The 54454-nt window shown below is 72.5% G+C and carries 54 protein-coding genes (1 of these 54 only partly in view); 26 read left to right on the top strand and 28 right to left on the bottom strand.

The features are described from left to right. The 5 genes in view from ACFQ8T_RS01650 to ACFQ8T_RS01630 are tightly spaced (at most 8 nt apart) and all read left to right on the top strand, a layout consistent with a single transcriptional unit that may run on beyond the window. Nucleotides 1-792: the 3' portion of an ABC transporter substrate-binding protein gene (locus tag ACFQ8T_RS01650; protein ID WP_430544828.1), read on the top strand. Its footprint begins 510 nt before the window's first position; only the last 792 of its 1302 coding nucleotides appear in the window; its start codon lies beyond the left edge, outside the window; it ends in the stop codon at nucleotides 790-792. Beyond that, nucleotides 789-1763: a carbohydrate ABC transporter permease gene (locus ACFQ8T_RS01645; RefSeq protein ID WP_430544827.1), complete on the top strand. Its 975-nt coding sequence runs from the start codon at nucleotides 789-791 to the stop codon at nucleotides 1761-1763. Before ACFQ8T_RS01650 ends, ACFQ8T_RS01645 begins: the two co-directional genes overlap by 4 nt. Then, nucleotides 1756-2643 carry a carbohydrate ABC transporter permease gene (locus ACFQ8T_RS01640; protein WP_430544826.1) on the top strand — a complete coding sequence of 296 codons (888 nt, stop codon included), beginning with the start codon at nucleotides 1756-1758 and terminating at the stop codon, nucleotides 2641-2643. The genes ACFQ8T_RS01645 and ACFQ8T_RS01640 overlap by 8 nt, the downstream gene beginning before the upstream one ends. An 8-nt stretch (nucleotides 2644-2651) precedes the next feature. Continuing rightward, nucleotides 2652-3725 (top strand): Gfo/Idh/MocA family protein, encoded by a 1074-nt coding sequence (locus ACFQ8T_RS01635; RefSeq protein WP_430544825.1) that lies wholly within the window; start codon nucleotides 2652-2654, stop codon nucleotides 3723-3725. After that, entirely contained in the window at nucleotides 3722-4762 is a 1041-nt protein-coding gene (locus ACFQ8T_RS01630) for a Gfo/Idh/MocA family protein (protein ID WP_430544824.1), read from the top strand. The genes ACFQ8T_RS01635 and ACFQ8T_RS01630 overlap by 4 nt, the downstream gene beginning before the upstream one ends. A 55-nt stretch (nucleotides 4763-4817) precedes the next feature. Here ACFQ8T_RS01630 and ACFQ8T_RS01625 read toward each other — a convergent pair whose 3' ends face one another. Both ACFQ8T_RS01625 and ACFQ8T_RS01620 read right to left on the bottom strand, forming a co-directional pair. Continuing rightward, the gene (locus ACFQ8T_RS01625; RefSeq protein WP_430544823.1) at nucleotides 4818-5909 is read right to left on the bottom strand and encodes an inositol-3-phosphate synthase; all 1092 of its coding nucleotides are present in this window, start codon (nucleotides 5907-5909) and stop codon (nucleotides 4818-4820) included. Further along, nucleotides 5906-6580 (bottom strand): helix-turn-helix transcriptional regulator, encoded by a 675-nt coding sequence (locus ACFQ8T_RS01620; RefSeq protein ID WP_430544822.1) that lies wholly within the window; start codon nucleotides 6578-6580, stop codon nucleotides 5906-5908. The genes ACFQ8T_RS01625 and ACFQ8T_RS01620 overlap by 4 nt, the downstream gene beginning before the upstream one ends. Nucleotides 6581-6890: 310 nt before the next feature. Here ACFQ8T_RS01620 and ACFQ8T_RS01615 point away from each other — a divergent pair, with 310 nt between their 5' ends. The 5 genes from ACFQ8T_RS01615 to rplI all read left to right on the top strand — a co-directional run bounded on the left by ACFQ8T_RS01615 (nucleotide 6891) and on the right by rplI (nucleotide 11343). Next, a complete protein-coding gene (locus ACFQ8T_RS01615) occupies nucleotides 6891-9437 on the top strand; it encodes a transglycosylase domain-containing protein (protein WP_430544821.1) in 2547 nt (848 codons plus the stop codon). Between the two features lie 157 nt (nucleotides 9438-9594). Further along, complete coding sequence (gene rpsF / locus ACFQ8T_RS01610; RefSeq protein ID WP_429762829.1) at nucleotides 9595-9885, top strand: 30S ribosomal protein S6; 291 nt, start codon at nucleotides 9595-9597, stop codon at nucleotides 9883-9885. A gap of 114 nt (nucleotides 9886-9999) precedes the next feature. After that, nucleotides 10000-10551, top strand: coding sequence for a single-stranded DNA-binding protein (locus tag ACFQ8T_RS01605; protein WP_430544820.1), 552 nt, complete (start codon nucleotides 10000-10002; stop codon nucleotides 10549-10551). Nucleotides 10552-10637: 86 nt separating this feature from the next. Continuing rightward, a complete protein-coding gene (gene rpsR, locus ACFQ8T_RS01600; protein WP_100422261.1) occupies nucleotides 10638-10874 on the top strand; it encodes a 30S ribosomal protein S18 in 237 nt (78 codons plus the stop codon). 19 nt (nucleotides 10875-10893) lie between these two features. Next, nucleotides 10894-11343: a 50S ribosomal protein L9 gene (rplI, locus tag ACFQ8T_RS01595; protein ID WP_429762831.1), complete on the top strand. Its 450-nt coding sequence runs from the start codon at nucleotides 10894-10896 to the stop codon at nucleotides 11341-11343. A 77-nt stretch (nucleotides 11344-11420) separates the two neighbouring features. Here rplI and ACFQ8T_RS01590 read toward each other — a convergent pair whose 3' ends face one another. Beyond that, nucleotides 11421-15515: a carboxypeptidase regulatory-like domain-containing protein gene (locus ACFQ8T_RS01590; RefSeq protein WP_430544819.1), complete on the bottom strand. Its 4095-nt coding sequence runs from the start codon at nucleotides 15513-15515 to the stop codon at nucleotides 11421-11423. Nucleotides 15516-15808: 293 nt separating this feature from the next. Between ACFQ8T_RS01590 and ACFQ8T_RS01585 the strand changes: the two genes are divergently transcribed. Next, nucleotides 15809-16387 carry a winged helix-turn-helix domain-containing protein gene (locus ACFQ8T_RS01585; RefSeq protein WP_430544818.1) on the top strand — a complete coding sequence of 193 codons (579 nt, stop codon included), beginning with the start codon at nucleotides 15809-15811 and terminating at the stop codon, nucleotides 16385-16387. A gap of 42 nt (nucleotides 16388-16429) precedes the next feature. Here the strand turns inward: ACFQ8T_RS01585 and ACFQ8T_RS01580 are convergent, their stop codons facing one another. Next, on the bottom strand, nucleotides 16430-17734 hold the full coding sequence (locus ACFQ8T_RS01580; protein ID WP_430545084.1) for an MATE family efflux transporter: 1305 nt from the start codon (nucleotides 17732-17734) through the stop codon (nucleotides 16430-16432). Nucleotides 17735-18178: 444 nt separating this feature from the next. Between ACFQ8T_RS01580 and dnaB the strand changes: the two genes are divergently transcribed. Both dnaB and ACFQ8T_RS01570 read left to right on the top strand, forming a co-directional pair. Further along, complete coding sequence (gene dnaB / locus ACFQ8T_RS01575; protein WP_430544817.1) at nucleotides 18179-20782, top strand: replicative DNA helicase; 2604 nt, start codon at nucleotides 18179-18181, stop codon at nucleotides 20780-20782. Between the two features lie 489 nt (nucleotides 20783-21271). Continuing rightward, the gene (locus tag ACFQ8T_RS01570) at nucleotides 21272-21553 is read left to right on the top strand and encodes a hypothetical protein (RefSeq protein WP_430544816.1); all 282 of its coding nucleotides are present in this window, start codon (nucleotides 21272-21274) and stop codon (nucleotides 21551-21553) included. Between the two features lie 52 nt (nucleotides 21554-21605). Here the strand turns inward: ACFQ8T_RS01570 and ACFQ8T_RS01565 are convergent, their stop codons facing one another. From ACFQ8T_RS01565 to ACFQ8T_RS01550, 4 genes are all read right to left on the bottom strand, one after another. Next, entirely contained in the window at nucleotides 21606-22220 is a 615-nt protein-coding gene (locus ACFQ8T_RS01565; RefSeq protein ID WP_430544815.1) for an HNH endonuclease, read from the bottom strand. Continuing rightward, the gene (locus ACFQ8T_RS01560; protein ID WP_430544814.1) at nucleotides 22220-22867 is read right to left on the bottom strand and encodes a DUF6308 family protein; all 648 of its coding nucleotides are present in this window, start codon (nucleotides 22865-22867) and stop codon (nucleotides 22220-22222) included. The genes ACFQ8T_RS01565 and ACFQ8T_RS01560 overlap by 1 nt, the downstream gene beginning before the upstream one ends. Before the next feature lie 133 nt (nucleotides 22868-23000). After that, nucleotides 23001-23378: a hypothetical protein gene (locus ACFQ8T_RS01555; protein ID WP_430544813.1), complete on the bottom strand. Its 378-nt coding sequence runs from the start codon at nucleotides 23376-23378 to the stop codon at nucleotides 23001-23003. After that, nucleotides 23375-24541: an ATP/GTP-binding protein gene (locus tag ACFQ8T_RS01550; protein WP_430544812.1), complete on the bottom strand. Its 1167-nt coding sequence runs from the start codon at nucleotides 24539-24541 to the stop codon at nucleotides 23375-23377. The genes ACFQ8T_RS01555 and ACFQ8T_RS01550 overlap by 4 nt, the downstream gene beginning before the upstream one ends. 113 nt (nucleotides 24542-24654) lie before the next feature. Here ACFQ8T_RS01550 and ACFQ8T_RS01545 point away from each other — a divergent pair, with 113 nt between their 5' ends. Together ACFQ8T_RS01545 and ACFQ8T_RS01540 are read left to right on the top strand one after the other, a co-directional pair. Further along, nucleotides 24655-25563 carry a hypothetical protein gene (locus ACFQ8T_RS01545; RefSeq protein WP_430544811.1) on the top strand — a complete coding sequence of 303 codons (909 nt, stop codon included), beginning with the start codon at nucleotides 24655-24657 and terminating at the stop codon, nucleotides 25561-25563. Beyond that, nucleotides 25449-26150 carry an AAA family ATPase gene (locus tag ACFQ8T_RS01540; RefSeq protein ID WP_430545083.1) on the top strand — a complete coding sequence of 234 codons (702 nt, stop codon included), beginning with the start codon at nucleotides 25449-25451 and terminating at the stop codon, nucleotides 26148-26150. The genes ACFQ8T_RS01545 and ACFQ8T_RS01540 overlap by 115 nt, the downstream gene beginning before the upstream one ends. Before the next feature lie 37 nt (nucleotides 26151-26187). Here ACFQ8T_RS01540 and ACFQ8T_RS01535 read toward each other — a convergent pair whose 3' ends face one another. Then, nucleotides 26188-26682, bottom strand: coding sequence for a MarR family winged helix-turn-helix transcriptional regulator (locus ACFQ8T_RS01535; RefSeq protein ID WP_430544810.1), 495 nt, complete (start codon nucleotides 26680-26682; stop codon nucleotides 26188-26190). A 120-nt stretch (nucleotides 26683-26802) separates the two neighbouring features. Here ACFQ8T_RS01535 and ACFQ8T_RS01530 point away from each other — a divergent pair, with 120 nt between their 5' ends. Next, a complete protein-coding gene (locus ACFQ8T_RS01530; RefSeq protein ID WP_430544809.1) occupies nucleotides 26803-27594 on the top strand; it encodes an SDR family NAD(P)-dependent oxidoreductase in 792 nt (263 codons plus the stop codon). A gap of 79 nt (nucleotides 27595-27673) precedes the next feature. On the opposite strand, the gene ACFQ8T_RS01525 is transcribed toward ACFQ8T_RS01530, so the two are convergent. Both ACFQ8T_RS01525 and ACFQ8T_RS01520 read right to left on the bottom strand, forming a co-directional pair. Next, nucleotides 27674-28762, bottom strand: coding sequence for a Gfo/Idh/MocA family protein (locus ACFQ8T_RS01525; RefSeq protein WP_430544808.1), 1089 nt, complete (start codon nucleotides 28760-28762; stop codon nucleotides 27674-27676). Next, nucleotides 28747-29454, bottom strand: a complete 708-nt coding sequence (locus ACFQ8T_RS01520) for a ThuA domain-containing protein (protein ID WP_430544807.1) — start codon at nucleotides 29452-29454, stop codon at nucleotides 28747-28749. Before ACFQ8T_RS01520 ends, ACFQ8T_RS01525 begins: the two co-directional genes overlap by 16 nt. Before the next feature lie 151 nt (nucleotides 29455-29605). Between ACFQ8T_RS01520 and ACFQ8T_RS01515 the strand changes: the two genes are divergently transcribed. Further along, nucleotides 29606-30652: a LacI family DNA-binding transcriptional regulator gene (locus ACFQ8T_RS01515; RefSeq protein WP_430544806.1), complete on the top strand. Its 1047-nt coding sequence runs from the start codon at nucleotides 29606-29608 to the stop codon at nucleotides 30650-30652. Nucleotides 30653-30673: 21 nt separating this feature from the next. On the opposite strand, the gene ACFQ8T_RS01510 is transcribed toward ACFQ8T_RS01515, so the two are convergent. From ACFQ8T_RS01510 to ACFQ8T_RS01475, 8 genes are all read right to left on the bottom strand, one after another. Then, nucleotides 30674-31528, bottom strand: a complete 855-nt coding sequence (locus tag ACFQ8T_RS01510; protein WP_430544805.1) for a sugar phosphate isomerase/epimerase family protein — start codon at nucleotides 31526-31528, stop codon at nucleotides 30674-30676. Continuing rightward, nucleotides 31525-32430, bottom strand: a complete 906-nt coding sequence (locus ACFQ8T_RS01505; protein ID WP_430544804.1) for a hypothetical protein — start codon at nucleotides 32428-32430, stop codon at nucleotides 31525-31527. The genes ACFQ8T_RS01510 and ACFQ8T_RS01505 overlap by 4 nt, the downstream gene beginning before the upstream one ends. Then, complete coding sequence (locus ACFQ8T_RS01500) at nucleotides 32427-33719, bottom strand: ROK family protein (protein ID WP_430544803.1); 1293 nt, start codon at nucleotides 33717-33719, stop codon at nucleotides 32427-32429. Before ACFQ8T_RS01500 ends, ACFQ8T_RS01505 begins: the two co-directional genes overlap by 4 nt. Further along, complete coding sequence (locus tag ACFQ8T_RS01495) at nucleotides 33716-34984, bottom strand: enolase C-terminal domain-like protein (RefSeq protein WP_430544802.1); 1269 nt, start codon at nucleotides 34982-34984, stop codon at nucleotides 33716-33718. Before ACFQ8T_RS01495 ends, ACFQ8T_RS01500 begins: the two co-directional genes overlap by 4 nt. An 8-nt stretch (nucleotides 34985-34992) precedes the next feature. Beyond that, nucleotides 34993-35901, bottom strand: a complete 909-nt coding sequence (locus tag ACFQ8T_RS01490) for an NAD-dependent epimerase/dehydratase family protein (RefSeq protein WP_430544801.1) — start codon at nucleotides 35899-35901, stop codon at nucleotides 34993-34995. Next, complete coding sequence (locus ACFQ8T_RS01485; RefSeq protein WP_430544800.1) at nucleotides 35898-36887, bottom strand: carbohydrate ABC transporter permease; 990 nt, start codon at nucleotides 36885-36887, stop codon at nucleotides 35898-35900. Before ACFQ8T_RS01485 ends, ACFQ8T_RS01490 begins: the two co-directional genes overlap by 4 nt. Then, complete coding sequence (locus tag ACFQ8T_RS01480) at nucleotides 36884-37819, bottom strand: carbohydrate ABC transporter permease (RefSeq protein ID WP_430544799.1); 936 nt, start codon at nucleotides 37817-37819, stop codon at nucleotides 36884-36886. Before ACFQ8T_RS01480 ends, ACFQ8T_RS01485 begins: the two co-directional genes overlap by 4 nt. A 63-nt stretch (nucleotides 37820-37882) precedes the next feature. Continuing rightward, a complete protein-coding gene (locus ACFQ8T_RS01475; protein WP_430544798.1) occupies nucleotides 37883-39268 on the bottom strand; it encodes an extracellular solute-binding protein in 1386 nt (461 codons plus the stop codon). 124 nt (nucleotides 39269-39392) lie between these two features. On the opposite strand from ACFQ8T_RS01475, the gene ACFQ8T_RS01470 reads away from it, so the two are divergent. From ACFQ8T_RS01470 to ACFQ8T_RS01460, 3 genes are all read left to right on the top strand, one after another. Further along, nucleotides 39393-40556 (top strand): Gfo/Idh/MocA family protein, encoded by a 1164-nt coding sequence (locus ACFQ8T_RS01470; protein ID WP_430544797.1) that lies wholly within the window; start codon nucleotides 39393-39395, stop codon nucleotides 40554-40556. Between the two features lie 122 nt (nucleotides 40557-40678). Beyond that, the gene (locus ACFQ8T_RS01465) at nucleotides 40679-41278 is read left to right on the top strand and encodes a dihydrofolate reductase family protein (protein ID WP_430544796.1); all 600 of its coding nucleotides are present in this window, start codon (nucleotides 40679-40681) and stop codon (nucleotides 41276-41278) included. An 86-nt stretch (nucleotides 41279-41364) separates the two neighbouring features. Beyond that, nucleotides 41365-42111 carry a sulfite exporter TauE/SafE family protein gene (locus ACFQ8T_RS01460; RefSeq protein WP_430544795.1) on the top strand — a complete coding sequence of 249 codons (747 nt, stop codon included), beginning with the start codon at nucleotides 41365-41367 and terminating at the stop codon, nucleotides 42109-42111. 11 nt (nucleotides 42112-42122) lie between these two features. Here the strand turns inward: ACFQ8T_RS01460 and ACFQ8T_RS01455 are convergent, their stop codons facing one another. The 3 genes from ACFQ8T_RS01455 to ACFQ8T_RS01445 all read right to left on the bottom strand — a co-directional run bounded on the left by ACFQ8T_RS01455 (nucleotide 42123) and on the right by ACFQ8T_RS01445 (nucleotide 44737). Then, nucleotides 42123-43490, bottom strand: coding sequence for a threonine/serine exporter ThrE family protein (locus ACFQ8T_RS01455; RefSeq protein ID WP_430544794.1), 1368 nt, complete (start codon nucleotides 43488-43490; stop codon nucleotides 42123-42125). 96 nt (nucleotides 43491-43586) lie between these two features. Continuing rightward, nucleotides 43587-43712 (bottom strand): hypothetical protein, encoded by a 126-nt coding sequence (locus ACFQ8T_RS01450; protein ID WP_430544793.1) that lies wholly within the window; start codon nucleotides 43710-43712, stop codon nucleotides 43587-43589. Beyond that, a complete protein-coding gene (locus ACFQ8T_RS01445) occupies nucleotides 43709-44737 on the bottom strand; it encodes an alpha/beta hydrolase (RefSeq protein WP_430544792.1) in 1029 nt (342 codons plus the stop codon). Before ACFQ8T_RS01445 ends, ACFQ8T_RS01450 begins: the two co-directional genes overlap by 4 nt. Before the next feature lie 242 nt (nucleotides 44738-44979). Here ACFQ8T_RS01445 and ACFQ8T_RS01440 point away from each other — a divergent pair, with 242 nt between their 5' ends. Both ACFQ8T_RS01440 and ACFQ8T_RS01435 read left to right on the top strand, forming a co-directional pair. After that, the gene (locus ACFQ8T_RS01440) at nucleotides 44980-45972 is read left to right on the top strand and encodes an amidohydrolase family protein (RefSeq protein ID WP_430544791.1); all 993 of its coding nucleotides are present in this window, start codon (nucleotides 44980-44982) and stop codon (nucleotides 45970-45972) included. Next, entirely contained in the window at nucleotides 45969-46544 is a 576-nt protein-coding gene (locus ACFQ8T_RS01435; protein WP_430544790.1) for a TetR/AcrR family transcriptional regulator, read from the top strand. Before ACFQ8T_RS01440 ends, ACFQ8T_RS01435 begins: the two co-directional genes overlap by 4 nt. Here the strand turns inward: ACFQ8T_RS01435 and ACFQ8T_RS01430 are convergent. The 3 genes from ACFQ8T_RS01430 to ACFQ8T_RS01420 all read right to left on the bottom strand — a co-directional run bounded on the left by ACFQ8T_RS01430 (nucleotide 46522) and on the right by ACFQ8T_RS01420 (nucleotide 49051). Next, nucleotides 46522-47670, bottom strand: a complete 1149-nt coding sequence (locus ACFQ8T_RS01430; RefSeq protein WP_430544789.1) for a M15 family metallopeptidase — start codon at nucleotides 47668-47670, stop codon at nucleotides 46522-46524. The two genes, ACFQ8T_RS01435 and ACFQ8T_RS01430, sit on opposite strands and share 23 nt — an antisense overlap. A gap of 207 nt (nucleotides 47671-47877) precedes the next feature. Beyond that, nucleotides 47878-48510 (bottom strand): DUF305 domain-containing protein, encoded by a 633-nt coding sequence (locus tag ACFQ8T_RS01425; RefSeq protein WP_430544788.1) that lies wholly within the window; start codon nucleotides 48508-48510, stop codon nucleotides 47878-47880. A gap of 79 nt (nucleotides 48511-48589) precedes the next feature. Beyond that, entirely contained in the window at nucleotides 48590-49051 is a 462-nt protein-coding gene (locus ACFQ8T_RS01420; RefSeq protein WP_430544787.1) for a hypothetical protein, read from the bottom strand. Between the two features lie 125 nt (nucleotides 49052-49176). On the opposite strand from ACFQ8T_RS01420, the gene ACFQ8T_RS01415 reads away from it, so the two are divergent. Beyond that, a complete protein-coding gene (locus tag ACFQ8T_RS01415) occupies nucleotides 49177-49494 on the top strand; it encodes a DUF4235 domain-containing protein (RefSeq protein WP_430544786.1) in 318 nt (105 codons plus the stop codon). A gap of 18 nt (nucleotides 49495-49512) precedes the next feature. Here ACFQ8T_RS01415 and ACFQ8T_RS01410 read toward each other — a convergent pair whose 3' ends face one another. The 3 genes from ACFQ8T_RS01410 to ACFQ8T_RS01400 form a co-directional block, all read right to left on the bottom strand. Next, on the bottom strand, nucleotides 49513-49806 hold the full coding sequence (locus ACFQ8T_RS01410) for a DUF4287 domain-containing protein (RefSeq protein WP_430544785.1): 294 nt from the start codon (nucleotides 49804-49806) through the stop codon (nucleotides 49513-49515). Next, nucleotides 49806-50156, bottom strand: a complete 351-nt coding sequence (locus ACFQ8T_RS01405) for a cupin domain-containing protein (RefSeq protein ID WP_430544784.1) — start codon at nucleotides 50154-50156, stop codon at nucleotides 49806-49808. The genes ACFQ8T_RS01410 and ACFQ8T_RS01405 overlap by 1 nt, the downstream gene beginning before the upstream one ends. Nucleotides 50157-50286: 130 nt before the next feature. Continuing rightward, nucleotides 50287-50904, bottom strand: coding sequence for a TetR/AcrR family transcriptional regulator (locus tag ACFQ8T_RS01400; RefSeq protein WP_430544783.1), 618 nt, complete (start codon nucleotides 50902-50904; stop codon nucleotides 50287-50289). A 62-nt stretch (nucleotides 50905-50966) separates the two neighbouring features. Between ACFQ8T_RS01400 and ACFQ8T_RS01395 the strand changes: the two genes are divergently transcribed. The 3 genes from ACFQ8T_RS01395 (at nucleotide 50967) to ACFQ8T_RS01385 (ending at nucleotide 54344) form a co-directional block, all read left to right on the top strand. Continuing rightward, complete coding sequence (locus ACFQ8T_RS01395; protein ID WP_430544782.1) at nucleotides 50967-51812, top strand: alpha/beta fold hydrolase; 846 nt, start codon at nucleotides 50967-50969, stop codon at nucleotides 51810-51812. Nucleotides 51813-51874: 62 nt separating this feature from the next. Further along, nucleotides 51875-53071 (top strand): ROK family protein, encoded by a 1197-nt coding sequence (locus ACFQ8T_RS01390; RefSeq protein ID WP_430544781.1) that lies wholly within the window; start codon nucleotides 51875-51877, stop codon nucleotides 53069-53071. A gap of 25 nt (nucleotides 53072-53096) precedes the next feature. Continuing rightward, on the top strand, nucleotides 53097-54344 hold the full coding sequence (locus ACFQ8T_RS01385; RefSeq protein ID WP_430544780.1) for a Gfo/Idh/MocA family protein: 1248 nt from the start codon (nucleotides 53097-53099) through the stop codon (nucleotides 54342-54344). Nucleotides 54345-54454 lie beyond the last annotated feature (110 nt).

Below are 54454 nucleotides of genomic sequence, written 5' to 3'. Positions count from 1 at the left end.
GGCGTCGACCTCCCCACCGACGACTGGACGTGGGACGAGTTCCAGGACGCGGCGGGCGCGATCTCGGACGAGCTCGCCGACCAGGGCGTCTACGGGGTGGTCTCCGAGATCAACGGCATCGGCCAGAGCAGCTACTACAACACGATCCTCCAGGCCGGCGGACAGATCATCTCGGACGACGGCACGACGTCCGGGTACGACAGCCCCGAGGCCGCCGAGGGGCTCCAGCTGTGGGCCGACCTCATCGCCGACGGGGCCGCGCCGACCCTCCAGCAGATGTCCGACACCAAGCCGAACGTGTGGTTCGGCTCCGGCAAGGCGGCGATGTTCTGGTCCGGCAACTGGTCCGTCGCGGAGATGAAGGACTCGCCGAACAAGGACGACTTCGGCATCGTCCGGCTCCCCGCCGGGCCCGAGCGGCGCGCCACCGTCATCCACGGCGTCGGGAACGTCGTCGCCGCGGACAGCGAGAACAAGGCGGCCGCCAACGCCTTCCTGGCCTACCTCGGCTCCGAGGAGGCGCAGCGCACGCAGGCGGAGATGGGCGTGGCGAACCCTGCCTACACCGGGACGCAGCAGGCGTTCGTCGACTCGGTCCCGAGCTTCGGCATCGACGTCTTCATCGACTCGGCCGAGGACATGGCCTTCCCGTACCCGATCTCGCAGAACACGGCGGCGTGGAACGCGCTCGAGACCGAGCTGCTGCCGCAGGCGCTCTCCGGGGAGCGCCCCGTCGAGGAGGTCGCCCAGGAGCTGGCCGACGCCATGAACGAGGAGCTCGCGAAGGAATGACCTCCGTCGACCGATCCCCCCGGGCGGGCGTCGTCGCTCCCGCCCGGGGCTCCGCCCCACGCACCGCGGCCGGGGGCACCACGCCCCGGGGCCCCCGGCGCGGGTACGACGGCTGGTGGCCCGTCCTCTTCGTGCTGCCCACGATGTTCGGCGTGGTCCTGTTCTACCTGTGGCCGATCGTCCAGACCGGCTACTTCAGCCTCACCGAGTGGGGCGCCTTCGGCGGCCAGACGTGGGTGGGGCTCGAGAACTACCAGCGCCTCGCCCGCGACCCCGACCTGGGGACCGCCGTCGTGAACACGCTCGTCTACACCGCGATCGTGCTGCTCGGCATCCCGATCGCGATGTTCGTCGCGAGCCTGCTGCACCGGCCCGGGATGCGGTTCACGGCGTTCTACCGGGTGCTGTACTTCATGCCCTACGTCGCGATGCCGACGGCCGTGGCGATGGTGTGGCGGCTGATCTTCAACGGCGACTTCGGGATCCTCAACCAGGCGCTCGCCGTGGTCGGCATCGACGGCCCGTCGTGGACCTCGACGCCGGGTTTCGCGCTCGTCGCCGTGTCCGTCGTCGGCCTGTGGACGTCGCTCGGCTTCGCCATCATCATCCTCTCCGCCGGGCTGCGGACCATCCCGCCGGAGCTCTACGAGGCGGCGTCGCTCGACGGCGCCTCGGCGTGGCGGCAGTTCCGCTCCGTCACCGTCCCGCTGCTGACCCCCAGCGTCTTCTTCGTCACCGTCATCACGGTCATCAACGGCTTCCAGCTGTTCGACCTGCTGTACGCCCTCATGGGCCAGGCCAACCCGGCGATGCGGCAGACGCAGTCCCTCGTCTACCTCTTCTACAACGAGGCCTTCCTGCGCAACGACAAGGGCTTCGCCGCCGCCATCGCGATGGTGATCCTGCTGATCGTCGGCGCCGTCACGCTGCTCCAGTTCCGCATGCAGAGGAGGTGGGTCACCTATGCCTGACGCGACCCTCACGACGACGGCCCCCGCGGTCGCCGGACGGCCGGCGGCGCCGCGTCGCCGCACGTCGCGCCACGGCTCCAACGCCTGGGCGCACGTGCTGCTCGCCCTCGGCGGCGTGGTGATGGTGTTCCCGTTCGTGTGGCAGCTGCTCACGTCGCTGTCCACGAACGCCCAGGTGATGAGCGTGCCCCCGGTGTTCTGGCCGGGGGAGCTGCAGTGGGGCAACTACGCCGAGGTGTTCTCCAAGCTCCCGTTCCTCCAGGAGTTCTGGGTCTCGGTCTCCATCACCGTGGCGCGCACGGTGGGCCAGCTCGTGCTGTGCTCGATGGCGGGCTACGCGTTCGCGCGCATGCGGTTCCCGCTGCGGGGCGTGCTGCTCGCGCTCGTGCTGTCCATCCTCATGGTGCCGTCGCAGGTGTACCTCATCCCGCAGTACCAGATCATCAACGGGCTCGGCTGGCTGAACACGGTGGCCGGCATCGCCGCCCCCGGCATCTTCAGCGCGTTCGGCACGTTCCTCATGATGCAGTTCTTCCGGGGCGTGCCCGACTCGCTCGAGGAGGCCGCGCGGCTCGACGGCGCCAACCCGTTCCAGGTCTTCTGGCGGGTCATGCTGCCGCTGGCCGGGCCCAGCCTCGGCGCGCTGACGATCATCACCGTCCTGTGGTCCTGGAACGACCTCCTGTGGCCGCTCGTCGTCTCGACCCGCGCCGAGAGCATGCCGCTCGCGGCCGGCATCGCGACGTTCGCGGGGCGCACCACCACCGACTACACGGTGATGATGGCGGCCAGCGCGCTCGCCATGGCGCCCATCCTCCTGCTCTTCGTCGTCATGCAGCGCCGTGTGATCGACGGTCTCGCCCATTCCGGACTCAAGTAGGGAGCACGATGACTGCCGCAGAGCCTTCCCCTGCCCTCACGGTCGGCCTCGTCGGCGCGGGCGGCATCGCCCGGGCCCACGCGCCGGCGTGGCGCGCCCTCGGCGCGGACCTCGTCGTCCACTCGACGGACGGCGCCGCCGAGCTCGCGGCCGCGCACGGCGGACGGGTCGTCGCCGGCCTCGACGAGCTGCTCGACGTCGCGGACGTGGTCGACGTCGTGACCCCGACGCCGACCCATCTCGAGGTGGCGTCGGCCGCCCTCGCGGCCGGGCGCCACGTCCTGTGCGAGAAGCCGCTGGGCCGCACGTCGCGCGACGCCGTCGCGATGCTCGACGCCGCCCGCGCCGCGGACCGGCAGCTCTACCCGGGGCACGTCGTGCGGTTCTTCCCGGAGTACGCGCTGATGCGCCAGGCCGTGCGGTCCGGCGAGATCGGGGCGCCGGCGGTGCTGCGGTTCGCGCGCGGCGGCATGTTTCCCGCGTGGTCTCCCTGGTTCGCGGACGACGCGCAGTCGGGCGGCGTCGTGCTGGACCTGATGATCCACGACCTCGACCTCGCCCGGTGGGTCGCGGGCGAGGTCACGAGCGTGCACGCCACGCGCCGGTCCCTCGAGGAGGACGGGGCCCCGCACACGCTCGCCCACGCCGTGCTCACCCACGCCGGCGGCGCGATCAGTCACGTGCGGGGGCTGTGGGGGGCGCCGCACACCACCTTCCGGACGTCGTTCCACGTCGCCGGGGACGCCGGCACGCTGCGGTTCGACTCGGCCGAGGCGGCGGGGGTGCGGTCGGACCTCCCCCCGGTCCCGGCCGGAGGGCAGGACCGGCCGGCCCCCGCCGCCGGAGAGAGCCCGTACCTCACGGAGATCCGGGAGGTCGCCCGGGCGTTCGCGGCGTCCCCGACGTCGTTGGCGCCCGACGACCCGCGCCACCCGCGGGTGAGCGCCGTCGACGGCGTGATCGCCGTCGAGATCGCCGAGGCGGCGCTCGCCTCCGTCGCGTCCGGGGAGCCCGTCGCCCTGGACACCGCCGCCCGGGCCCGCGCCCTGGCCGACCTCGAGACCACCGGGAGCCGAGCATGACGCCCACCCCGGCCCCGCTGCGGGTCGCGATCCTGTCGTTCGCGCACGTGCACGCCGCGTCGTACGTCGCGCTGCTGCGCGACCGGCCCGACGTCGAGCTGCTCACCGCCGACCCCGACGCCGCCACGGCCCCGGCAGGCGAGCTCCGCGGGGCCGCGTTCGCCGCGGAGCACGGCGCCGCCTACGTGGACACCTACGCCGAGGCGCTCGCCTGGCGGCCCGACGCCGTCGTCGTGTGCAGCGAGAACTCCCGGCACCGGGACGTCGTGCTCGCCGCCGCGGCGGCCGGCGCGCACGTGCTGTGCGAGAAGCCGCTCGCGACCCGGGTCGAGGACGCGGAGGAGATGGTGGCGGCGTGCGACGCCGCCGGTGTGCGCCTCATGACGGCCTACCCCGTGCGGTTCAGCCCCGAGTTCGGCACCCTGCGCGGGCTGGTGGCGTCGGGCGCGCTCGGCACCGTGCTCGGCGGGACGGGGACGAACAACGGCAAGGTGCCGGCGGGCCGTGCCTGGTTCACCGATCCCGAGCTGGCGGGCGGCGGGGCGCTCGCGGACCACGTGGTCCACCTCGCCGACCTGCTCGACGCGCTGCTCGGGGAGGAGCCGGTCGCGGTGCGCGCGGTGAGCAACCGCGTCCTGCACGGGGGCGACCCGCACGTGCGTGCCGAGACCGGCGCGCTGGTGAGCATCACCTACGCCGGCGGCGCGGAGGTCGTCGTCGACTGCTCGTGGTCCGTGCCCGACGGCGCGCCCACGTGGGGCGGCCTGACGCTGCAGGTGGTCGGCACCGGAGGCACGGTCGAGATCGACCCGTTCGCGGCGCACGTCGGCGGGCTCGTGGCGCAGGGGACGAGGCAGGCGTGGCTCGGGTTCGGCGAGAACCTGGACGCGCTGATGCTCGAGCACTTCCTGGGGTGCGTCCGCACGGGAGAGACGCCGGGGCCGGACGGGCAGGTCGGGCTGCGCACGCTGCGCGTCGTCGCCGCGGCGCAGCGCTCGGCCGCCGAGGGCGGTGCGGTGGTGCGGCTGGGGGCGTGACACGACGAGGCCGGGGCACGTCCGTGCCCCGGCCTTCGTCCTCATGCGGTGGTCGTCAGCGCTCGACCTCGCCGCGGATGAACGCCTCGAGCTGGGCGCGGCCCGCGGTGTCCTCCATCTGCACGGGCGGGGACTTCATGAAGTAGGTCGACGCCGAGAGGATCGGGCCGCCGATGCCGCGGTCCAGCGCGATCTTCGCGGCGCGGACGGCGTCGATGATGATGCCGGCGGAGTTGGGGGAGTCCCACACCTCGAGCTTGTACTCCAGGTTCAGGGGCACCTCGCCGAACGCGCGGCCCTCGAGGCGGACGTACGCCCACTTGCGGTCGTCGAGCCACGCGACGTAGTCCGACGGGCCGATGTGGACGTTGCGGTCCTCCTTCTTGCCGCCGAGCGGGCCCTCGAGGTTCGAGGTCACCGCCTGCGTCTTGGAGACCTTCTTCGACTCGAGGCGGTCGCGCTGCAGCATGTTCTTGAAGTCCATGTTGCCGCCGACGTTGAGCTGGTACGTGCGGTCGAGCACGACGCCGCGGTCCTCGAACAGCTTGGCGAGCACGCGGTGCGTGATCGTGGCGCCGACCTGCGACTTGATGTCGTCGCCGACGATCGGCACGCCGGCGTCCTCGAACTTCTTCGCCCACTCGGGGTCGGAGGCGATGAAGACGGGCAGCGCGTTGACGAAGGCGACCTTCGCGTCGATCGCGCACTGCGCGTAGAACTTGTCCGCCGCCTCGGAGCCGACGGGCAGGTAGGAGACGAGGACGTCGACCTTCGCGTCCTTCAGCGCCTGCACGACGTCGACCGGCGCGGCGTCCGACTCGTCGATCGTGGCGGAGTAGTAGTCGCCGAGACCGTCGAGGGTGTGGCCGCGCTGGACGGTGACGCCGGTGGGCGGCACGTCGGCGAACTTGATCGTGTTGTTCTCGGAGGCGTGGATCGCCTCGGCGAGGTCGAAGCCGACCTTCTTCGCGTCGACGTCGAACGCCGCGACGAACTCCAGGTCACTCACGTGGTAGTCGCCGAGCTGCACGTGCATGAGGCCGGGGACGGTGTCGGTCGGGGCGGCGTCGCGGTAGTAGTGCACGCCCTGGATCAGGGACGATGCACAGTTTCCGACACCGACGATGGCAACGCGGACGGAGGTCATCCTCGCTCCTTGTTTCTCTGGGCCGGGGCGTCCTGCACCCCGGCGCTGTGGTCGCGGGCGCGGCCGAGAGCACGGTCGCGTTCCGTGGTGATGAGTCCGTCGAGCCAGCGCACCTCGCGCTCGACCTGTTCGAGCCCGTGGCGCTGCAGCTCGAGGGTGTACTCGTCGAGCCGCTCGCGGGTGCGTGCGGCAGACTCTCGGACCGCCTCCAGCCGCTCGGTGAGCCGGGTTCGCCGGCCTTCGAGGATACGGATGCGGGTCTCGGCGTCCGTCTGCGCGAAGAACGCGAAGCGGACGTCGAAGTTCTCGTCCTCCCAGGCGGCCGGGCCGGACGACGCGAGGACGGTCTGGAGGTGCTCCTTGCCGTCCGCGGTCAGCCGGTACACGATCCGCCCGCGCCGGCCCGACAGCGGTGCCTTGCCCGAGGACCTGGCGCCGGCCTGCCGGGATCCCGACGCCCGCGCCGCGGGGGCCGGGGCCTCGCGCTCCGTGGTCTCGATGAGACCGCGCGCCACGAGGGACTTGAGTGCCGGGTAGAGGGTGCCGTAGGAGAACGCGCGGAACGAGCCGAGCAGCAGGTTGAGCCGCTTGCGCAGCTCGTACCCGTGCAGCGGGGCGGAGTTGAGCAGGCCGAGGATGGCCGTCTCGAGCACCACAGACCTGCTGCGCACGAGCGTTCCCCTTCCCGTCTGTCCCGATGCTGCTGCCGACCCGTCGTCACGACGTATCGAGTCGATACATCGCGAGAATAGGACTCGTCGACATGGTCGTGCAACGGGAAGCGGCGGCGCGTCAGGTCCGCGCAGTTGTGAAGGTTCCGCGGAGCGCAGGCCAGAGGGCTGGGGACGGCTGGGGCCGAACCGTCGCCCCGGGCGCTCGAGGCTCCCGTCGGCCCTACGGCATCGCCTAGTGTTCCCTGTGGTCCGCAGGCCGGCGCGCCGTACGAGCACGACGCCGGTCCCGCACGACGAAAGGCTTGACGTGGCGAGGAGACGTCGCTTCTGGAACTACCCGCGCCCGCGCAAGGGCCCGGTGCAGCGCTGGCTGCCGTCCTGGCGCGTCGTCGTCGGCACCCTGCTCACCGGGACGGCGCTGGGCGCCGGTCTGTTCGTGGCCGCGTGGAGCACGACGACGATCCCGAAGAACCTCGACGAGGTGAACAACCAGGCCACGACCGTCTACTGGGCGAACGGCAAGCCGATCGGGCAGTTCGCCGAGCAGAAGCGCGAGCTCGTCGAGCTCGGCGACCTGCCGGCCTACGTCGGGAACGCGGTCGTCGCCTCCGAGGACGAGACGTTCTGGACCAACAACGGCATCGACGTCAAGGGCATCGCGCGCGCCGCGTACAACAACGTCACGGGCGGCGGGCGCCAGGGCGCGTCCACGCTGACGCAGCAGTACGTCGAGCGGTACTACCTCAACACCGAGGACTCGTACGCGGGCAAGGCCCGCGAGGCGATCATCGCGCTCAAGGTGGCCCAGACCCAGCCCAAGGAGCAGGTGCTCGAGAGCTACCTCAACACCATCTACTGGGGCCGCAACACCTACGGCATCCAGGCCGCGTCGCAGGAGTTCTTCGGCAAGGACGCCAAGGACCTCACGCCGTCCGAGGCCGCGATGCTCTCGGGCATCATCCCGTCGCCCAACAACTGGGACCCGTCGGTCGACCCGGACCGGGCCAAGGAGCGCTGGGAGCGCAGCATCAACCGGATGTACGAGCAGGGGTACATCACCAAGGACGAGCGGGCGAAGGCGGAGTTCCCGAAGTTCAAGAAGAAGAAGGAAGCCACCAACACCTGGGGCGGCCAGAAGGGCTACCTCCTGGCGCAGGTGCGCAAGGAGCTCGTCAGGTCGGACAGCAACCCTGACGGCCCGCTCGAGTCCGAGCAGGAGCTGGAGACCCGCGGGCTCAAGATCACCACGACGATCGACCAGAAGCTGCAGAAGACGGCCGTCGCCGTCGAGAAGACGCTGCACGAGGACGGCACCTACGGCAAGGCGAACAAGAACGTCCGCATGTCGCTGGTGTCGATGGACCCCCAGACCGGCGCCGTGAAGGCGCTGTACGGCGGCCCGGACTACGTGAAGCAGTCGCTCAACACGGCGACGCAGGACGTCGTGCAGGCAGGCTCGACGTTCAAGCCCTTCACGCTCATGGCGGCGCTCGAGAACGACTACACGCTCGAGGACACGTTCGACGGCAACTCGCCCCACGTCTTCCCGGACATCAAGGGCGACGACGGCAAACCGTGGTCGCCGGCGAACTTCGGGCTGCAGGACTACGGCCGGGTCAGCCTGGCCGACGCGACGGCGCACTCCGTGAACACGGCGTACGCGGAGCTCAACGTCGAGAACGGGCCCGAGAAGACCGTGGACGTCGCGCACCGGGCCGGCATGCGCGACTCCGAGAGCTACCCGATCGAGGCCGTGCCCTCCAACGTGCTGGGCACCGCGTCCGTCTACCCGATCGACCTCGCCCGCGCGTACTCCACGATCGCCGCAGGCGGCTTCCGCACGACGCCGCACATCGTGGCCAAGGTCGAGACGCTCGACGGCACCGTCCTCTACGAGGGGCCGCAGGAGCAGGAGAAGGAGTTCGACGCGGACGTCACGACGGCGGCCACCTACGCGATGACCAAGGTCGTCGAGGAGGGCTCGGGCAGCACGGCGCAGGAGCTCGGTCGCCCCGTGGCGGGCAAGACCGGTACGTCGCAGAACAACCGTTCGGCGTGGTTCGCCGGCTTCGTGCCGCAGCTCACGACCGTCGTCGGCCTGCGCCAGTACGAGACGCTCGACCTCGAGGCGGGCAAGATCTCCGGCCAGGCCGAGATCGACGGCTTCGGCGAGTGGCAGGAGATCACCGGTAGCACCTGGCCCGCCCGCGCGTGGACCGACTTCATGCAGGTCGCGACCGAGGGCATGGACGTCGAGGAGTTCCCGGAGTACGTGCCGGCCCAGCCGACCTTCACCCCGTCGCCGACGCCGAGCGAGACCGAGGAGGAGAAGGTCACCGTGCCGGACCTCGTCGGTCAGGACGTGGCGAAGGCGACCCAGGAGCTGCAGGGGCTGGGGCTCGTGGTGCGGACGCAGGCGCGGGACAGTGACGAGCGCAAGGGCCAGGTGCTGGAGATGTCGGGCGTGGGCCAGGAGGTGCCCGTGGGCACCACCGTGACCGTCGTGGTCTCGACCGGGCAGCCGGACAAGCCCGAGCAGGTGGCCGTGCCGAACGTCGCCGGGTTGAGCCTCGAGGAGGCCCGGAACCAGCTCTACGGCGACACGCTGAACCCGTCGCCCCAGGCGAAGGAGGAGTTCAGCGACTCGGTCCCGGAGGGCACGGTCATCGGGACCGACCCCGGCGCCGGCCAGCCGGTCGACCCCGGGTCGAACGTGACGATCATCGTGTCCAAGGGCCCCAAGAACCAGGAGCCGGACCCGACCGACTCCCCGACCGATGACGGCGGGGGCGGCAACGGGAACGGCAACGGTAACGACGGCGACCCGCTCGGCATCATGGGCACCGACGATTGACCGATTTCCGGGACGCCCGCACCGGCGGGTATCCTGGTCGACTGGCTGTGCCCACCACCCCGGACCGTTCCGGGGTGGCGCGCGGCCGACGCACGCAAGAACCCTCCTGTCACGGAACGACCGTGACCGCTGAGACCAGAGGAGGTGGGTTGAACACATGCGTCAGTACGAGCTGATGGTGATCCTGGACCCGGAGGTCGAGGAGCGCACCGTGGCCCCGTCGCTGGACAAGTACCTGACGGTCATCTCGACCGAGGGCGGGTCCGTCGACAAGGTCGACATCTGGGGTCGTCGCCGCATGGCGTACGACATCAACAAGCGTTCCGAGGGCATCTACGCCGTCGTCGACTTCACCTCGACGCCGGCCACCGCGAAGGAGCTGGACCGCCAGCTCGGCCTGAACGAGGCCGTGCTGCGCACCAAGATCCTGCGCACCGACGCCCGCTGAGACCTGAACCGAAACTCTGCTCCCGTCGCGGGCGGCGGCCACGTCGAAGGCGTGGATGTCACAGCCCCGTGATGGGATCCCCTCACGACTCTCGGACGAACGAAGGAGCATGGCATGGCTGGTGAGACCGTCATCACGGTCGTCGGAAACCTGGTCGCGGACCCGGAGCTGCGCTTCACCCCGTCAGGGGCTGCCGTCGCCAACTTCCGCATCGCGTCCACGCCGCGCACGTTCGACCGCCAGACCAACGAGTGGAAGGACGGCGAGGCGCTGTTCCTCGCCTGCTCGGTCTGGCGCGAGGCCGCGGAGAACGTGGCGGAGTCGCTGACGAAGGGCATGCGCGTCATCGTGCAGGGCCGTCTGACTCAGCGCTCGTACGAGACCCGCGAGGGGGAGAAGCGCACCGTCGTGGAGCTGCAGGTCGACGAGGTCGGCCCGTCGCTGAGGTACGCCTCGGCGAAGGTCACCCGCGCCCAGCGCTCGGGCGGCGGCGGCTTCGGCGGTGGCGGCGGCAACCAGGGGGGCGGCTACGGCGGCCCCCAGGGTGGCGGCGGCCAGCCCGGCGGAGGCTTCGGTTCTTCCGGCGGCGGTCAGAGCAACGACCCGTGGGCCACGGCCGGTCCCGCCTCCTCCGGTGGCGGGTTCTCGGACGAGCCCCCGTTCTGATCGGCGCCAGTCCCCAGATCACCCGTCCTCCGACGTCGGCCCCGGCCGGCGCCTCGTGAGGACAGCACCTGTGAAGGAGCAACACCATGGCGAAGCCTGTGGTGCGCAAGCCCAAGAAGAAGGCCAACCCGCTCAAGACGGCCAAGATCGAGTCCGTCGACTACAAGGACACCGCGCTGCTGCGCAAGTTCATCTCCGACCGCGGCAAGATCCGCGCGCGTCGCGTGACCGGCGTCTCCGTCCAGGAGCAGCGCCAGATCGCCCGTGCGGTGAAGAACGCCCGTGAGATGGCGCTGCTGCCGTACTCGTCCTCGGCCCGCTGACCGGAAGGATCACTGAATCATGTCGAAGCTGATCCTGACCCACGAGGTCACCGGTCTCGGTGAGCCTGGCGACGTCGTCGAGGTGAAGGACGGGTACGCCCGGAACTTCCTCATCCCGCGCCGTCTGGCCACCCCCTGGACCAAGGGCGCCGAGTCCCAGGTCTCCGCGATCCGCAAGGCCCGCAAGGCCCGCGAGATCGCCACGCTGGACGAGGCCAAGGCGGTGGCCGACTCGCTCGCCGCCAAGACGGTCGTCGTCACGGCGAACGCCGGCGAGTCCGGCCGCCTGTTCGGTGCCGTCACCACCGGTGACATCGCCGACGCGGTCGTGGCCGCCGAGGGCCCGCAGGTCGACAAGCGCAAGATCGAGATCGGCCAGCCGATCAAGACGACCGGTGAGTACACCGTGTCGGTGCGCCTGCACCCCGAGGTCTCCGCGAAGATCGCCGTCAAGGTCGTCGCCGGCTGAACGCCTGACGCCTGACGGTCGAAGGCCCCGGCCCCCGCGAGGGGGTCGGGGCCTTCGTCGTACCTCCCGTCAGACGGTCAGGGCAGCGGCTTCAGGTCGACGTCGTAGACCGTGGTCTGCCCGGCGACGATCTGGGCGGTGCGGACGGTCGGGACGAACCCGTTCGCCGCGACGACCAGCTGGAGCGGCCCGTTGGCCCTGGGCATCCAGTACCCGTACGTGCCGTCGGCCCCCGTGACGAGGGTCTTGTCGTAGGCCTTGCCGTCCAGGTGCACGACGGCGCCGTCCAGCGGCCCGCCGTCCCCGGTCACCGTGCCGGTGACCTTGCCCCACCCGGTCGGTGCCTTCACCGTCATCAGCGCTGCGACGGTGGGTGCCTCGTACGGGGTGTCCCCGGCCGCGGTGATCGTGGCCGAGTACGCCCCGGGCTGCTCGACCGCGGCGGTGAGGGTCACCGCGGCCTGCACGGACGCCCCCGGCGCGAGGGTGACCTCCGGCGGCTGGACGTCCAGCCACTCCAGGCCACCCCCGCCTGCCGCCTCGCCCGACACGTTCATGACGATGTGCATCCCGGCGTACCCGATGTCCGCCGTGTCGGTGGGCTCCGGGAGGTCGCAGGCCTCCGACCGCAGGTACGACGGCGCCGTCTGGCCGGCGTCGTTGGACCCGATGAAGAACCAGCCGCCGGCCGGCACGTCGATCTCGACGACCAGCGTGCCGTCCTTCGGCACCTCGCCCTCGACCGGCACCGAGACGACCGTGCCGCCGGCGCTGGTGCCGACCGTCGCCTCCGCGCTGCCGATCTTCGTCATGTTGGCGTAGGTCAGCGACCCGTCCAGCGTGTACAGGTTCACGGTCAGCGGCTGGGCGACCCGGGCGGCCTCGACGGCGAACGACACGTTCTTCACGTCGAACGTGCCGTCGATGCCGAAGTCGCTCAGCGTGAACGTGCGCAGGTAGGCGTTGTCCTGGGTGGTCACCTGGTTGGTGCACGCCACCGAGTTGTTGGCCACGACGTCCTGCGACGCCGAGTGGGTCAGGGTCGTCTCGTCGAGGGGGACGGCCGACAGGGCGGGGGAGACGGTGCCCGCCTTCGCCCCGGACGTCGCCAGGCCGCCCTGCTTCCCGTCCGACGTGCCCAGGCCGGGACCGGCGGGTGTCGTCGACCGCGGCACGGTGGTGTCGCCGGTGACGTGGCTGATCACCGCGCCGTCGCCGCCCGTCGCGCCGAGCAGCTCGAAGCCGCCCTGCCCGGCGCCGAGGGAGACGTCCACCGGCTCGGTGCCGGTGTTGGTCACCCGGAACGCGCGGCTGGCGGTGGCGCCCATCCCGATCGAGGCGGAGACGCTCTCCTTGTTGACCTCGAGCCGGCCGGCGCCGAGCGCGACGTTCCGTGTCACGACCTGGCCGTCCTCCGTGAGCGCCGCGCTGCGGGTGGCGCTCGCGTACGCGTCCTTCGCGTAGGTGAGGCCGTACCGCTCCAGCGGGAGCCGGGCGGCGTAGGTGCCGTCCGCGCCGGTGGTCACGACCTCCTCGTCGCCGTCGTCCTTCGACGTGATGGTGACGGTGGCGCCCTCCAGCGGCTCGTTCGTGTTGCCGTCGCGCACCGTGCCGGCCACGGACCCCATGCCGGCCACGTCGTAGGTGACGGACAGGCCCTCGGCCACGGCCGGGGTGTTGTACGAGAACTGCGACGCGACCGCGCCCGCCGCGTTCTCGATGCCGATCGTGGCGGAGTCGCCGCGCGCCGTGGCGGTGTCGGTGACGGGGCCGTAGCCGAGGGTGACCCGGCCGTCGGCGAAGAGGGTGGCGGAGAAGTTGACCCGGTCGGTCTCGGGCCGGTACTTGCGCACGTTGCGCCACTCGACGACGAAGGCGTCGACGCCGTCGACCGTCGTCGTGCCGGTGTAGACGGCCGACTCTGCGTCGACGTTGAGGTCGTCCCAGAAGGGGTAGACCGCGGCGTTGGGTGCGGCCGCGCTCGGGAGCGCGCCGTTCGTCAGGCTCGTCGACGAGGCGAGGAAGTTCAGGAACCCGTTGGTCGACACGTACGCGGTGTCGTACGTCTCGCCGTAGAACGGGAAGCCGAACGGCAGGTCGACCGACGCCGCCTTGTCGTCGCCGGTGAGGGCCAGCAGCGTGTCGCCGGTCGCGACGCCGGCGTTCCCGGTGGAGCAGTAGTACCCGTAGGCGTCGATCAGCCGCTTCAGGGCGGCGTCGACGGACTCGTCGCCGTCCACCACGACCTCCTTGCTGAACGGCTCCGCGCACGTGCCCGCCGAGACGGTCAGGGTGTACGTGCCGTCGGGCACGCCGGAGATGGCGTAGGTGCCGTCCGCGCCGGTCGTGACCGGGTCCAGCGGGCCGGAGAGGGCGACGACGGCGCCCGGGGTGGGCGACCCGTCCTTCTCCGTGACCGTGCCGGAGACGGTGCGCGTGGGCGCCCGCTCCAGCGTGATCGGCAGGGTGAGGGTCTCGTCCACGACGACGGCGACGTCGGCCGGCGAGGAGGCGAGGAAGCCGAAGGCCTGGGCGCTCACCGCGTAGTCGCCGACGGCGAGCTCGGCGGTGAAGGCGCCGTCGTCGCCCGCGGTGACGGTGCGGTCGCGGTCGCCGTCGAACGTCACCTGGGCGCCGGCGACGGGGGTGCCGTCGGCGGCGGTCACGGTGCCGGTGACGATCCCGGTGTCGCCCACGGGTGCGGCGTCGAGCAGGGCCATGACGTCGAGCTTGCCCTCGCCCCACACGTTGTTGTCGTCCGCGGTGCCGCCGCACGTCGTGTCGTCGACGTCGACCGCCGCGCCGTCGAGCAGCGCCTGCGTCTCCTCGATCTGGCCGACGAGGCTCGGAGCCGCGCTCCACAGCAGCGCGATCGCGCCCGCGAGGTGCGGGGCGGCCATCGACGTGCCGTTGTAGGCCGCGTAGCCGTCGCCCGGGACGGACGAGCGCACGTTGACGCCGGGGGCGGAGATGTTCGGCTTTGTCCCGCCGTTCTCCCCGGTGCCGCGCGACGAGAACGACGCGATCGCACCGGAGGAGTCGAACGCGCCGACGGCGTAGGTGGCCTCGTTCGCGCCGGGCGACGACGTGGACCGGCAGCCCGGCCCTTCGTTGCCCGCCGACCAGGTGCCGAAGATGCCGGCGGCCTCCCACGCGGCGATCTCCTCGGCCATGAAGTCGTCGATGGCGCCCGACGCGTCCAGTCCCCAGGAGTTGTTCACCACCTGGGGACGCTTGCTCGGGTCGGGGTCGCTGCCGTCGGTCCTGGTGGGCGCGAGCACCCACTGCCCGGACTCGAGCAGGTCCGCGTCGGAGCAGGTGGAGCAGCCGTTGGCCGCGATCCAGTCCGCGCCCGGCGCGACGCCGATCTGGTTGCCGGCGCCGTCGTCGCCCACCATGGTGCCCATCGTGTGGCTGCCGTGGCCGTCGGTGTCGCAGGGGGAGCCACCGGCGCAGGCGTTCGACGAGTCGAACCAGTTGTAGTCGTCCACCACGCTGCCGTCGGCCTGCAGGCCGCGGTAGTGCGGCGCGAGCGCGGGGTGGTCGCCCTGCACGCCCGAGTCGATGTTGGCGACGGTCACGCCCTCGCCCGTGTACCCGAGGGCCCACGCGTCGTCGGCGTTGATGGCCCGGAGCCCCCACTCGGCGGACTGCGTGCCGCGGACGGGGGACTTGGTGCGCTCGACCGGCTCGACCAGGTCGAACGTCTGCGGTGCGGAGATCGCCTCGACCTCGGGGGACGCCGCGAGCGAGGTCGCGAGGGCGGCGTCGCCGTCGCGCACCAGGATGCGGTTGGTGATCCAGAAGGACTCGTGGGCGACGCCGGCGGCGTCGAGCTCCTTCAGGAGGCCGGCCTGCGCGTCGTCGGCGACGGCGGTGAGGGTGTCGTAGACGTACCGCCCGCGGTCGTCCCAGTCGGCGATGTCCTTCGCCGCGCGCAGGTCGGCCGTGTCGGCGAGGTCGAGCCAGAAGTCGGCGGGGCCGGCGTCGAGGTCCTTCTCGACGGCGGCCCCGATCTTGTCCGCGGGGTCGGGGACGTCGGCGGACGGGGCGAGCGGCGGGCCGTCGTCGGCGAACGCCGGCGCGACCCCGACCGCGGACGTGGCGAGGAGGGCGACGGCCGCGCTCGTCGCGACCCACCCCCTCCTGGTACCGGTCGATCTCGTTCGCATCGATCTCGTGCGGATCGGTGAGTGCACGCTTCCTCCAGGTGAGGGAGCCCCCGGGTCCGGGGGCGTCGTGACGGGCGCCCGGTCGGGGCCCACCCTCCAGCCCATCCGGCGTTCCTCCGGCGGACAAGGACGGTCGGCGGCCAGTTTCCGGTCAACCCGGGGGCAGGTCCGGGTCGGTTCCGGGGCGTCGTCGGCGGGCGGTTCCCTCTGAACTCTGATAGGCACCTGGGTAAACGATGTCCGCTCAACGATGTCCGCGAACCTGCCCGGAGCGCGTCGGACGGAGGACGGCTATGCCCCCCAAGAACGTGGTCGAGCCGGTCGGCGGTTACGTGCTCTGCATCGGGCTGCCGCTGCAACGGGTGGGCGAGGTGGCCCGCCTGCTGCGCGGACGGGCGGCCGTGATCGCGACCGCCGACACCGACGGCGCGCGGACGCTCCTCGGCCCGCCCCCGCCCGCGGTGCTGCCCGACGACGAGGCGCCGCACACGCTCGAGGTGCACGCCCGCGCCCCCGCCCCGCCGTCCGGCGAGGTCCCGGTCGTCGCCGTCGCGCCGGACCACGACCGGGCGCGGCGGATCGTGCTCGGCGCGCTCGAGGTCGACCTCGCGGCGCGCGAGGTCACCGCGGGGGGCGTGCCCGTGCACCTGTCGATCCGGGAGTTCGACCTGCTGGTCGTGCTCGCGTCGGCGCCGGACCGCGTGTGGTCGTTCGCGGAGCTCACCAGCACCGTGTGGCGGACCGGCTACCTGGGTGACCCGGACCCGGTGGTGTCCGCCGTGAAGCGGCTGCGCAAGAGGCTGCGCGTGCTGCCCGAGCTGCGCGTCTCGTCCGTGCGCGGCATCGGCTACCGGCTCCTGGTGCCCTCGTGACGGCGGCGCGTCACACGGCGTTCACCGGACGGACCGACGGCGTCACGCGCCCGTGACCATCCAGCGGTCGCCGCGGGCGCGCAGGCCCGTCGTGAGGGCGCGGGCGAGCATGAACACGCCCGCGAACGCGCCCCACAGCCACGCCAGCCCGATCGCGCCGTCGGGCGCCCAGGCGCGCACCGCGAGGGCGAACGGGACGTAGACCACGAGGGTCAGCATCCCGGCCCAGGCGAGGAAGCGGCCGTCGCCGGCGCCGATGAGGACGCCGTCGAGCACGAACACCCAGCCCGCCATCGGCATGAGCACGCCCGTGACGACGAGACCGGCGGTGATCGCGACGCGCACGTCGGGGTCGGACGTGAACAGCGGGGCGATCCACCAGCCGGAGACGGCGAACACGACGCCGATGACGACGCCGGCGCCGACGCCCCACTGCAGCGAGCGGCGCAGGACGGCGCGCACCCGCCCCACGTCGCCGGCCCCGAGGCCGTGCCCCACCAGCGCCTGGCCGGCGATGGCGAGCGCGTCGAGGGCGAACGCGGCAAGTCCCCACAGGCTGTTGACGACCTGGTAGCCGGCCAGCGCCGTCGCGCCCAGGCTGGTCGCGACCGCGACGGTGAGCAGGATGGCGAGGCGCAGCGACGCCGTCCGGACGAACAGCGGCGCGCCGGCCCGGGCGTTGGCCCAGATGCCCGCGTGGTGCGGCCGCAGCGACGCGTGGTGGCGGCGGGCGCCGCGCACCACGACGACCGTGAGGACCGCTCCCATGCCGAGCTGGGTGGCGGCGGTGCCGATGGCCGAGCCCGCGATCCCCAGCCCAGCGCCGTACACCAGGACGACGGACAGGATGGCGTTCACGACGGCGCCCGTCGACGCCACCCACAGGGGGGTGCGCGTGTCCTGCAGGCCGCGCAGCACGCCCGTGGAGGCCAGGACCACGAGCATCCCCGGCAGGCCGAGCAGCGACCAGCGCAGGTAGGTGGCCGCATAGCCCGCGATGTCCGCGCCGGCGCCCATCGCCCCGACCGCCCAGTGCGCCCCGACGGCGAGCACCGCGGCCAGCACGACGCCCAGCCCGAGGGCGAGCCACATGCCGTCGATGCCGGACTGGAGGGCGTCGCGGGTGCGGCCCGCGCCGACCAGGCGGGCGACGGCGGCCGTGGTGGCGTAGGCGAGGAACACGCACAGCCCGACGAGCGTGACGAGCAGCGTGGACGCGACGGACAGGCCGGCGAGCTGCGCGGTGCCGAGGTGGCCGACGACGGCGCTGTCGACGAGGACGAACAGCGGCTCGGCGACGAGGGCGCCCAGCGCGGGCAGCGCGAGGGCGAGGATGTCGCGGTCGATGCGGCGTCGGTCACCCCTGTGGTCGCCCCTGTGGACAACCTTGTGGGCGGGGTCGGCGGGCGGGTGACCCTCCGGCGGCGTCGGTGAAGGAGGGGTGGCGCCGGGGTGTCCGGCGTCTGGATCCGGGGTGCGGTGCACCTCACCCAACTTTCTTCTCCTCCACAGCCTGAGGGTAACGTCGTCGCAGGTCAGGGACCTGCCGAAAGTTGTACACAGCCGATATCCCCAGTTGTGCACATGTCTGTCCACCGCCCGTGCACAGCCTGAGGCGCATATCCACAGGCCCGTCCACACCTGTGTCCACACCGTCGATTGCGCACGGTCGCGGGCGCGCCTAGCGTCGTCCGCGGTGTCAGAGGGCCACGGTAGAACGTGGACCTGACAGCGGGAGTCGATGTCCGGTGACGGACCGGACGCCGGCGACGGCGGGGGAGCGGGGTGAGCATGTCGATCGAGGAGCTCGAGGCGGGCTATCAGGGGGCGTCCGGCGCCACCTTCGACCGCACACCTCCTCAGGACGTCGCCGCCGAGATGAGCGTGCTCGGCGGCATGCTGCTCTCCAAGGACGCCATCGCCGACGTCGTCGAGCAGATCCGCGGCAACGACTTCTACCGGCCCGCGCACGAGGCGGTCTACGACGCCATCATCGACCTGTACGGCCGCGGCGAGCCGGCTGACGCCATCACCGTCGTCGCCGAGCTCACCAAGCGCGGCGAGCTCGCCCGCGTCGGCGGCGCCCCGTACATCCACGACCTCATGGCCGGCGTCCCCACCGCCGCCAACGCCGGCTACTACGCCCGCATCGTGCAGGAGCGGGCCGTGCTGCGCCGCCTCGTCGAGGCCGGCACCAAGATCGTGCAGCTCGGCTACGCCACCGACGGCGGCGACGTCGAGGGCATCGTCAACACCGCGCAGGCCGAGATCTACGCCGTCACCGAGCGCAAGACCTCCGAGGACTACCTGCCGCTCGCCGAGATCATCGGCGGAACGATGGACGAGATCGAGGCCGCCGGCAACCGCGGCGAGGGCATGGTCGGCGTCCCCACCGGCTTCGCCGACCTCGACCGGCTGACCAACGGCCTGCACCCCGGGCAGATGATCGTCATCGCCGCGCGACCGGCCATGGGCAAGGCCCTGGCGCTCGACACCCCGCTGCCCACGCCCCACGGCTGGACGACCATGGGCGACGTTGCCGTGGGCGACGAGCTCATCGCGGCGGACGGGACACCCACGCGCGTCGTCCGTGCGACCGAGGTCATGACCGGCCGGCCCTGCTATGAGGTCGTCTTCGACGACGGCACCACCATCGTCGCCGACGCCCAGCACGAGTGGTCGACGAGCACACGCGCCCAGCGGCGGAAGGTGCATCATGGGCAGGCGCCTGAGTCCGAGATCCGGACGACGGAGGAGATCGCCGGATCGTTGCTCTGCGCGACGGCGGATCGTCGGGCGAACCACTCGATCGCGACGGCAAAGGCTCTCGATCTTCCCGACGCAGACCTTCCGCTCCACCCGTACGTGCTCGGGGTGTGGCTCGGTGACGGACACTCGTCGTCCGCACGATTCACGTCGGCGGACCCCGAGATCCCGATGCGGATCGAAGGACTCGGCTACGTCGTCGGCGAGCGGATGTCGGTTCCGGGTGCGGCCAAGCTGTACCAGCTGCAGCTGCAGCTGCCCGGTGACGGCCCGGTCTCCACACGACGCTGCGTCGTCTGCGGCACCGAGTTCGTCCCCAAGCTCGCTCACGTCAAGACGTGCGGACGTTCCTGCGGAGGCAAGTCGTCTGCAGTGTCGCCGCGATCTGCTGCGCCGACCTGCTCGGACTGTGGTGGGCCGAGCTCGGGTCATCGCCGGTGCATGGAGTGCTACGAGCATCACGGCAGCGTTCCAGCGATCCTGCGGACCCTCGGGGTGCTGGGCGACAAGCACATCCCTGACGAGTACCTCCGTGCCAGCGAGTCTCAGCGGCGCGAGCTGCTGGCCGGACTGCTGGACACCGACGGCACCGTGAACCGAACCGGAAGCCCGCAGTTCACCGTGACCAGCCGGAGGCTCGCCGAAGGGTTCCGCGAGCTGGTCCACAGCCTGGGCTACCGCACCGGCTGGTGGGAGAGGGCGGTTCGCGGCAGGAGTGCCGGATCGTCGGTCGCCTACACGATCACCTTCACCACCGACGACGAGGTCTTCGGACTCGAGCGCAAGCGCCTCGTGCACAAGGAGCGCCGTCGGCCTTCGACGGCTAAGCTCACGTCGCGGTTCGTCGTCGAGGTGCGGCGTATCGACTCGGTGCCTGTGCGCTGCGTGGAGATCGAGCACTCCTCGCACCTGTACCTCGCGAGCCGGTCGATGATCCCGACGCACAACTCGACCCTGGCCATCGACATCGCTCGGGCGGCGTCGATCAAGCACGGTCAGTCGTCCGTCGTGTTCTCGCTGGAGATGAGCCGCAACGAGATCACGATGCGTCTGCTGTCCGCGGAGGCGCGCGTCCACCTGCAGAAGCTGCGCAACGGCTCCATGGGCGAGGACGACTGGCAGAAGGTCGCCAAGGTGATGGGCCGGGTCTCCGAGGCGCCGATGTTCATCGACGACTCGCCGAACATGTCGCTCACCGAGATCCGCGCCAAGTGCCGACGGCTCAAGCAGAAGCACGACCTCAAGCTCGTCGTCATCGACTACCTGCAGCTCATGACCTCTGGCAAGAAGGTCGAGTCGCGACAGCAGGAGGTCTCCGAGTTCTCCCGTGCGCTCAAGCTCCTGGCCAAGGAGATCGGCGTCCCCGTCATCGCGCTGTCGCAGCTGAACCGTGGTCCCGAGCAGCGGCAGGACAAAAAGCCGGCAATGTCGGACCTTCGCGAAAGTGGCTCTATAGAACAGGATGCAGATATGGTTATCCTTCTGCATCGCGAAGACGCATACGAAAAGGAATCACCGCGAGCGGGCGAGGCTGATCTTATTGTCGCCAAGCATCGAAACGGCCCGACCGACACTATCACCGTGGCTTTCCAGGGCCACTACTCACGGTTCGTCGATATGCAGTCCTGATCGCCGGTTTGTCGACGTGCAGGCGATCCCTCAGAATCTTACAAATATGCTTCATAAGCGATTCTGAATAGGGTTCAGTCAACCTGACTGGCCACCGAGGGGATCTGGCAGGTGCAGTGGAGGGTGCCCAGCAGCACCGTGTGCACCCGCCACGGTTGCTACCTCGTCGAGCAGTGCCCCGGTTGCGGGCGGCGCTTCCTCGACCACCCGCACAGGCCGCTACGGTCCGCTCCCGGCACGCACTGCCTCAATCCGCTGCCCGGGGGAGGTCACTGCGATGTCGATGTCAGCGCACTGCCCACCGAACCGGCACCGGCGCCGGCGTCGCCCGCCAGCGACGCCACGACCGAGCCTTGAACGGCGATGCTCCACTGGTGCTCCGGACCTCCAGCACGCCAGCGGCGTACCTGCTCGATGTGTGGGCCTTGACCGTCTTGATGCTCTACCTGGTCACCATGCCGGCCGCCGCTGGGCTAGCAGCCTGGAGAAATGACGTGCTCTCCGAGACTGCCCGACGCCGGCTGGCATCGGCCGCGGACCAGCAATATCCGGACGAGCACTGGTGCCTATCTGACCGTGGCGACGCCAGATGCATCCGTAGCGCTGCCCGAAGCAGCGAAGCTGGCGGCCAGGTTTCTCGGTGCCTTCGAGGACACACGGCCCGACGACATGACCGACGTCTTCTACATCCACGCCTACAACGAGCTTGCGCTCGTCCTGCGGGATCTGCTGAACGCGATCGGAGCCGCCGAACAGATAGGTGGCTACTGACCTACTACCCCGTCTTGGGCCACGGCCAGTCCCCTCTTCCCTCCCGCAGTCGTCAGGGAGTTCTCGTCGCGCGCATCCATGTCATCTCGGTCTCGCTCAGTTGGGGTCTTCCGACGACGATCCATGCTGGTTCGTAGAGTTCGGTTAGTCCGCGCCAGTGCGGGTCGGCGGGGTCGCGGAGCTCCCATCCGAGCTCGGTGAGTTGGAGGTCTCCCTTGCGACGGTTGCAGCCCCAGCAAGCTGTGACGAGGTTGTCCTCGGCTATGGGGTCGCCACCACCTGCGATGGGTTGGATGTGATCGAGTGTCGCGGATCGGGAGACGAAGGCGGGGTGTGTCTGGTCGGACTTCCAGTTCGGGTGCATGGGGAACTCGTCCGGGAAGATTCTCGACAGCAGGCGCATGACCGGCGTGAGGATCGTCTTTTCCCCGCAGTAGCGGCATTGGTAGTGGTCGCGAGCATAGATCCTCGCGATGGTCGATGTGGCGGGCCATTGTTCAGTGCGCCGGGGTGTGGGCACGAAAGGGATCTCTCGCAGCGCGGTGCGTGCGCCTTCGAGGTTGTGACCAGCCAGTTGGCGTAGCGCCGTCTCCAGTGCCTCGGGGTAAGGGTCGTCGAGCTGTCGTGGACGTGGCGAGCGTCGTTCGCTACCGGATGCTGGCTCCATCAGATAGCTCGCCAGGCAACGGCATCGAGTAGTCGTAGGTCCGTCAGTTGTGCCATCATCTGGACGTTGGTGTGCTCGTCAGCGGCGAGCCGGGCGCGCATCTCGACGAGTACCTGGGCGTTGCCGTCGTCGATGAGGTCCTCGCGGATGGCTGCCCAGTTCAGGCGCCGAGCGCCAAGGTACTCGTGGTGGTGTGCTGCCCGGACTGCGCCGGCTGCGTAGGCGGCCGCCAGGCGACTATCGAGGATAGGGATCAAAGCTGGGCGCTTGAGGTGCAGGACCTTGTGGATCTTGGCGGTCGCCACGCCCTTGGGAGCCGCTGCGCGGAAGTGCTCGTAGAGGGCGATGGCCGCTGCGTACAGCCCATCGGGTTCGGCCGGGTCTGCATCCCCCAGGTTGGCGTCGGCGGGCACTTCGCTCCATGGTGCACTGCGGCCACGCTCGACGAACCAGGCGCTCTCTGCGGCCGAGATTCGGCTCGCGATGGTCCGGGTTCGTGTCACCTCGTCGGCAGTCAGCACGTCGGCGTCGCTGGAACCGCCCAGGTCGTACTTCGTGAGAGTGCCGCCGTATCGACGCGCGTACTCAGACAGCTGTGTGAACGGGTCGGCGATCGTCTTGCCAGCGACTGTCATCAGTGACGGCATCCGACCAGAGTGCCAGACCGGTCCGACAATGGTGCGACGACGCGATAGTCGTACGCATCCCTCGTGGTGCCTGCGCTGCGGCTGGACGTCGTCGTACCCCGCCGCAGCGGGGTTACCCCATCGCGTCGAGACGTCAGTGCGGGGTCGCACCGCCGATCAGGTCGTCGATTTGCTTCTGTGTGGGTGCTGTCGGCTGGTCCCAGACGGCGGCGAAGGCTCCGGCCAGCAGGGGCCAGACGCTCGCCATGCCGTCCTGGAGGGTGTGGAGGTCGGTGGAGTGGGCCGGGATGACGACGACGTCGTGGGGGATGACTCGTCCTGCTTGATCGCGCCGGCCGTCGGGGTCGGGGAACCTCAGGGCGACACGACCGTCGATCTGTCGGCACGTCGATTCCGCGTCGCCAGTTCCGGCGAAGGCCCGTTCGTAGGCGTCTAGGGGGTCCGCGTACCCGCCGTCGAGGAGGAAGCGGAATCCCCATGAGCGCCCGCGCGTGGCCCAGATGAGGTTCACCGGTTGCTCTTGACGAAGATGCCGTCGTCCTCGCCCTGCTGGAGATCGAGGCGGAATTGCGAGAGGACTGCGGTCAGGGTCTCGTGCTTGGCCCGCGCGGCGGCATTCACTTCCTCGATCTTCACCTTATTGAGATTCGCGGCCTGGACGAGCACGGGCAGGATGAGTGCCAGCAGTGGGCCCACCTTGGGAAGCCTGCCGATGGCTCCCTGGACAGCCTTGGCGTTGACCAGCACCAGGGCGATCGCCTCGGCGTTGTCCGCGAAGACATCGAGTAGTCGTCGCGGGATGTCGAAGCGTTGCGACCATTGGGCCAATCGCTGAAGGGGCAGGATCGAGGCCACCGGGAGGATGAGGTCCAGACCGACACGCGTCGTAACCTCGATCCTCTCGATTTCGAACTTGGCGGACGAGAGCAAGAGGAAGTCCTCTCCGAGCGAGAGGGCCTCGGGGAACTGCACCATGTCGGTGACGACGTCGCGCAGTGCCGCGATGTCGTCGGCAGCCTTCTGGATGAGTAGATCCTGGAAGCCGTGGGCGTCCACCTCGGGGTGCAGGTCGGCCTTCGACAGGGCGATGACCCACACCCGCGGGAACTCGTTCAGCTTCTCGCCCCCATCGAGGAGGTCGTCCCTGAGTCGGAGCAGGCCGTCGCGCAGATCCCCGAAGACGGACTTGAGGTACTTCTCCTCGTCGCCGGCGTAGTTGAGTAGCTTCTGCCCGTCGACCAGGACCATGGCGACGTCCGAGCGCAGCAGGGAACGGAAGGTGTCGATGCGGCGGGTGGCTTCTGCCTCGCTGCTGGGCTCCTGCTCGAACCACTCGCCTGGGTAGTCGTGCCAGATGAGGCGCAGCGCGTCGAAGGGCCGGGTCTTGGCGGCTTTGGCATCGCCCGGGTCCTTCAGTTTGATGGTGAAGGAATAGGGCACGGCGGCGAACCGATTCGTCGGAGGCGTCTTCGCGTCGTTCTTCATACCCAGGTAGATCTGACGCAGGCGGTGGCCCTGGCCTGTGTCGTCCGCGATGACGTGGAACAAGCTCTCCTTGATGAATGACGGCTCCTGGGCCGCCCCATAGAACGAGGAGACGAGGACCGTCTTGCCGCTGCCACTCCCGCCGAACACAGCGATGTGCTGGTCCCGAACTCGAAGACTCGCTGCCATGACCGCGACGGTACAGGCAGCGAGCCGAGTCGCAGCGGTCGTTCGACGAATGCCCGGGTGAACTTGTCGGCGGTGTGCGTGCGCGACCTGTGGATTTCCTTAGACTCGGAGCGATGACCAGCCACGATGAGCGAATGCCCGCAGAGGCGCGGGCGCGCATGAAGATCGATGCCCAGTGGACGGCTGCGGGCTGGTCAGTGCAGGACGGCAAGGACCTCAAGCTCTTCGTGGCCGACGGCGTCGCGGTGCGAGAGCAGGTGATGGCACCCGACCACGGCAGGGTGGACTACCTGCTCTACGTGGACCGACGAGTCGTCGGGGTGATCGAAGCGAAGCCGGAGGGCACAACCCTGTCGGGTGTGGAGTGGCAGTCCGCGATGTACGCCACCGGTCTGCCAGCGGCGCACCGCAAGCGTTCCCGAGAGGTGGACGGCCGGCTGCCCTTCGTGTTCGAGGCCTCCGGCTCAGAGACCCACTTCACCAACGGGTTCGACCCGGAGCCGCGTGCGCGGGCGATCTTCGCCTTCCCCAAGCCGGAGACCTTGGCCCGCATCCTGCGTGACGCCGACGCCGACCCAGATGCACCGACGTGGCGGACGAAGGTGCGCTCGCTTCCAGAACTTGACGTGGAGCTGCTGCGGCCGGCGCAGATCAAGGCAATCGAAGGTACTGAGCGTGCCCTGTCAGAGCAGCGGTTCGACCGTGACCGGAAGCGACTTGAGGGTGAGGCAGATGAGAGCCTGCCGCCCATCGGGGCAGAAGTTCAGGAAGGGCAAGGCGGCCACGTCGGTCCTGTACTGCGCCCTCTGCACGGCGCAGGCCGAGGTGCCCTCCGTCGACGGACTCGATCCCCGCGGAGCGGTGCTGCGCGCGCGATGATGGCGCCGTGGAATTCTCGCAGCCGTCGGTGGTCCGGGTCGTGCCGGACGGCGAGCACCCGCTGCCCGCGGGCGTGTGGCCGCGCACCGTCCCCGCCGTCGAGCAGCTGCTGCGCGACGGGCTGGAGCTCGCGCCGGGAGTGACGTTCCTGGTGGGGGAGAACGGCAGCGGCAAGTCCACGCTCGTGGAGGCGGTGGCGGTGGCCTACGGGTTGTCTCCCGAGGGCGGGACGGCGCACGGGCGGCACTCGACCCGCGAGACCGAGTCGCCGTTGCACCGCGCCGTCCGGCTGCAGCGGGGCATCGGGTCGGGGCGGTGGGGCTTCTTCCTGCGCGCGGAGACGATGCACGGCTGGTACACGTTCCTCGAGGAGCACCCGGGGCCGAGGGACCCCGTGTTCCACGAGATGAGCCACGGCGAGTCGTTCCTCGCGGTCCTCGAGTCCCGCTTCGACGGGCCGGGCCTGTACTGCCTCGACGAGCCGGAGGCGGCGCTGAGCTTCTCCTCCACGCTCAGCCTCATGAGCGTGCTCGAGGACCTCGCGGGACGCGGCGGACAGATCCTCTGCGCCACGCACTCGCCCGTGCTGGCGGCGCTGCCCGGCGCGACGATCCTGGAGGTCGGGCCGTGGGGCCTGCGCCCGACGACGTGGGACGACCTCGAGCTGGTGCAGCACTGGCGCGCGTTCCTCGACGCACCGGACCGCTACCTGCGTCATCTGCTCGGGTGAGCGTGTCGCCGGCGCGCTGAACCGGAGCGGGTGTGCGTCAGCGCGGCTGCCAGGCGCCGTCCTCGCGGACGGCGCTCGCGATCCGTCGGCTGATCTCCCGCAGCTGCCGGGTCTGCGGCGTCGTCAGTCGGTCCAGCACGAGCTGGTGGACGAGACGCACGTGGCCGGGGGTCGCGTCCCGGACCTTCGCCCGGCCGGGCTCGGTGAGCTCGGCCAGGGTGTAACGCCCGTCCGAGGGATCGGGCGTGCGCCGCATCCAGCCCTGCCTCTCCAACCGCACGGCCGCCCGCGACAGGCGGGAGAGCGTGCTGTTCGCGTAGCCGGCCAGGACGCTCATCCGGAGGCTGCCGTCGGGCGCCTGGGCCAGGGCGTACAGCACCCCGTACTCGAAGTGGGACAGCTGTGACTCGCGCTGGAGCTGGGCGTCCAGCGCGGGCGGCAGCCACTCCAGCACGGTCGCCAGGGCGGCCCAGGTCTCGAGCTCCTCGCCCGTCAGCTCCTCGGGTGCGCCGCGCGTCTCAGGGTCCTGCATGACCGCCAGCGTACGGGTGCCGGGCCGGCCAGTCGATGACTTGCTCAGGAAAGTCATCTCTGCCTAGTCTTCGCTTGCCTGAGCAAGTGGATCAGGCGGGCGACGACGGGAAGGCAGCAGATGGACCTGGGGCTGACGGGCAAGAGAGCATTCGTGAGCGGGTCGACGCAGGGCATCGGCTTCGCCGTGGCCGAGGCGCTGCTCACCGAAGGGGCGTCGGTGGTCGTCAACGGGCGGACCGAGGGCGGCGTCGCGGCGGCGGTGCGACGGCTGGAGGAGACGGTGCCCGGCGCCGCGGTGTCCGGGATCGCGGCGGACTTCGCGGAGCCCGACCAGGTCCGGCGGCTGGTCGACACGCTGGGCGAGGTGGACGTCCTGGTGAACAACGTGGGCGTCTTCGACGTCCAGGCGTTCGAGGAGGTCCCCGACGACGTGTGGCAGCGGTACTTCGACATCAACGTCATGAGCGGCGTCCGTCTGTCCCGGCACGCGCTGCCCGGCATGCTGGACCGTGGCTGGGGCCGCGTCGTCTTCGTGAGCAGCGAGTCCGGCGTGGACGTGCCCGCCGACATGATCCACTACGGGACGACGAAGGCCGGGATGCTGGCCCTGGCCAACGGCCTGGCCAAGCTCACCCGAGGGACGGGCGTCACGGTCAACACGGTCCTCGGCGGTCCGACGTACTCCGACGGCGTCGCCCGGGCCGTCGAGGACCTGTCTCGGGCCCAGGGCGTCCCCGCGGACCAGCTGAGGAGCGCGATCGAGGCGGCGAACCAGACGTCGCTCCTGCAGCGGTTCATCGAGCCGGCCGAGATCGCGCACCTCGTCGCCTACCTGGCCGGCTCCGTCTCCTCGGCCACCAACGGCGCCGCCCTGCGTGCCGACGGTGGAGTGCTCACGACGACGCTCTGACTCCCGCGGTGCCCCGGACGCCACCGGGCAAGGTCCTGAGACCCGGTCCCCGGCGGCGTCCGTGCTGGTGGGGCGACCGTCAGACGCGCGGAGCGTCCGACAGCGGCACGGCCGTGGGTCGCTCGCAGGTGCTGGCGACTGAGACGGACGTCCCCTTCTCGGCGGCGGTGAGCAGCGACGTCATGACGTCGAGCACGTGGTACGCGAGGTCGCCGTTCGCCCGGGCGGTGGCGCCGGGCGGGGTGGCGGCCAGGTCGGCGAGCCCGTAGCCGCGGCCGGCGTCGCGGTACCCGGCGCTCACGGGGAGCTCCTCCCACCCGCCGCCGAGTCGGTGCAGCTCGACGGTGCCGTCGAAGCCGTTGGGGTCCGGCACGACGAGCGAGCCCTGGTCCCCGTGCACCTCGATGCACGACGCGTGCGTCGCGACGGCGTCGAAGCTCATGACGAGCGTCGACAGGGCGCCCGACTCGTGCCGCAGCACGCCCGTGACGTGGGTGTCGACGTCGACCGGCACCTGCTCGCCCGCGCGGGGCCCGGAGCCGATGGTGCGGGTGGCGCGCGAGCGGCTGGCGCTGCCGACCACGGACTCCACCGGGCCGAGCAGCGTGACCAGCGCGGTCACGTAGTACGGGCCCATGTCCAGCAGCGGTCCGCCGCCGGGCTGGTAGTAGAAGTCCGGGTTCGGGTGCCAGCGCTCGTGGCCGGGGGTCACCATCGTCGCCGTCGCGGCGACGGGCGTGCCGACCAGGCCGTCGTCGACCGCCTTCCGCGCCGTCTGGACCCCCGTGCCCAGCACGGTGTCCGGAGCGCAGCCGACGCGCACGCCCGCGGCGCGGCCGGCCTCGACGATGGCGCGCGCGTCGTCGGTCGTGGCGGCGAGCGGCTTCTCGCCGTACACGTCCTTGCCCGCCGCGATCGCCTTGAGGGCGACGTCGGCGTGCGCGGCGGGGATCGTCAGGTTGAGCACGGCGTCGACCTCGGGGTCGGTGACGAGCTCGTCGACCGTGAGGGCGCGGACGCCCTGCTCGGCGGCGACGGCGGCCGCGCGCTCGGCGTCGAGGTCCGCGACGGCGACGAGCCGCACCGCCTCGAGCCGCTCGAACGCGCTCAGGTACTGGCCGGAGATCGCCCCGACGCCGACGATGCCGATCCTCAGCGGCTGGCCCACAGGATGCCCCTCTCGATGATGGTGCGGACGTTCGGGTCGTTCACGACGTCCAGGTTGTGCCCGGGCGTCGAGACGAAGACGCGGCCGTCGCCCCACTGCCGGGTCCACACGGCCGGGCAGGTCACGGGCCGGTGCCACGGGTGGTAGTCGGGCGCGGTGATCGTGGTGGTCGCCAGGACGTCGTTGTACTCGTCGGTGAGCACCCAGTACTGCTCGGTGGTGAGCTCGAAGTCGGAAATCCCTGCGACGATCGGGTGGTCGGCCTTCTCGGGCACGATGTCCACCGTGTAGCGCACGAAGCAGTCGGTGCCGTCGCCCGGCAGCTCCTCGCGCGGCGCCTTGGCCGGGTGGGTGGCGAACTGCCCGCCGACGAGGTGCAGGTAGTCCGAGCTGTTGCGGTACGAGTCGGCGATCCCGCCGTGCCAGCCCGCGAGGCCGGTGCCCGCCCGGACGGCGGCGGTGAGGCCGCGCAGCTCGTCGTCGGCGATGGTGCTCATCGTGACGGTCTGCACGACGACGTCCACGCCGGCCATGTAGTCGGCGTCGGCGTACACGGTGGTCTCGTCCTCGACGTGCACCTCGAAGCCGTGCCCGGTGAGGAACGGGACGAACGAGTCGGTGGTCTCCACCGGCTGGTGCCCGTCCCACCCGCCCCTCACGACCAGCGCCCGTCGCTGTCTGCGGTCTGTCATCTGCAACTCCCATTGTTGCGCAACTGCCTGGTGGATCTCGGATGTGCCCGATAAGTCTTCCATGGGCCAACTTCGGCATTCAAGGGCCGAGGAGTGATCCGTGGCCGCCAAATAGTTGCGCAACTTTGAGGCGCGTCGCTAGGGTCCGGATGTGCCCGCCGACCGTCCCACCACGCTCGCCGACGTCGCCGCCGCCGCCGGGACCACCGTCCCCACGGTCTCCAAGGTGCTGCGCGGCCGCTCCGACGTCTCCGCCGCGACGCGCGCCCGCGTGATGGCCGCGGTCGACGACCTCGGCTACCGGGGCCGGGCGGGCCGCGGCGTCGCCCCGCGGGGGGAGCGGCCGCCGCTGGTGGACCTCGTACTCAGCGGCGTCGACGGCACGTGGGCCAACCGCGCCCTCAGCGGCGTGGAGCAGGCGGCCACCGCGGCCGGCCTCGACATCGTCGTCACGGTGGCCCGGCAGCCCGACGACGCGTGGCTCACGCGCCTGCTCGCGCGGCACTCGCGCGGGGCGGTCGTCGCGCTCGTCGACACCACGCGCGAGCAGCTGGCCACGCTCACCGCGGCACGCGTCCCCGTCGTCCTGCTCGACCCGGTGACCCAGCCGCCGCGGACCGTCGCGAGCGTCGGCGCCACCAACTGGGCCGGGGGCCGGACGGCCGCCGAGCACCTGCTGGGCCTCGGCCACCGCCGGCTCGCGGTCCTGGCGGGCCGGCGCCGGCACCTGTACAGCCAGGCCCGCGTGGACGGCTTCCGCTCCGCGGCCGCGGAGGCGGGGGCCGACCTGCCCGACGACCGCGTCGCGCACGGCGACTGGACGCGGGCCGGAGGCGCCGCGCTCGCCGCCCGGCTGCTCTCCGGCCCGGACCGCCCGAGCGCCGTCTTCGCCTGCTCGGACACGATGGCGCTCGGGGTGTACGACGCCGCGGCCGCTGCCGGGCTCCGGGTGCCGGACGACCTCGCCGTCGTCGGCTTCGACGACCTGCCCGAGGGGGAGTGGGTCCACCCCGGCCTGACGACCGTGCGCCAGCCCATCGCCCAGATGGGCGCCGCCGCGCTGCGGATGCTGCTGCGCCTCGGCGACGACGCCGGCCCGGGGCCGCGCGCCGAGCCCGGCGCGGAGGCGCCTCGCGAGGAGCTCGCCACCACCCTCGTCGTGCGCGGTTCGACGGCGCCCCCGGGCCGGACCGGCTAGCCGACCGGCGAGCCCGACCGGTCAGAACAGGTCGCCGTACCCCATCGCGACGAGGTTGTCGTGGGAGGTGCGCAGGCACTCCAGCGCGGTGCGGCCGTAGAACTCGTCCTGCTCCACGAGCAGGTACTCGGCCCCGACGTCCAGGCCGGTCTCGACGATCGACGGGAAGTCGAGGTTCCCCTCGCCCACCTCGGCGAACTGCACGATCTCTCGCAGCGCGTCCTGCCACGGCCCCTGGTCGCCGGCGTCGAGCGCCTCGTACACGGCGGGGGAGAGGTGCCCGATCCGGTAGTCCTTGAGGTGCACCATCGCGACGCGGCCCGCGTACCGGCGCAGCGTGCGCACGGGGTCCAGGCCGCCGCGCTGCACCCAGTGCACGTCGACCTCGAAGCCGACGAGCGGCGAGCGCTCGGCGACGACGTCGAGCAGGTGGCGCCCGTCGTACCTCGCGAAGTCGACGTGGTGGTTGTGGTAGTAGAGCCGGATGCCGTGCTCGGCCAGCGCGGCCGCGACGTCGTTGCACCGGTCGGCGAACTCCTCGACGCGCGCCGTCGACGCCATCGCCGCGGCGGGGAGCATGCCGATGCGGATCATCCGGGCGCCCAGCGTCCGCGCGTCGGCCACGAACGCGTCGAGGTCCGTGCTCAGCGACGGCGCGCCCGGCGGGGCCGTGAGCCCGCCGGAGATCGACGCGATCTCCACGCCGAGGTCGTCGCGGACCTTGGCGAGCTCGGCGACGTTCTGCGGGCTCATCTCGACCGCGGAGATCTCCGCGGCCCGGTACCCGAGGTCGCGCACCTCCCGGAAGGTCTCGACGATGCCGCGCCGCGCGAACTCGTCGCGCAGCATCATCGTCTGGACGCCGATCCTGGTCACCGGGGCTCCTTCGCCGTGGGGTGGGGGGTGGGGGTGGTGCCGCGGACCGTGGCCGCGATCTCGAACCGGGCGGCGAGCTCCGCGCCGCCCGCGAGCACGAGCGGCCCGAGCGCGTCGTCGTCGGGGTCGTAGGGGCGGCACGCGGGCTCGAGCGCGACGACGTCGACCGCGCCCCACCAGGGGAAGCCGGCGGTCGCGCGGTGCTCCTGCCACACGTGCACGTGGGGGAACAGGTCGGGGTCGAAGCGGAGCACGACGGCGACCCCGGCGGCGTCGTTGCGCAGCTCGACGTCGCCGCGCTCCTTGGCCCGCAGGGACTGGAAGCCGCCCGAGGGCTCGCCGTCGCGCGGGAACGCGGCCTCGACCGGGTCGCCGCCGAGGGTCACGGTCGAGCCGGCGCCCGCGAGGGCGCCGCCGAACGCCGGGTGCTCCGTCCAGGTGAAGGCGACGGGCCGGGGCGCGTGGTTGGCGACGCGCTGCTCCACGGCGACGCCGGCCGCGGTGGCGCGCACCGTGCGCCGCACCGTCAGCGGGACCGTGCGCAGCACGACCTCGAGCGTGCAGGAGCCCGCGTCGTGCGCCAGCACCCGCCACCGCCGCCACGCGGCCTCGCCGTGGAACGGGTGCTGCACGCCGTCGACGGTGCGGGCGTCGCCCGCGTGCGGCACGAGCGTGTGCCAGCCGCCCGCGTACCGGCGGTGCCACTCCTCGTTCGAGCTCGCCGACGGGTACGCACCCGACCAGTCCTCGTCCTCCCAGGGCAGCCGCAGCAGCAGCTCGGTGCCGGTGGGTGCGTGCACGAGGGACGCGACGCGCGCCCCGGCCGGGTCGACCTCGACGGCGTGCTCGCCGCCGGGGGAGCGCAGCCGCAGGCGTCCCCCGGTCGTGGTGGCCGCCGTCACGAGATCGAGTACTGCCGCGTGCGCCGTACGGAGGGGGCGAACGAGGCGTGGAAGATCGTCGAGGCGGCGCCCACGGCGCCGGCCTCGTCCTGGACGAGGGATCGCTCGACGACGACGTGCCGCGCGTGGTGGGCCGTCGGGAGGCTGTTCACGGCGCGGTCGATGGTGTCCACGAGGAACGGCTGCAGCTCGGGCGCGAACGCCGGGCCGCCCACGACGAGCAGCGGCAGGTCGAGCAGGTCGATGAGCGCCACGGCCCCGAGGGCGATGACGTCCGCGATCTGCTGCGCGGCCGCGACGGCGGCGGGGTCGCCCGCGCCGACCTCCGCGCACATCTCGCGGAAGCTGCGCGCCGGGCCGGCGTACCCGAGCTCGCGGGCGATCTCGGGCAGCGCGACGGTCGGGTTGCACTCCCGGACGAGCTGCGGGCCGCCGCCCTCGTCGACGAGCCCGAGCCGGATCGCGCACAGCTGGCCGAACTCGCCGGCGTTCGCGCTGCCGCCCCGGTAGGTCTCGCCGTTGAGGACGAGCCCGGAGCCCATGCCGGTGCCCACGTAGAGGTAGACGAAGTCGCCGGCACGCTCCGTGCGGCCGATCCACCGCTCGCCCACGGCGGCCGCCGCGCCGTCCTTCTCGAGGACGACGGGGCAGCCGAGCCGCTCGGCGAGCATGCTGCGCAGCGGCACGTTGCGCCAGGCGTGGGACAGGGGCAGGTCGAGCAGCTGGCCGTCGATGGTGATCGGGCCGGGCGCGGCGACGCCGACGCCGAGGAACGTCGCGGCGTCGATCCCGGACGCGTCCACGACGTCGTCGACGGCGTCCGCGACGATCTCCACGAGCGCCTCGGGCGCGACCTCGGCGTCCAGCGGCACCGTGCGCCGCTCGAGCACGGCCCCGTCCAGGTCGGTCAGCACGACCGACACCAGCTCGGGGTCGACGAGCACGCCCGCCGCGTGCGCGGCCTCGGCGCGCAGCCGCACGGGCGTGCGCGGCTTGCCGAGCCGCTCGGTCCGCTCGGCCGCGCCCTCGGCGAGCAGGCCGCGCTCCAGCAGCCCGCGCAGGATCCGGGACACGGACTGCTGCGTGAGGCCGGTCTGCTGCGCGATCTCCGTCCGCGAGATGGTGCCCGCGATCCGGATGGTCTCGATGATCGTCGCCTCGTTGAAGGACCCGAGGTCGTACTGGTTGGCGCCCGGCTGGCTCCGGTCGCCCGCCGGCCGGGGGCGGCGCGAGGCGTAGGGCCGCACGTCGCCCTGGCGCTGCCTCGAACGGTCGGTCAGCTCGGTCACGGGGCCTCCAACGCTCCGTCGGGTCGGCGGACGCCCGCGGCCCAGGCATCGTGTCCGGAGAGCTCGGCGGGAAAGCGGGCCGCCGCCTCCTCGTCGACGTCGATCCCCCAGCCCGGCGCGTCGTTCGGGACCAGCCAGCCGTCCTGGATCCGCAGTGTCCCCGGGAAGACCTCGTGGGTCGCCTCATTGTAGAGGTGGCCCTCCTGGATGCCGAAGGCCGCGGAGGTCACGTCAAGGGCCACGTTGGCCGCCGCGCCGATCGGCGACGTGTCGCCCGGGCCGTGCCACGCGGTCCTCACCCCGCACAGCTCGGCGAGGTCCGCGAGCTTCCGCGCCGGCGTCAGGCCGCCGATGTCGGAGACGTGCGAGCGGATGAAGTCCACGCCGCCGTCGCGCACGAGCCGCACGGCGTCGGTGAGGGACGTCGTGAGCTCGCCGACCGCGATCGGCACCGGGCTGGCGGCCCGGACCTCGGGCAGCCGGTCCCAGTGCTCCGGCGGCAGCACGTCCTCGAGGAAGTACGGGCGGTACGGCTCGACGGCGCGCGCGAGCCAGACGGCGTCCTTCGGGGTGAGGCGCGAGTGCACGTCGTGCAGCAGTTCGACCCGGTCGGGGAGGGCCTCGCGCACCGCCTCGAAGAGGCCGGGGACGCGCCGCAGGTAGTCCCGCGCGCTCCAGCCGTTCGGGTACGGGGCGTCGGGGTACTCGGTCGGCACCGCGGGCGCGCCGTACCCGCCGCCGCCCGGCGTGGAGAGCTGGATGCGCACGTGCCGCCACCCGGCCTCCACGAAGCCCTGCGCCTGCTCGACGACCTCCTCGGCGGTGCGGCCCGCCGCGTGGATGTAGGTGTCGGCGGCGGCGCGGACCTTGCCGCCCAGGAGCTCGTGCACCGGCATCCCGGCGCGCTTGCCGGCGATGTCCCACAGGGCCTGGTCGACGCCGGAGATGGCGTTGTTCGTCACCGGCCCGCCGCGCCAGTAGCCGGAGAACGCGGCCAGCCGGGTGAGGTCGCCGATGTCGCCGGGGTAGCGGCCCACGAGCAGCCGCGCCAGGTGCTCGTCGACGAAGGTCTGCACGGCCTTCCAGCGCTGTGTGAACGTGGCGCACCCGAGGCCGTACAGGCCGGGCACGTCGGTGTCGATCCGCACCACGACCAGCGCCGTGCCCTCGGGGGCGGTCGTGATGGCGCGGACGGACGTGATCCGGATGTCCTCCCGGGGCGGCCAGGGGTTGGCGAAGGTGTCGAGCGACAGGTCGTGCGGCATGGCGTGGATCAGTGCTCCTTGCTGGCGGTGGTGCCGGCGGTGGTGCGCGGCAGGTCGAGCGTCGGGAGGTCGATCTCCTGCTCCGCGCGGAAGCCGATGAGCTCGCGCGCGGGGGTGAGGTCGATCGGGACCTCGCGCCCGACGAGCCGGCGGGTGCGGGGGACCTGGGGCGCGTACGCGTCGAGCAGGTCCTCCGTCCGGTACGGCGCGAGGGTGCGGTCGGCGGCGAGGAAGAACGCGTGCGCGCCCGAGGTCGCCGCGGTGAGGGACAGCTCGACCGCCCGCGCGGCGTCGTCGGTGGTGAGGTACGACCAGCCCTCGAGCAGGCCGGGGCGGGGGTCCTCGGTGAGCCGGCGGGCCTGGGCGCGCAGCGCCTCCACGGAGTTCACGTGCGGGAAGCGCAGCGTGACGACGTCGATCCCCCAGTGCCGCCACGCCATCCGGGCGGTGCTCTCGTCCTGGTGCTTGGACAGCGAGTACCAGTCGGCGATGTCGACGGGCAGGTGGGTGTCGTACGGGACGTACGCCGGCCACACCTCGTGCACGTTCTGCGGCAGCCCGCACGCGTTGATGCTCCCCGCGACGACGGCCCGGGAGATGCCGAGCGCCCCCGCCTGGGCGAGCACGTTGAACGTGGAGACCACGTTCGTCGAGTAGACGTCGTAGGGCGGGGCGATGTCCCGGTGCGCGAGGGCGGCGAGGTGCACCACCGCGTCGACGCCGTCGAGCGCGTCCGCGACGTCGTCCTGCGACGTGGTGTCGCCGACCAGGACCCGGTCCGCCTCGAGCGACGGCGCGTCGTCGATGGACAGGGCCGTCACCCATGCCCCGGCGGCCCGCAGCCGCCGGGTGACGACGCTCCCGATCCGTCCGGACGCCCCCGTGACGAGGACCTTGCTGCCTGCGACCGTGCTCATCCCTTGATCCCTCCAGCCGTGCCGACCCCGCGCAGGAACTGCTTCTGGAAGATCACGAACAGCACGACGGGGATGATGATCGTGAGGAAGACGGCCGCCATCTGCACCGACAGGGGCGCCGTCCCGGCCGCCAGCTTCGGCAGCATCACCGACACCGGCTGCAGGTCGGGGTCGGACAGCACCAGCATCGGCCACAGGAACTCCTTCCACGCGCCCACGACCGACAGCAGCGCGACGACGCCGATGATCGGCCGCGACAGCGGCAGGACGACCATGGACAGGATCCGCAGCGGGCCGGCGCCGTCGATCGTGGCGGCCTCGAGGTACTCCCGGGGGATCGAGTCGAAGAACCGCTTGAGCACGATGACGTTGAAGGCGCTCGCGGCCGACGGGAGCCACACGGCCCAGAACGTGTCCTGCAGCCGGATGTGCAGCAGCGGCATGTCGAGCACCGTGAGGTACAGCGGCACGAGCGAGATGACGCCGGGCAGGAACAGCGTGGCCAGGATGGCGCCGGTGAGCCAGGGCCCCCACTTCGGGCGCAGCACGCTGAGCAGGAACGCGGCGGCGATGCTGACGACCAGCGTCGCGACGGTCGAGCCCACGGCGAGCAGCACGGTGTTGCCGAGGGACTGCCCGATCTGGGCGCCCTTCCAGGCCAGGGCGAGGTTGCCCCACTCGTTCGGCGTGAACCAGATCCCCATGGGGTCGGACACGATGTCCTGGCTGCTGGAGACGGACGCCTTGGCCGACCAGAGCAGCGGGCCGAGGCAGGCGATGATCAGTCCGACGAGCAGCACGCCCTGGACGAGGGTGAGCCAGAACCGCACGCTGCGGCGCTTGCGGTCGCCGGACGAGATGAGCCCGCGGGTCTTGGGCTCCTCCGGGGCCCGCCGTCGACGGCGGCGGGGGCGGGGCGGCACGGCGGCCACGGGGGCGGGGTCGGACACGGCGGTCGCGGTGCGCGAGGTGTCGACGACGCTCATGACTGGCTCCACCTCTTGGTCGCGTAGTAGTAGACGACGGAGAGCAGGCCGAGGAAGGCGGCCAGGAGCACGCTCAGGGCCGTCGCGGCGCCGAAGTCCCCGTTGACGAAGGCGTAGTTGTAGATCTTCAGCAGGATGGTCTGGGTGGCGTTGTTGGGCCCGCCGCCCGTGAACAGGAACGGCTCGGTGAAGATCTGGAAGGTGCCGATGAGCTGCAGCAGCAGCATCACGAGGATGACGCCGCGCAGCTGCGGGATCGTGATGTGCCAGACGCGGCGCCAGATCCCGGCGCCGTCGATCTCCGCCGCCTCGTACAGCTCGGTCTGCACCGTGGCCAGCGCGGCGATGTAGATGATCGCCGTCGAGCCGGCGCCCGCCCAGGTGGCGTAGAGGACGATCGACGGCATCGCCATCGCCTCGGAGTTCAGCCACGGGAACGGGCCCAGGCCGATCCACCCGAGCATGGTGTTGAACATGCCGGCGGACGACGGGTCGAAGAAGAACTTCCACAGCAGGATCGCGGCCACGGGCGGCACGATGGCGGGCAGGTACGCCAGCGCGTTGTACAGGCCGTCGTGCTTGCGCAGCTCGTTGATCATCACGGCGAGGAAGATCGGGATCGGGAAGCCGATCACCATCGCGAGCAGCGCGAAGTACGCCGTGTTGAGGGCGGCCTGCGCCAGCCCGGGGTCGGACAGGACGTACTCGAAGTTGCTCAGCCCCACCCACTCGGCGGGGGCGATGAGGTTGGTCTTCTGCAGGCTCAGCACCAGGCCCTGGACGACGGGGCCCCAGCTGAAGTAGGCGAAGACGAGGACGACGGGGACCGCGAACAGCACGGCGTGCAGCCCGCCGCCCCGGTACCAGCCGGCGATCCCGGGTCGTGGCCGCACGCGCGGCACGGCGGCCGGCGCCGCGAGGGTCTTGGACAAGGCGATGCCTCCCTTCGGGGTGACCGGCCGGGCGCGTCGAGCGCCCGGCCGGTCGACGCTCGGCTAGCGCGCGGCCTGCGCGATGATGCCGTCGACGGTCTTGTTCGCCTCGTCGACCGTGGCGGCGATGTCGGCGTTCTTGTCGGTGAGCACCTTCTGCACGACCGGGTCGAGGGCGGCGTACGCCTGCTGGGTGCCGGTGGGCGGCTCGGGGATCAGCTCGAGCCCGGAGTCGGTGTAGCCGGTGAAGTTCTCCAGCGGCACGTTGACGTACGGCTTGATCCAGCCGAGGTACCGGTCGTAGACCTCCTGCGAGACGGGCGGCAGGCCGGGCAGGCCGACGGGCTTGTCCTCGGCGGCGTTGGTCTTGGCCTCGTCGACGGCGACGTCCTCGTCGTAGTACTTGTCGAACTCGTAGTACTTCACCCACTTGGCCGCGGCGAGCAGCTCGTTCGGGGTGGCCTTGGCGTTGAACAGCTTGAGGGACCCGCCGGTCAGCGTCCCGTGGTCGCCGCCGGTCTGCGGCAGCGCCGTGATGCCGAAGGCCTCGGGGTCGAAGCCGTACGTCTTCACGACCGTGTCGTACGCGTCCGGCGCCTGGAGCACCATGCCGATCTTCCCCGCCGCGAACGCCTGGCGGACGGACTCCTGGTCGTAGAGGAACTCCTTGCCCATCGAGTCGTCCACCCAGCGCATGTCGTGCAGCGCCTGGAGCGAGTCGGCGGTGGCGTCGCCCATGGTCGCCTTCGTGCCGCCGGCGTCCTGGACCTCCCCGCCCTTGCTGTAGGTCATCGTCGTGAGCATCCAGCCGCCCGTGTTGTTGGTCGTCATCTGGGCGTAGCCGGCGACCCCGGGCACCTTCTCGGCGATGGTCCTGGCGTACTCGCGCACCTCGTCCCAGTCGGCCGGCGGCTTGTCGGGGTCGAGGCCCGCCTGCTCGAAGACGTCGCGGTTGTAGGCCAGGCCCACGGAGAACAGGCCGGTGGGGATCGTGTAGATGTGCCCCTCGTCGTCCTTGACCTTGTCGAGGGCGAGCGGGTTGAGGTCGTCGATCATGTCGAGCTCTTCGAGGTACGGCGTCATGTCGGGCAGCTGCCCGTCCTGGATGAGCTCGTGGCTGTAGGTGAGCGAGACGCCCATGACGGTGGGCAGGGTGCCGCCGGCGAGCTTGGCCTGGAACGTCTGGGCGTCCCACACCTCGGTGGAGGGCTCGATGGTGATGTTCGGGTTCTCGGCCTCGAACTCGTCGATCCGCTCCTGGAAGGCGGCCTGCTCCTCGGGCTTGTCCGCCGTGGGCTGGTCGCCCACGGAGATCGTGACGTCGGCCTCGGGGTCGAGCGCGGCGTCCTGGCCCCCGGCGGTCCCGCCGCCGTTGGAGCACGCCGTCAGCGCGACGAGGGCTCCGGTCGTTCCGACTGCGACGGCGAGCCGCAGCGACAGTTTCCTCATTGAAACTCCTCGGGTCGGGGCTCGGGTGGTGGGCCCGAGCCGGCGGTCGAGACATTAAAACCATGAGTGTTAATTAGTCAAGACCTCTGTTCACCGGGGCGATCGGATGCCTACCATCGCCGGCATGACAGCAAGCACCGGCGCACCGCTGCGCCTCGCCATCGTCGGCTGCGGCGTCATCGGCCGCCTGCACGCGGAGGTCGCCGCCGCGAACCCCGACCTCGACGTCGTCGCCCTCGTCGACCCGCACGCCGACCGCACCGCCGCGGTGTCCGCGCAGCTGGTGGCGGCCGGCCGGCCGGCCCCCGCCGCGCACGCCGCCCTCGGGGAGGCCCTCGCCGCCGGCGGCCTCGACGTCGTGAGCGTATGCACGCCCAGCGGCGAGCACGCCGACCTCGCGCTGCAGGCGCTCGAGGCCGGGGCGCACGTCGTCGTCGAGAAGCCGCTCGACGTCGCGGTCGAGCCGGCCCGCCGGCTGCGGGACGCCGCGGCCGCGCGGCCCGAGCAGGTCGTCGCCGTGATCTCCCAGCACCGGCACGACGAGTCCGCGCTCGCCGTGCGCCGTGCGCTCGACGCGGGCCGCCTCGGCCGCGTGACCTCCGCCGTCGCGAACGTCGACTGGTACCGCACGCAGGAGTACTACGACTCCGGCGCCTGGCGCGGCACCTGGGCCCTCGACGGCGGCGGCGCGCTCATGAACCAGGGCGTGCACACCCTCGACCTGCTGCTCTGGTACCTGGGCGAGCCGGTCGAGGTCGTGGCCTACACCGCGCGGCTCGGCCACGAGCGCATCGAGGTCGAGGACGTGGCGGTCGCGATCGTCCGGTTCGCCTCCGGCGCGCTCGCCACGCTGCACGCCTCCACCACGGTGTACCCCGACCTGGGGGTGCGTCTCCAGGTGCACGGCACGGACGGGTCCGCCGTCATCGAGGCGGACGAGCTCACCTACTTCCACGCCCGCGACGCCGAGGGCGGCGACTGGTCGGCCAACCAGGTCGCCGCCGCGTCCGGCAGCGCCCGCGGCGCACTGGACCCGCAGGAGTCGCACGTCGCGCAGTACGGCAGCTCGCACGGCGCCCAGTGGGCCGACGTCGTCGCGGCGGTCCGCGAGGGCCGCGCGCCGTGGGTGACGCTCGACGACGGGCTGCGGGCGCTCGCCACCGTCCGCGCGGTCTACCTGTCGGCGACCCTCGGCGAGCCCGTGCGCGTCGCGGACGTCGTCGAGGGCCGGTACGACGGTGTCGCCACGCGGACCGGCGAGCCCGAGCGGGTGGTCGCGGGGGCCTGAGCGCGGGACCCGAGGACCGTGGCCGGCGTCGTCGCCGCAGGCGGATGTCGAGGACCCGTCCGCCGCTCCGTCCCCGGGGTGAGTGCCGACGGACGGCACCCGACGAGACCGACGGAGACACCATGACGCAGCAGACCGGCCGTACCGTGGCCGCGAACCTCAGCCTCAGCCTCGACGGTCGGTACCACGGCCCCGGCGGGCCGGCCGACTTCGGCGCCTTCCTGCCGTACGTCGCCACCGACACGGCGCGCGACCACCTGGTCCGGCTGTGCGCGGACGCGACGACGGCCGTGCTCGGCCGGGTCAACGCCGAGGGCTTCCTCGGCTACTGGCCGCCCGTGGCCGCGGACGAGGCCGCCGACCCGCGCGACCGCGCGTACGCGCGGTGGCTCGTCGACACGGAGAAGGTGGTCCTGTCGCGCACGCTGACGTCAGCGCCGTGGCCGCGCGCCCGCGTGGTGGACGCACCCGCGGCCGACGTCGTGCGGGGCCTGCGGGACGTCGGCCAGGGCGACGTCCTGGTCAACAGCAGCCCGAGCGTCATCAAGCCGCTGCTCGCCGCGGACCTGGTCGACCGCCTGTACCTCCTGATCGCCCCGGTGATCGTGGGCGGCGGGGAGCGCCTGTTCGACGACGGCCTGCCCGGCACCACCTGGACCCTGTCGTCGCAGGTCGTGGGCGCACAGGGCGAGGTTGCCGCGGTCTACGACCGGGTCCGGTGACCGGCACGGCGCGCTGAGCTTCCGCGCCTCGAGCTGACGCGCGGACCCGCGCCCGACGACGGCCCGCCCGCGACTACGCTGCCCCGGTGCTCGAACCCGCCCCGCTGATCGCCGGCCTGCCGTGGACCGGGTGGGCCGTCGTCGTGCTCGTCGCGCTGCTCGTCGGCTTCTCGAAGACGGCGCTGGGCGGCCTCGGGATGATCGCGGCGGCGCTGATGGCGCTCGTCGTCCCGGCCAAGGAGTCCACCGGCGCGGTGCTGCTCCTCCTGATCACGGGCGACCTGGTCGCCATCTGGGCGTACCGCAGGTACGCGGACTTCCGGGTGATCGGGCGCCTGCTCGCGCCGGTGCTGGCCGGCGTGGCGCTCGGCGCGGCGTTCCTCACGTGGGTCAGCGACGACGTCATGCGCCGCACGATCGGCGGCATCCTGCTGGCGCTGCTGGTGCTCAACCTGTGGCGCGACCGGCTGCGCGTGGACACGCGCGCCGCGACGCTCGGGTACGGCGGCCTCGCCGGCTTCACGACGATGGTCGCGAACGCCGGCGGCCCGCCGATGAGCCTCTACCTGCTGGCCGCGCGTTACGAGAAGTGGCGCTTCCTCGGCACGACGGCATGGTTCTTCTTCACGGTGAACGTCATCAAGCTGCCGGTGGCCGTCGGCGTCGGGATCGTGGGCGCCGACACGGTGGGGCTGTGGGCCGTCCTGGCGCCCGTCGTGCTCGTCGGGACCTGGATCGGCCGGCGCGTCATCGGGCACGTGGACCAGCAGCTCTTCGAGCGGCTGGTCACCGTGCTCGTGGCGCTCGCGGCCCTCAACCTGCTGCTGCTCTGACCCGGGGTGCGTCACGTCGGGCGCAGCCCCCAGCGCGCGGGCGCCATCGTGTAGATCTGCCGGTACAGCGCCGTGCCGACGAGCACGCCGAGCGCGATGGCGACGATCGACCCCGCGATGGTCGGCAGGCTCGTGGAGCTGACGGCGTCGCCGCTCGCCGTCTGGGTGAGCCCGATCAGCCCGGTGGCGCCGGGCACGAGCAGCCAGAACGCGGGGAGGAAGCAGACGACGGCGGGCGGCGCGCCCCTGACGGTCTGCACGAGGTAGGCGCACAGCGTCAGCGCGGCGGCGCCGAGGAAGCCGCTGTAGACGCCGCTCGTGACGGTCGCGCCGACGACCTGCCCGCCGTACGCCACCAGCAGGACGACGGTGAGGAAGAAGAGCGACCGGGGCGGCCCGCAGTGGTACAGGAAGATGCCGAGCGAGAAGAGCAGCACCCCGATCCACGGCTGGAAGGCGCCGAGCGTCGTGGCGGAGGAGGCGAGCGCGTCCGCGCTGGGCACGTCGGTGATCGCCAGGGCCGCGAGGATCCCGAACGCGAGGAACAGCAGCTGCGCCAGGCCCGAGACGAGCCGGCTGGACCCGGCGACCATGTCGCCGGCGGCGAGCTCCTGCACGCCGGTGGTGAGCGCGGCGCCGGGCAGCAGCGTGACCAGGGGTGGCACCAGCACCTGCAGCGGCTCGCTCACGACCGTCGTGTCCGCGAGCCCGAACACCAGCAGCGCCAGCACGAACGCGGTGACGACGGGCAGCAGGGTCGCGGCGTACGTCCCGGGCCGCACGGTGAGCTTGACGGCCCCGACGAGCACGCCGAGCACGAACGCGTACAGCAGGCTGACGGGGTTGCCGCCGAGCAGGACCAGCCCGAGACCCGCCGCCGCCAGCCCGTGCCCGGCCGTGCGCACCCAGGCCGGGAACCGGGGGTGCGCGTCGCGGACCTGCTGCAACCGCTCGGCCCCCTCCGACGCGTCGATGCGGCCCGCCACGGCGTCGTCCACGACGGCGTAGACCTGCGCGGCACGGTCGAAGCGGACCTCCCCGCCGGCGGACTCCGCGACGTCGAACCGCGTCTCGGTGTCGCCCGGCATCTTGATGAGGATCAGCGTCGGGAAGACGAACAGCGTGGTCTGCGGCGACCCGAGCGCGACGGCGACGCGCTTGAGCGTGTGCTGGATGTCCGTGGCGGCCGTCCCGACGGTGAGCAGCGCGCCGCCCAGCAGCACCAGGAACTCCTGCAGCCGCTCCGACGCGGCGTCCACCACCGGCTCGGCCTCGAGCGACCTGCGCCGCAGCGAGAACCGGCCCAGGTGCAGGTGCCGGGGCCACCGTCGCGCCGGCGGGGCCGCCTGCCCGGCCTCGTCCCCGTCGTCACCGGTCACCGTGCCTCGCCCTCTCCCGACGGGTGTGGATCGCGCTCGCCACCCTAGGGCCGGTGCGGGGGACCGACCACCGCGACGCCCCTGCGGCGGTGCGCGTCAGTGCCCGAGGAAGACGACGACGGCGTCGACGACGACGGCCGCCGCCGCCGCCGTCAGCAGGGCCAGGGCGGTCCAGCCGACGACGGGTCGTGCGCGCCCGGCGTCCGGTGCCGGCTCGGTCATCCGGTCCGGTCCTCCAGGAAGTCGAGCGTGGCGCCGAAGGACCGGGCGGCCTGCGGGCGGTCGAAGTGGAACTGGTACTCGTGGGGGAGACCTTCGCCGTCGTCCCAGAACAGGGTCTCGGTCGGGACGCCCTGGCCCTGGAGCGCGGCGGCGAGCTCGCGCCCCTGGCTCTCGAACGGGTCCGCGTCGCCGACGGTGAGGTACGTGGGCGGGTAGTCCGCCGTCGCCTGCTTCGTGGTGGAGAGCTGGTCGGCGAACGGCGCGTCCGCCCAGTCGCGGTGCCCCGTGTACGCCCAGAGGAAGGTGCGCAGCCCGGGGAAGCCCGTGGCGCCCAGGGTGTCCAGGTCGTACGCGCCGCAGTACAGGACGACGGCGCGCAGGCGGTCGCGCGGCACGCCCGGGGTGAGGTCGAGGTCGGCCGCGAGGCCGGGGTTGGTCTGGACGGCGGCCAGCTGGCTCGCGATCTGCGCGCCCGCGGAGTCGCCGCCCAGGACGACGCGGGCGGGGTCGCCGCCGAAGTCCGCGATCCGTTCCTGGACGACGTCGAGCGCGGCGTTGCCCTGCCGCACCGGCACGGGGTACCGGGCCTCCGGCGCCAGGGTGTAGTCCAGGCTGACGACCGTGTAGCCGCGGCTCGCGAGCAGGACGGAGAAGTCCTCGACGGTGGCGGGCGAGCCCGAGACGAAGCCGCCGCCGTGCACCCACACCACGACCGGGTGCGGCCCCTCGGCGCGCGGCGCGTACACGACGGCGCTCGCGTCGGGGGCGTCCGGGGTCGGGATCGGCACGGTGCGCGGGTCCTCGACGTTCGCCCGCGCGTCCTCGATGTCCAGGGGCGGCGTGACGCCGGGCCCGGAGTCGAACAGCGTCTGCAGCATCGCCGCTCCCGGTTGCACGGACACCTGGTACCAGCCCAGCGCGAGGAGCACGCCGAGCACGACGGCGATCACCGCTCGGAGCGCGCGTCGCAGCCACGGGCGGCCGGCGCGTGCCGACGTCCCGGGCACCTCGTCGGCGGTGGCCACGACGGTCAGCGCCGCGTCAGGCGGATCACGGGCAGCTCGCGGTCGGTGCGCTCCCCGTGCCGGGCGTGCCCCGGGGTGGGTGAAGGCCATCGGCTCCTCCGCCGTCGACGTCGTCGCTGGTCAGGCTGGTCCGGGATCGACTGTACGCCCGGGCGGGCGACGCGGGCCGAACCGCTCCGGGTGCGCGCGTCGTCGTCGGGTGGGAGCGTCGCGGGAGTCCCCGACGAGCACCCGGAGGTGTCGTGACGCCCTCGACCTCGAGTCCCCGCAGCGCCGCGATCGACACGCACGCCCACGTGTACCCGGTCGCGTACCTGGACCGGCTGGAGCGCATCGGCGTGGACCCGGCCACGACCGCCATCGCCCGGGACCTGCGGGCCGACTCCACCGACGCTGACCTGTCCGAGCGGCTGCGCGGGATGGACGACGCCGGCGTGGAGCTGCAGGTGCTCGCCGTGACGCCGCAGGCCCCCGCCGGCCGGGAGCCGGGGCCGTCGCTCGACGCCGCACGGTGGATCAACGACGAGTACGCGCGCCTGGTGGCGGCCCACCCCGGGCGGTTCCTCGCCTACGGGGCGCTGCCGCTGCCGCACGTCGCGGCGGCGCTCGAGGAGATCCCGCGGGTCGCCGACGCTCCGGGGTTCGTCGGATTCTCGCTGCCGACGGTGCTGCCGGGTGGGCTCTCGCTCGCCGACCCGCGGTTCGCCCCGGTCTGGGCGGCCCTCGACGAGCGCGGTGCCGTGGTGAACCTGCACGCCACGGGGTCGGGCGCGCGCTCCGACCTCATCACCGGCCACGGGCTGGCCTGGGTCAACGGCGCCCCGGTGGAGGACGCGATCGCGGTGCTGCACCTGCTCAAGGCCGACGTGCCGAGCCGGTTCCCGCGGGTGCGCCTGCACGTGGCGCACCTCGCCGGCGACCTGCCGTTCCTCGCCCGACGGCTCGAGGACAACTACGAGGACTGGGGCGCGTTCCCGTCGTCGCCGCTCGGAGCCCTGCGGCGGATGTGGTTCGACGCCGCCAACTTCCACGAGCCGTCGCTCGCGCTGGCGGCCGAGACGCTGGGGGCCGACCGCCTCCTCGCCGGGTCGGACCACCCGTACTTCCAGGGCGCGAAGTACGCGCGGGCGTTCGACTACGTCCGCACGTCGCGGCTGTCCGGGCCGGACGTGGAGGCCGTCCTCGCCGGGAACGCCCGGGCGCTCTACGGGCCGGAGGCCATCATGGGGTCATGACCGACGGCACCCGACCGCGCCGCTACGACCCCGACCGCCGCGACCGCATCATCGACGCCTGCCTCGACGTCGTCGCCGCCCACGGCGTCGCGGGCACCTCGCAGCGCCGCGTCGCCGCGGCCGCGGACGTGCCGCTCGGCTCGATGACGTACCACTTCGCCGGGCGGGACGAGCTGCTGCGCGAGGCGTTCGGGCGCTTCACCCGCGAGGCCTCCGCGCAGTTCGACCGCCGCATGGCCGAGGCGCAAGACCGCGACGCCGCGCTGCGCGCCGTCGTCCGGCTCATCACGCTCGACGTCTTCGCCACCCAGCGCGACCTCGTGCTGTCGCACGAGCTCTACACGCTCGCCGCGCGCGACCCCGCCTTCCGCGACCTGACGAACGACTGGATGCGCCGCAGCCGCGCCGCGCTCGGCCGGCACTTCGACCCGGCGACCAGCCGCGTGCTCGACGCGTTCGTGGAGGGCATGACCATCCACCGCGCCCTCGACACCGAGCCGCCCGACGGCGTGGACGTGCTCGACGCGGTGCGCCGGCTCGCGGGTCCGGTCAGTAGCCGCCCATCTGCGTGACGCCCGCGGTGTACTCCCAGTGCCACGGCTCGTACTTGGAGCCGCCGGGCCGGGCCCAGTCGGGGTTGTCCCAGCCGTAGGCCGGGGCGTTCGCGGCGAGCCAGTTCCACCGCGAGCCGGAGTACGTCTCGGGGCAGATGTCGACGGCGAGGCCCCAGCCGTGGTTCGACGTGCCGGGCGCGGCCGCCAGGTACCCCTTGGCGGCCTTGGTCGCGACCTGCTGCGAGTAGCTGCGGAAGCCGTCCGTGATGCACATCGACTCGCCCCACGCGGCCTTGTACGCCTCGTTCAGCTCGGCGAGCTTCACGGCGGCGTCGGCGCGGACCTGCGTGTGCCCGTCCCACAGCGTGCACAGCTCGCTGGAGGGGATCAGCCCGTTGGACCCGGTCCCGGCGGCCACGCCCTCGCACCCCGGCAGCACCGGCGGCGGGCCCTCGATCTCGCCCCGGTCGAGCGTCTCGACCGACATCTTCGCCTTGTCCGACACCGTGACGGTCGCGCCGCCCGCGGTCTGCTTCACGGTCGAGGCCTGCGCGACACCCGCGCGGGCGCCGCTGCGCGAGGCGCTGCCGTCGCGGTCGTCGACGGCGGCGGCCGCCGCTGCGGTGATCGCCTCGAGCGAGCCGGTCGTCGGCCGGTCGTCGGGCTCCGGGGCCGAGGCCTGCGGTGCGATGGCGGTGAGCGTCGCGGTGGTCGCGACGGCGACGGTCAGCCCGACCCCCAGCCCCGCGAGGCGGACGGGGACGCGCTTGCGCGCCGACTTGCGCACCGGACGGTGCTCGGAGCGGGTCGTCTCGCCGCGGGAGGTGTCGCCGCGCGGGGTCTCGCGGCCCGCCGCCGGGCGGACGGGGTCGAACACGTGCGTGTGCACGACGGCGGGCGTGGCGGTCGCCGGAGCGTGGAGGTGCACGGGTGCCGCGGGCGTCGCGGGCGCGGCGGGGGGTGCGGTGCGGACCGGAGCAGCCGGAGCAGCCGGCACCGCGGCGCGGGGCGCGGCGGTCTCGCGGACGGGCTCCGGGACGTGCCGGACGGCGGTGACGGGACGGCTGCGCCCGCCGCGGCCGGGGTCACGTCGGCTCGGGTAGGTGCGGGTGGCGGGGGCCGGTGCGGGCTGCGTCTGCGTCATCGCGCGGCCTGCGCCGAGGCGTCGGACGGAGCGGGTGCGCCGCGGTGCGCGGTGCTCCTGTGAACGTGGGTTGTCATGCGACCTCTCCTGCTGCCTGAACCACCGGCCCGGAGGAACGTACCGCACCGGCGGGTGGAATGTCACGAAACGATCACGAGCTGGTCAGGGAGCGGTGGCCCGGGCCGCGGGGGCCCGGGTCACCGGCGCTCAGCGGGACGCCAGGAGGTCCCGCATCTGCTGGATCTCGGCCGTCTGGGTGTCGACGACCGACTCCGCCATCTCGACGGCGCCGGCGTGCTCGCCGCCGGACACCTCGGTCTGCGCCATCTCGACCGCGCCCTCGTGGTGGGCGACCATCTGCTCGAGGAACAGGCGCTCGGCGTCGGCCCCGGTCGCGTCCTCGAGGGCCTGCATGTCCTCGGCCGACATCATGCCGGCCATGCCGTGCTCGTCGTGGCCCATGCCGGCGCCGGCCTCCGGGTCGGCGCCCCAGTCGCCCAGCCAGGCGGTGAGGGTGTCGATCTCGGGACCCTGGGCGGCCTTGATCCGCTCCGCCAGGTCGACGAGCTCAGGGCTGACGCCGTCCTTGGCGAGCAGGGCGTCGGACATCTCGATCGCCTGCTCGTGGTGGGGGAGCATCATCTGGGCGAACATCACGTCGGCAGCGTTGAACGGGGCGTCGGTCGCGGTGTCCGACGGTGCGTCGGGCGACGACGAGGCGCCGCCCATGTCGGCCATGTCGTGGCCGGTGCCGTCGTCCGCGCCGCACGCGGCGAGCGTCAGGCCGACGGCGAGGGCGAGCGCGGGCACGCGGGCGCGCGCCAGGAAGGTGGGCGTCATGAGGGGTAGGCCTTTCTCGGGGTCTCTCGTGGGATCCGCGGTGGGCCTGCGCCCCGGTCGGGGGCGGGCCCGGGCGGTCCTAGGTCCGAGAGATCCCGAGGGCGTGCAGGCTGGGCCCTTCCGCCGGGCGGGCCGCGACCGGGAGGGGGAGCCGTGCCACGACGCGCGGGCCCTCGGCGCGCAGCAGGGCGCGCGCCCCCGGCCCGACGAGCGTGAGCAGCACCGCCAGGATCATGAGGCACATGGCCGTGACCATCTCGTGCCCGCCGCAGCCGCCGGCACCGCAGCCGGGGGCGCCGGCGTCCTGGGCGACCGGCGCACCGGCGTGCGACGTGGTGACCGCGGGGGCGCCCGCCGTCGTGCCCGGCGCCGTGTGCGCCTGGACCACCACGGCGGCGGGGGCGTGGTGGTCGGCGTGCCGGGTCGACGAGCCGCTCATGGCGTGCATGAGGACGACGCCCACGATCAGGGCGAGCACCAGCATCACCCCGGCGAGGCGCCCGCGACGGCTCGTCAGCAGGGGGCGCACGGTGCGAATCATGCGTCCTCCTTCGAGCGGTTCGTCGTGGCAGGTGCCGGCGGGCGTCCATGGCACTGTAGCCAACGCGCGGCCGTCGTCGGGCGGCGCCCCGTGCGGGACGGGCCGCCCCGGCCTAGCGTCGGGGGATGAGCAAGGACAACGACGTGGTCCGGACCGAGAAGTCGGGCGGCAAGGCGGCGAAGATCCTGTACCGGCCGGTGGGCATCGTGAGCTCGATCATCGGCGGCATCGTGGCGGGGCAGGTCTTCAAGCAGGTCTACAAGCGGGTCGCGCCCGGGCACCCCGACGACGCGCCCACACCGCTGCAGTCCGAGTACCGGATGCGGGAGATCCTGCTCGCGTCGCTGCTGCAGGGCGCGATCTTCTCGGTCGTGAAGGCGGCCATCGACCGCGGGGGCGCCCGCGCGTTCGAGCGCTGGACGGGGGAGTGGCCGGGCGACTGACCGGTGTCCGGCCCGGTCTCACCAGTCCGCGGGCCGCGAGTCCTTGCCGTCGAGCCACAGCCGGTCGCTCGCGTCGCGGTGCGAGCCGGTGGCGCCGACGTGCTTGGTGCCGATCCGGTCGCCCTTGACGATCACGTGCGCCATGGCCTGGGCGTGCCCGTGCCCGATCCCGTACGTCTCCTTGAGCCAGGCGACGACGGTCATGGTCCTGCTCTCGGGGCCGAGGCCCTGCGCGGCGGCGGCGTCCACGATCTGGCGCGGCGTGAGCCCGGTCTTCGTCTCGACGGTGTCGAGGTAGGCCTGGAACGACATCAGCGGTGCTCCTCGCTCTTGTTCTCCTGGATCATCGTGGCCGAGGCGTGGATGCACATCATGCGCAGCACGCCGGCGCCGGTGTTCGTGAAGCCGTGCCAGACGTCCGGCGCGACGACGGCGGTGTCCCCGGCGCGGGCGACGACGGTCTCGGCGCCGATGCGGATGGTCGCCTCGCCCTCCAGCACCGACCACGTCTCCGTGTAGGGGTGGCGGTGCAGGTCCGGGCCCTTGCCCGGGTCGTTCGTGACGAGGAAGAAGGACACGTCGGAGCCGTGGTGGCGGCCCTCGAAGCGCAGCGTGCGCGAGCCCGGGATGCGGATGGTGTCGGCGGGGACGACGGCGGCCATGGCGGCTCTCCCTCGGGGTGCGGTGTGCGCCTCGGGCGGCTGCCCGCGGCGTGTCCCCAGCCTCGGGCCCACCGCGCCCGCCCACGAGCGTTTCGACCGACGTCGAAAGGCGGGCCGCCCAGGTCTCGCGTCAGCGCGCCGCGGCGAGCTGGGCGGCCAGCGTGCGCCCGGCGGAGCGCATCGGCTCCGGGTCGCGGGTCGTGCGGGCGAGCAGGAACGCGCCCTCGACCAGCATCACCATGGCGAGGGCGAGCTCCCGGGCGCGCTCGGGAGCGACGTGCCGGGAGAACCACGCCGTGCCGCCGTCGATCCACGCGGCGAAGACGTCCGCGGCGGCGCCGCGGAGGGCCTCGTTCGTGTCCACGACGTCGAGCGCCATCGTGGCGACGGGGCAGCCGTCGGCGTAACCGGTCGCCACGAGGTCGCGGGCCGCGGAGTCGAACGCGTGGACGACGGCGTCCACCGGGTCGTCGCGCTCCTCGAGGAGGCCGAGCACCAGCGCCATGAACTGCGGGCCGGTGGTGCGGATCATGTCCTCGGCCAGCGCGTCCTTGCCGCCCGGGAAGAAGTGGTAGATCGAGCCGAACGGTGCCGCCGCGTCCGCGGCGATCTGCTTGAGCCCGGTGCCGGCGTAGCCCCGGCGCGCGAACAGGCGGGCCGCCGCGTGCCGGATCCGGGTGCGGGTGCCGGCGTCCGCGGGGGGCTCCGCGAGGAGCGGCGGGAGGTTCGAGGGGGTTGCCGCGGTCATGGGGTCAGCCTACGGTGGCTGACTAGAACGATCTATCAAATCGACGAGCGAGAGGGGCGGCCATGGCGGTCGTCGAGCTGGCGGCGGGACCGGTGACGTACGAGGACACCGGCGGCGCCGGGCCGGTGGTGCTGCTCGGGCACGGGCCGCCGATGGACTCCCGCGCCTGGCGGAAGGTCGTGCCCCTGCTGCCGGGCTTCCGCGTGATCACCCCGACGCTGCCGCTCGGCGGGCACCGCACGCCGATGCGGCCGGACGCGGACCTGTCCCAGCGCGGAATGGCGCGCCTGCTCGGCGACCTCCTCGACGCGCTCGACCTGACCGACGTCACGCTGGTGCTGAACGACTGGGGCGGGGGCCAGTTCCTCGTCAACGACGGTCGCACCGACCGGGTCGGGCGCCTGGTGCTGGCCGCGTGCGAGGCGTTCGACAACTTCCCGCCCGGGGCGGCGAAGGCGCTGGGGCGCGCCGCGCGCGTGCCGGGCGGCATGTGGCTGCTGCTGCGGCTCTTCCGCCTCCGGGCCTTCCGGCGGATGCCGAGCGGGTACGGCGGCATGTCCGTCGTGGGGCTGCCGGACGACCTGCTCGTCGACTGGTTCGCGCCGGCCACCGGGGACCGACGGATCCGCCGCGACTTCGCGAAGTTCGCGGGCGGGGCGCCGGGCCGGGCCGAGCTGCTGCGGCTCGCGGAGGGCTGGAGCGCGTTCACGAAGCCGGTGCTCGTGGTGTGGGCGGACCGGGACCCGCTGATGCCCGCGGAGCACGGCCCGCGGCTGGCTGGGCTCTTCCCGGACGCGCGCCTCGAGGTGCTGGCGGACTGCGCCACCCTGGTCGGCGAGGACCAGCCCGAGCGGTTCGCCCGCCTCGTCGCCGAGTTCGCGGCGGTGCCGGACGCCCGCCCGTCGTGAGGCGCGAGGGAGTTTTCGGCATTTCATTGACAAGGTGAAGGAATAGGCGCCAGGCTCGGGGCGTGCAGCGCCGCGCAGACGTTCCCCGCCTCGGCTCCCTGGAGCCCTCCGCCCGAGCGGTCGTGCGCGCCCTGCTCCTGGCCGGGCCGCTCTCCCGGGCGGAGCTCGCGCGGCGCCTCGAGCGCTCCCCGGCGAGCATCACCAAGACCACGCAGCCGCTGCTGGCCGCCGGGCTGGTCGCCGAGGACGCGGGCCGGATCGCCGAGGAGGCGACAGCCCCGGGCGAGAGCCGGGGGCGCCCAGGCCTCCCGCTGGTCCTGCAGGCCGGCCGCCACCTGTTCATCGGCGTCAAGGTGACGTCGGACGAGGTGTTCGCGGTCCGCACGGACGCCACGGGACTCGTGCAGGCGTCCGGGCACCGCGACCTCGCCGACGTCGAGCAGGAGACCGTCGTCGGGCAGATCCTTGAACTGGTGAACGAACTGCGCGAGCCGGGGGAGATCCAGGCGCTCGGCGTCGGGCTGGCCGGCCGGATGTCCCGGTTCGACGACACCGTGCGCCACAACCCCTTCCTCGGCTGGGACCAGGTGCCCCTCGCGGGCATCCTCGAGCGGGCGACAGGCATCCCCACCGTGCTCAGCGAGGACGCCCGGGCCCTGACCGCCGGGGTCCAGTGGTCCGGCCCCGGCCGCGGCATGAGCGACCTCGCCGTGCTGACCGTCGGCGTCGGCGTCGGCCTGGGCATCGTCATCGAGGACCGGGTGCTCGCCGGTCCGTCGGGCAGGGTCGGCCGGATCGGGCACATGCGGGTCGCGGACTCCGGGCCGGTGTGCGAGCGGGGGCACCGCGGCTGCGCGTCGGCGTTCCTCACCACGGCGGCCATCACCCAGGGCGTCGGGGTGCCGCGCGGGCGGGCCGACCTGGACCTGGACGCCGCCCTCGCGCTGGCGGACGGCGGCGACGCGGTCGCGCTGCGCGTCTTCGCGGACGCCGGGCACGCCCTGGGGGTGCTGATCGCCCAGCTCGCGAACACGCTCGGCCTGCCCGCCGTGATCCTCGCCGGGGACGGCCTCGGCATGCTCGCCCACGCCCGTCCGTCCCTCGACGCCGCGCTCGCCGACCACCTCGACCCCAACGCCACCCGCCCCACCGTGGTGGCGTTCTCCTCCGGCTTCGACGAGTGGGCCCGCGGCGCGGCGGTCGTCGCGTGCCAGTGGATGCTCGTCGACCCGCCGCCGCACCGCACCGACCTGGCCTGACCCGACACACCAGCAGGAGGCACCGTTGTCCGCACTTCCCCTCGACCCGTCCGCCCCGCTCGCCGAGGATGCCGGTTCGATCAGCATCGGCATCGTCGGCGCGGGCCAGTTCTCGCGCAGCTTCGCGACGCTCTGGGACCTGCACCCGAACGTCGACCGGCTCACGATCACCGACCTGGTGCCGGAGCGGGCCAAGTCGCTGGCCGACCGCTACGACCGCGCCACCGTCGTCGACAGCTTCGAGGAGATGCTCGACTCGGACGTCGACGCCGTCGCCATCTTCACCCAGCGCTGGACCCACGCGCCGCTGGTGCTGGCGGCGCTGGAGGCCGGCAAGCACGTCTACTCGGCCGTGCCGATGGCCACCGAGCTCACCGACATCGAGGAGATCGTCGCCGCCGTCGGGCGCACCGGCCTCACGTACATGATGGGCGAGACGAGCTACTACAACCCGGCCACCGTCTTCGTCCGGGAGAGGGTGCGCGAGGGCGCCCTCGGCCAGGTCTTCTACGCCGAGGGCGACTACGTCCACGACATGGACCTCGGCTTCTACGCCGCGTACCAGTACAGCGGCGGCGAGAACTGGAAGGCCACCGCGAGCTACCCGCCCATGCTCTACCCGACGCACGCGATCGGCGGCGTCCTCGGTGCGCTGCCCACCCGCGCGGTGAGCGTGAGCTGCATCGGCGTGGAGGACCGCCGGGGCGACGGCGTCTTCGACCGGGAGGTCAGCCAGTTCGGGAACAGCTTCTCCAACGCCACGGCGCTGTTCGAGCTGGCCGACGGCGGCGCGATGCGCACCAACGAGATGCGCCGGGTGGGCTACCCCTCGCACATCCGCGAGTCGCGGTTCCGCTTCTTCGGCACCGAGGCCAGCTTCGAGCAGCTCGCCCACCAGAGCGTGTGGAACGACAAGGAGACGTCCACCGACGTGTCCGCCGACTTCGTCCCGGTCCGCAGCACGGCCCACGAGGCCGACCTCGCGGACGTCGACCCGGCGCTGCGGGAGGCGTTCACCTCGGGCTCCGCGCCGGTCCACGACCGGACGCGGCTGCCCGCCACCTACGCCGACGCGCCGAACGGGCACGAGGGCTCGCACCACTTCCTCGCCGACGACTTCGTGCGCGCCGTGGTCACGGGCGAGCACGCGCCCGTGGACGCCTGGCTCTCCGCGAAGTTCACCGCGCCCGGCATCGTGGCGCACGCCTCGGCGCTGGCCGGCGGCGAGCGCCTGCCGATCCCGGACTTCGGGAGCCGGCCCGCGCACGACTGAGCACCACCCCCGCGGGGGGGGGGGGGGGGCGCCCCCCCCCCCCCCCCCCCCCCCCCCCCCCCCCCCCCCCACACCCCCCCCCCCCCCCCCCCCGGGGGAGGAGGGGCGAA

The sequence above is a fragment of the Isoptericola sp. NPDC056618 genome, from assembly GCF_042792715.1.
GTDB classification, from domain to species: Bacteria; Actinomycetota; Actinomycetes; order Actinomycetales; family Cellulomonadaceae; genus Isoptericola; species Isoptericola nanjingensis.
This window is presented reverse-complemented; position numbering and strand designations above follow the sequence as displayed.

What these genes read in the sequence shown, in the direction of transcription:
- ACFQ8T_RS01645 (WP_430544827.1), top strand. Translation starts at nt 789, where the DNA reads ATGACCTCCGTCGACCGATCCCCCCGGGCGGGCGTCGTCGCTCCCGCC.
- ACFQ8T_RS01640 (WP_430544826.1), top strand. Translation starts at nt 1,756, where the DNA reads ATGCCTGACGCGACCCTCACGACGACGGCCCCCGCGGTCGCCGGACGG.
- ACFQ8T_RS01635 (WP_430544825.1), top strand. Translation starts at nt 2,652, where the DNA reads ATGACTGCCGCAGAGCCTTCCCCTGCCCTCACGGTCGGCCTCGTCGGC.
- ACFQ8T_RS01630 (WP_430544824.1), top strand. Translation starts at nt 3,722, where the DNA reads ATGACGCCCACCCCGGCCCCGCTGCGGGTCGCGATCCTGTCGTTCGCG.
- ACFQ8T_RS01625 (WP_430544823.1), bottom strand. Translation starts at nt 5,909, where the DNA reads ATGACCTCCGTCCGCGTTGCCATCGTCGGTGTCGGAAACTGTGCATCG.
- rpsF (WP_429762829.1), top strand. Translation starts at nt 9,595, where the DNA reads ATGCGTCAGTACGAGCTGATGGTGATCCTGGACCCGGAGGTCGAGGAG.
- ACFQ8T_RS01605 (WP_430544820.1), top strand. Translation starts at nt 10,000, where the DNA reads ATGGCTGGTGAGACCGTCATCACGGTCGTCGGAAACCTGGTCGCGGAC.
- rpsR (WP_100422261.1), top strand. Translation starts at nt 10,638, where the DNA reads ATGGCGAAGCCTGTGGTGCGCAAGCCCAAGAAGAAGGCCAACCCGCTC.
- rplI (WP_429762831.1), top strand. Translation starts at nt 10,894, where the DNA reads ATGTCGAAGCTGATCCTGACCCACGAGGTCACCGGTCTCGGTGAGCCT.
- ACFQ8T_RS01590 (WP_430544819.1), bottom strand. Translation starts at nt 15,515, where the DNA reads ATGCGAACGAGATCGACCGGTACCAGGAGGGGGTGGGTCGCGACGAGC.
- ACFQ8T_RS01585 (WP_430544818.1), top strand. Translation starts at nt 15,809, where the DNA reads ATGCCCCCCAAGAACGTGGTCGAGCCGGTCGGCGGTTACGTGCTCTGC.
- dnaB (WP_430544817.1), top strand. Translation starts at nt 18,179, where the DNA reads ATGTCGATCGAGGAGCTCGAGGCGGGCTATCAGGGGGCGTCCGGCGCC.
- ACFQ8T_RS01570 (WP_430544816.1), top strand. Translation starts at nt 21,272, where the DNA reads ATGACGTGCTCTCCGAGACTGCCCGACGCCGGCTGGCATCGGCCGCGG.
- ACFQ8T_RS01565 (WP_430544815.1), bottom strand. Translation starts at nt 22,220, where the DNA reads ATGGAGCCAGCATCCGGTAGCGAACGACGCTCGCCACGTCCACGACAG.
- ACFQ8T_RS01560 (WP_430544814.1), bottom strand. Translation starts at nt 22,867, where the DNA reads ATGCCGTCACTGATGACAGTCGCTGGCAAGACGATCGCCGACCCGTTC.
- ACFQ8T_RS01550 (WP_430544812.1), bottom strand. Translation starts at nt 24,541, where the DNA reads ATGGCAGCGAGTCTTCGAGTTCGGGACCAGCACATCGCTGTGTTCGGC.
- ACFQ8T_RS01545 (WP_430544811.1), top strand. Translation starts at nt 24,655, where the DNA reads ATGACCAGCCACGATGAGCGAATGCCCGCAGAGGCGCGGGCGCGCATG.
- ACFQ8T_RS01535 (WP_430544810.1), bottom strand. Translation starts at nt 26,682, where the DNA reads ATGCAGGACCCTGAGACGCGCGGCGCACCCGAGGAGCTGACGGGCGAG.
- ACFQ8T_RS01530 (WP_430544809.1), top strand. Translation starts at nt 26,803, where the DNA reads ATGGACCTGGGGCTGACGGGCAAGAGAGCATTCGTGAGCGGGTCGACG.
- ACFQ8T_RS01520 (WP_430544807.1), bottom strand. Translation starts at nt 29,454, where the DNA reads ATGACAGACCGCAGACAGCGACGGGCGCTGGTCGTGAGGGGCGGGTGG.
- ACFQ8T_RS01495 (WP_430544802.1), bottom strand. Translation starts at nt 34,984, where the DNA reads ATGCCGCACGACCTGTCGCTCGACACCTTCGCCAACCCCTGGCCGCCC.
- ACFQ8T_RS01490 (WP_430544801.1), bottom strand. Translation starts at nt 35,901, where the DNA reads ATGAGCACGGTCGCAGGCAGCAAGGTCCTCGTCACGGGGGCGTCCGGA.
- ACFQ8T_RS01485 (WP_430544800.1), bottom strand. Translation starts at nt 36,887, where the DNA reads ATGAGCGTCGTCGACACCTCGCGCACCGCGACCGCCGTGTCCGACCCC.
- ACFQ8T_RS01475 (WP_430544798.1), bottom strand. Translation starts at nt 39,268, where the DNA reads ATGAGGAAACTGTCGCTGCGGCTCGCCGTCGCAGTCGGAACGACCGGA.
- ACFQ8T_RS01470 (WP_430544797.1), top strand. Translation starts at nt 39,393, where the DNA reads ATGACAGCAAGCACCGGCGCACCGCTGCGCCTCGCCATCGTCGGCTGC.
- ACFQ8T_RS01465 (WP_430544796.1), top strand. Translation starts at nt 40,679, where the DNA reads ATGACGCAGCAGACCGGCCGTACCGTGGCCGCGAACCTCAGCCTCAGC.
- ACFQ8T_RS01450 (WP_430544793.1), bottom strand. Translation starts at nt 43,712, where the DNA reads ATGACCGAGCCGGCACCGGACGCCGGGCGCGCACGACCCGTCGTCGGC.
- ACFQ8T_RS01435 (WP_430544790.1), top strand. Translation starts at nt 45,969, where the DNA reads ATGACCGACGGCACCCGACCGCGCCGCTACGACCCCGACCGCCGCGAC.
- ACFQ8T_RS01430 (WP_430544789.1), bottom strand. Translation starts at nt 47,670, where the DNA reads ATGACGCAGACGCAGCCCGCACCGGCCCCCGCCACCCGCACCTACCCG.
- ACFQ8T_RS01425 (WP_430544788.1), bottom strand. Translation starts at nt 48,510, where the DNA reads ATGACGCCCACCTTCCTGGCGCGCGCCCGCGTGCCCGCGCTCGCCCTC.
- ACFQ8T_RS01420 (WP_430544787.1), bottom strand. Translation starts at nt 49,051, where the DNA reads ATGATTCGCACCGTGCGCCCCCTGCTGACGAGCCGTCGCGGGCGCCTC.
- ACFQ8T_RS01415 (WP_430544786.1), top strand. Translation starts at nt 49,177, where the DNA reads ATGAGCAAGGACAACGACGTGGTCCGGACCGAGAAGTCGGGCGGCAAG.
- ACFQ8T_RS01410 (WP_430544785.1), bottom strand. Translation starts at nt 49,806, where the DNA reads ATGTCGTTCCAGGCCTACCTCGACACCGTCGAGACGAAGACCGGGCTC.
- ACFQ8T_RS01405 (WP_430544784.1), bottom strand. Translation starts at nt 50,156, where the DNA reads ATGGCCGCCGTCGTCCCCGCCGACACCATCCGCATCCCGGGCTCGCGC.
- ACFQ8T_RS01400 (WP_430544783.1), bottom strand. Translation starts at nt 50,904, where the DNA reads ATGACCGCGGCAACCCCCTCGAACCTCCCGCCGCTCCTCGCGGAGCCC.
- ACFQ8T_RS01395 (WP_430544782.1), top strand. Translation starts at nt 50,967, where the DNA reads ATGGCGGTCGTCGAGCTGGCGGCGGGACCGGTGACGTACGAGGACACC.